The organism is Paraclostridium bifermentans (genome assembly GCF_964259345.1).
In the GTDB taxonomy this organism is placed as follows: domain Bacteria; phylum Bacillota; class Clostridia; order Peptostreptococcales; family Peptostreptococcaceae; genus Paraclostridium; species Paraclostridium bifermentans_B.
Genome location: NZ_CAXVJR010000005.1, coordinates 288487 through 346157, shown reverse-complemented (window position 1 = coordinate 346157; position 57671 = coordinate 288487). Strand labels below are relative to the sequence as shown.

General features: G+C 29.7%; 54 protein-coding genes, 1 tRNA gene and 1 other annotated feature (2 of these 56 only partly in view). Of the genes, 50 read left to right on the top strand and 5 right to left on the bottom strand.

Features of this window, described 5'->3' with window-relative positions; translation table 11 throughout:
* Positions 1-965, top strand: the 3' portion of a protein-coding gene (gene nifJ / locus ACEXNK_RS12245; RefSeq protein ID WP_373598823.1) for a pyruvate:ferredoxin (flavodoxin) oxidoreductase. It extends 2566 nt beyond the left edge of the window; only the last 965 of its 3531 coding nucleotides appear in the window; the start codon falls outside the window, past its left edge; it ends in the stop codon at positions 963-965.
* A 44-nt stretch (positions 966-1009) separates the two neighbouring features.
* Here the strand turns inward: nifJ and ACEXNK_RS12240 are convergent.
* Positions 1010-1096, bottom strand: a tRNA-Leu gene (locus tag ACEXNK_RS12240).
* A 137-nt stretch (positions 1097-1233) separates the two neighbouring features.
* On the opposite strand from ACEXNK_RS12240, the gene polA reads away from it, so the two are divergent.
* The 5 genes from polA to ACEXNK_RS12215 are packed head-to-tail and all read left to right on the top strand — an operon-like array spanning position 1234 to position 6935.
* Entirely contained in the window at positions 1234-3876 is a 2643-nt protein-coding gene (polA, locus tag ACEXNK_RS12235) for a DNA polymerase I (RefSeq protein ID WP_373598822.1), read from the top strand.
* A gap of 8 nt (positions 3877-3884) precedes the next feature.
* Positions 3885-4487 (top strand): dephospho-CoA kinase, encoded by a 603-nt coding sequence (gene coaE / locus ACEXNK_RS12230; protein ID WP_373598821.1) that lies wholly within the window; start codon positions 3885-3887, stop codon positions 4485-4487.
* On the top strand, positions 4480-5049 hold the full coding sequence (locus ACEXNK_RS12225) for a lytic transglycosylase domain-containing protein (protein ID WP_373598820.1): 570 nt from the start codon (positions 4480-4482) through the stop codon (positions 5047-5049). Before coaE ends, ACEXNK_RS12225 begins: the two co-directional genes overlap by 8 nt.
* Positions 5036-6697, top strand: a complete 1662-nt coding sequence (locus ACEXNK_RS12220; protein ID WP_373598819.1) for an ABC transporter substrate-binding protein — start codon at positions 5036-5038, stop codon at positions 6695-6697. Before ACEXNK_RS12225 ends, ACEXNK_RS12220 begins: the two co-directional genes overlap by 14 nt.
* A 22-nt stretch (positions 6698-6719) precedes the next feature.
* On the top strand, positions 6720-6935 hold the full coding sequence (locus ACEXNK_RS12215) for a heavy-metal-associated domain-containing protein (RefSeq protein ID WP_373598818.1): 216 nt from the start codon (positions 6720-6722) through the stop codon (positions 6933-6935).
* Positions 6936-7116: 181 nt separating this feature from the next.
* Here the strand turns inward: ACEXNK_RS12215 and rocF are convergent, their stop codons facing one another.
* Positions 7117-8019, bottom strand: a complete 903-nt coding sequence (gene rocF, locus ACEXNK_RS12210; protein WP_373598817.1) for an arginase — start codon at positions 8017-8019, stop codon at positions 7117-7119.
* 335 nt (positions 8020-8354) lie between these two features.
* Between rocF and ACEXNK_RS12205 the strand changes: the two genes are divergently transcribed.
* The 20 genes from ACEXNK_RS12205 to mgsA all read left to right on the top strand — a co-directional run bounded on the left by ACEXNK_RS12205 (position 8355) and on the right by mgsA (position 26924).
* Positions 8355-8963, top strand: coding sequence for a hypothetical protein (locus ACEXNK_RS12205; protein ID WP_373598816.1), 609 nt, complete (start codon positions 8355-8357; stop codon positions 8961-8963).
* Between the two features lie 70 nt (positions 8964-9033).
* Positions 9034-9786 carry an endonuclease/exonuclease/phosphatase family protein gene (locus tag ACEXNK_RS12200; RefSeq protein ID WP_373598815.1) on the top strand — a complete coding sequence of 251 codons (753 nt, stop codon included), beginning with the start codon at positions 9034-9036 and terminating at the stop codon, positions 9784-9786.
* Between the two features lie 65 nt (positions 9787-9851).
* The gene (locus tag ACEXNK_RS12195; protein WP_373598814.1) at positions 9852-10751 is read left to right on the top strand and encodes a hypothetical protein; all 900 of its coding nucleotides are present in this window, start codon (positions 9852-9854) and stop codon (positions 10749-10751) included.
* Positions 10752-10928: 177 nt separating this feature from the next.
* On the top strand, positions 10929-12266 hold the full coding sequence (gene rsxC / locus ACEXNK_RS12190; protein ID WP_373598813.1) for an electron transport complex subunit RsxC: 1338 nt from the start codon (positions 10929-10931) through the stop codon (positions 12264-12266).
* 21 nt (positions 12267-12287) lie between these two features.
* On the top strand, positions 12288-13268 hold the full coding sequence (locus ACEXNK_RS12185; protein WP_373598812.1) for an RnfABCDGE type electron transport complex subunit D: 981 nt from the start codon (positions 12288-12290) through the stop codon (positions 13266-13268).
* The gene (locus ACEXNK_RS12180; RefSeq protein ID WP_373598811.1) at positions 13269-14294 is read left to right on the top strand and encodes an RnfABCDGE type electron transport complex subunit G; all 1026 of its coding nucleotides are present in this window, start codon (positions 13269-13271) and stop codon (positions 14292-14294) included.
* Positions 14295-14297: 3 nt separating this feature from the next.
* Complete coding sequence (rsxE, locus tag ACEXNK_RS12175; protein ID WP_373598810.1) at positions 14298-14894, top strand: electron transport complex subunit RsxE; 597 nt, start codon at positions 14298-14300, stop codon at positions 14892-14894.
* A gap of 11 nt (positions 14895-14905) precedes the next feature.
* Positions 14906-15481 carry an electron transport complex subunit RsxA gene (gene rsxA, locus ACEXNK_RS12170; RefSeq protein WP_373598809.1) on the top strand — a complete coding sequence of 192 codons (576 nt, stop codon included), beginning with the start codon at positions 14906-14908 and terminating at the stop codon, positions 15479-15481.
* 52 nt (positions 15482-15533) lie between these two features.
* Positions 15534-16469 (top strand): RnfABCDGE type electron transport complex subunit B, encoded by a 936-nt coding sequence (locus ACEXNK_RS12165; RefSeq protein ID WP_373598868.1) that lies wholly within the window; start codon positions 15534-15536, stop codon positions 16467-16469.
* A gap of 158 nt (positions 16470-16627) precedes the next feature.
* Positions 16628-17206 (top strand): Maf family protein, encoded by a 579-nt coding sequence (locus ACEXNK_RS12160; protein WP_373598808.1) that lies wholly within the window; start codon positions 16628-16630, stop codon positions 17204-17206.
* Positions 17207-17256: 50 nt separating this feature from the next.
* Entirely contained in the window at positions 17257-17916 is a 660-nt protein-coding gene (radC, locus tag ACEXNK_RS12155) for a RadC family protein (protein WP_373598867.1), read from the top strand.
* A gap of 28 nt (positions 17917-17944) precedes the next feature.
* A complete protein-coding gene (locus tag ACEXNK_RS12150) occupies positions 17945-19015 on the top strand; it encodes a rod shape-determining protein (protein ID WP_373598807.1) in 1071 nt (356 codons plus the stop codon).
* 18 nt (positions 19016-19033) lie between these two features.
* A complete protein-coding gene (gene mreC, locus ACEXNK_RS12145) occupies positions 19034-19912 on the top strand; it encodes a rod shape-determining protein MreC (protein ID WP_373598806.1) in 879 nt (292 codons plus the stop codon).
* Positions 19913-19926: 14 nt separating this feature from the next.
* Positions 19927-20415: a rod shape-determining protein MreD gene (gene mreD, locus ACEXNK_RS12140; protein WP_373598805.1), complete on the top strand. Its 489-nt coding sequence runs from the start codon at positions 19927-19929 to the stop codon at positions 20413-20415.
* A 10-nt stretch (positions 20416-20425) separates the two neighbouring features.
* Positions 20426-23419, top strand: a complete 2994-nt coding sequence (locus tag ACEXNK_RS12135; RefSeq protein ID WP_373598804.1) for a penicillin-binding transpeptidase domain-containing protein — start codon at positions 20426-20428, stop codon at positions 23417-23419.
* 59 nt (positions 23420-23478) lie between these two features.
* Positions 23479-24159 (top strand): septum site-determining protein MinC, encoded by a 681-nt coding sequence (locus ACEXNK_RS12130; RefSeq protein ID WP_373598803.1) that lies wholly within the window; start codon positions 23479-23481, stop codon positions 24157-24159.
* A gap of 22 nt (positions 24160-24181) precedes the next feature.
* On the top strand, positions 24182-24979 hold the full coding sequence (gene minD, locus ACEXNK_RS12125) for a septum site-determining protein MinD (RefSeq protein ID WP_373598802.1): 798 nt from the start codon (positions 24182-24184) through the stop codon (positions 24977-24979).
* Between the two features lie 19 nt (positions 24980-24998).
* On the top strand, positions 24999-25283 hold the full coding sequence (gene minE / locus ACEXNK_RS12120; protein ID WP_021125000.1) for a cell division topological specificity factor MinE: 285 nt from the start codon (positions 24999-25001) through the stop codon (positions 25281-25283).
* A gap of 89 nt (positions 25284-25372) precedes the next feature.
* Complete coding sequence (gene rodA / locus ACEXNK_RS12115) at positions 25373-26491, top strand: rod shape-determining protein RodA (protein ID WP_373601605.1); 1119 nt, start codon at positions 25373-25375, stop codon at positions 26489-26491.
* Between the two features lie 19 nt (positions 26492-26510).
* A complete protein-coding gene (gene mgsA / locus ACEXNK_RS12110) occupies positions 26511-26924 on the top strand; it encodes a methylglyoxal synthase (RefSeq protein WP_373598800.1) in 414 nt (137 codons plus the stop codon).
* A 46-nt stretch (positions 26925-26970) separates the two neighbouring features.
* Here the strand turns inward: mgsA and ACEXNK_RS12105 are convergent, their stop codons facing one another.
* On the bottom strand, positions 26971-28164 hold the full coding sequence (locus tag ACEXNK_RS12105; RefSeq protein WP_373598799.1) for an FprA family A-type flavoprotein: 1194 nt from the start codon (positions 28162-28164) through the stop codon (positions 26971-26973).
* 273 nt (positions 28165-28437) lie between these two features.
* Between ACEXNK_RS12105 and ACEXNK_RS12100 the strand changes: the two genes are divergently transcribed.
* From ACEXNK_RS12100 to ACEXNK_RS12030, 15 genes are all read left to right on the top strand, one after another.
* Positions 28438-30285: a TIGR03960 family B12-binding radical SAM protein gene (locus ACEXNK_RS12100; protein ID WP_373598798.1), complete on the top strand. Its 1848-nt coding sequence runs from the start codon at positions 28438-28440 to the stop codon at positions 30283-30285.
* Positions 30286-30287: 2 nt separating this feature from the next.
* Complete coding sequence (locus ACEXNK_RS12095) at positions 30288-30986, top strand: TIGR03936 family radical SAM-associated protein (protein ID WP_373598797.1); 699 nt, start codon at positions 30288-30290, stop codon at positions 30984-30986.
* 208 nt (positions 30987-31194) lie between these two features.
* Positions 31195-32595 carry an Rne/Rng family ribonuclease gene (locus ACEXNK_RS12090; protein WP_373598796.1) on the top strand — a complete coding sequence of 467 codons (1401 nt, stop codon included), beginning with the start codon at positions 31195-31197 and terminating at the stop codon, positions 32593-32595.
* 118 nt (positions 32596-32713) lie between these two features.
* Positions 32714-33025: a 50S ribosomal protein L21 gene (gene rplU, locus ACEXNK_RS12085; RefSeq protein ID WP_373598795.1), complete on the top strand. Its 312-nt coding sequence runs from the start codon at positions 32714-32716 to the stop codon at positions 33023-33025.
* 11 nt (positions 33026-33036) lie between these two features.
* Complete coding sequence (locus tag ACEXNK_RS12080) at positions 33037-33354, top strand: ribosomal-processing cysteine protease Prp (RefSeq protein ID WP_373598794.1); 318 nt, start codon at positions 33037-33039, stop codon at positions 33352-33354.
* A gap of 14 nt (positions 33355-33368) precedes the next feature.
* A complete protein-coding gene (gene rpmA / locus ACEXNK_RS12075; protein ID WP_021428632.1) occupies positions 33369-33653 on the top strand; it encodes a 50S ribosomal protein L27 in 285 nt (94 codons plus the stop codon).
* Positions 33654-33839: 186 nt separating this feature from the next.
* Positions 33840-35117: a GTPase ObgE gene (obgE, locus tag ACEXNK_RS12070; RefSeq protein ID WP_373598793.1), complete on the top strand. Its 1278-nt coding sequence runs from the start codon at positions 33840-33842 to the stop codon at positions 35115-35117.
* 31 nt (positions 35118-35148) lie between these two features.
* Positions 35149-35517 carry a YhbY family RNA-binding protein gene (locus tag ACEXNK_RS12065; protein ID WP_373598792.1) on the top strand — a complete coding sequence of 123 codons (369 nt, stop codon included), beginning with the start codon at positions 35149-35151 and terminating at the stop codon, positions 35515-35517.
* A 267-nt stretch (positions 35518-35784) separates the two neighbouring features.
* Positions 35785-37119 (top strand): CoA-disulfide reductase, encoded by a 1335-nt coding sequence (locus ACEXNK_RS12060; RefSeq protein WP_373598791.1) that lies wholly within the window; start codon positions 35785-35787, stop codon positions 37117-37119.
* 240 nt (positions 37120-37359) lie between these two features.
* On the top strand, positions 37360-38625 hold the full coding sequence (locus tag ACEXNK_RS12055; protein ID WP_373598790.1) for a cation:proton antiporter: 1266 nt from the start codon (positions 37360-37362) through the stop codon (positions 38623-38625).
* Positions 38626-38690: 65 nt separating this feature from the next.
* On the top strand, positions 38691-39452 hold the full coding sequence (locus ACEXNK_RS12050) for a MerR family transcriptional regulator (RefSeq protein WP_373598789.1): 762 nt from the start codon (positions 38691-38693) through the stop codon (positions 39450-39452).
* A 91-nt stretch (positions 39453-39543) separates the two neighbouring features.
* Positions 39544-40236 (top strand): response regulator transcription factor, encoded by a 693-nt coding sequence (locus tag ACEXNK_RS12045; protein WP_373598788.1) that lies wholly within the window; start codon positions 39544-39546, stop codon positions 40234-40236.
* Entirely contained in the window at positions 40233-41474 is a 1242-nt protein-coding gene (locus ACEXNK_RS12040) for a sensor histidine kinase (RefSeq protein WP_373598787.1), read from the top strand. Before ACEXNK_RS12045 ends, ACEXNK_RS12040 begins: the two co-directional genes overlap by 4 nt.
* 76 nt (positions 41475-41550) lie before the next feature.
* Entirely contained in the window at positions 41551-42234 is a 684-nt protein-coding gene (locus tag ACEXNK_RS12035) for an ABC transporter ATP-binding protein (RefSeq protein ID WP_373598786.1), read from the top strand.
* Positions 42227-44608, top strand: coding sequence for an ABC transporter permease (locus ACEXNK_RS12030; RefSeq protein WP_373598785.1), 2382 nt, complete (start codon positions 42227-42229; stop codon positions 44606-44608). Before ACEXNK_RS12035 ends, ACEXNK_RS12030 begins: the two co-directional genes overlap by 8 nt.
* 84 nt (positions 44609-44692) lie before the next feature.
* Here the strand turns inward: ACEXNK_RS12030 and recX are convergent, their stop codons facing one another.
* The gene (recX, locus tag ACEXNK_RS12025; protein ID WP_373598784.1) at positions 44693-45334 is read right to left on the bottom strand and encodes a recombination regulator RecX; all 642 of its coding nucleotides are present in this window, start codon (positions 45332-45334) and stop codon (positions 44693-44695) included.
* A 146-nt stretch (positions 45335-45480) separates the two neighbouring features.
* Between recX and nadD the strand changes: the two genes are divergently transcribed.
* From nadD to leuS, 4 genes are all read left to right on the top strand, one after another.
* Complete coding sequence (gene nadD / locus ACEXNK_RS12020; protein WP_373598783.1) at positions 45481-46170, top strand: nicotinate-nucleotide adenylyltransferase; 690 nt, start codon at positions 45481-45483, stop codon at positions 46168-46170.
* Between the two features lie 2 nt (positions 46171-46172).
* Positions 46173-46742, top strand: a complete 570-nt coding sequence (gene yqeK, locus ACEXNK_RS12015) for a bis(5'-nucleosyl)-tetraphosphatase (symmetrical) YqeK (protein ID WP_373598782.1) — start codon at positions 46173-46175, stop codon at positions 46740-46742.
* A 166-nt stretch (positions 46743-46908) separates the two neighbouring features.
* Positions 46909-47262, top strand: a complete 354-nt coding sequence (gene rsfS, locus ACEXNK_RS12010) for a ribosome silencing factor (protein WP_373598781.1) — start codon at positions 46909-46911, stop codon at positions 47260-47262.
* A 31-nt stretch (positions 47263-47293) separates the two neighbouring features.
* Positions 47294-47490 (top strand) — a binding site (T-box leader).
* Positions 47491-47658: 168 nt separating this feature from the next.
* Positions 47659-50079, top strand: a complete 2421-nt coding sequence (leuS, locus tag ACEXNK_RS12005) for a leucine--tRNA ligase (RefSeq protein WP_373598780.1) — start codon at positions 47659-47661, stop codon at positions 50077-50079.
* Between the two features lie 29 nt (positions 50080-50108).
* Here the strand turns inward: leuS and ACEXNK_RS12000 are convergent, their stop codons facing one another.
* Complete coding sequence (locus ACEXNK_RS12000; RefSeq protein ID WP_373598779.1) at positions 50109-51134, bottom strand: sigma-54 interaction domain-containing protein; 1026 nt, start codon at positions 51132-51134, stop codon at positions 50109-50111.
* 376 nt (positions 51135-51510) lie between these two features.
* On the opposite strand from ACEXNK_RS12000, the gene ACEXNK_RS11995 reads away from it, so the two are divergent.
* The 5 genes from ACEXNK_RS11995 to sdaAB form a co-directional block, all read left to right on the top strand.
* Complete coding sequence (locus tag ACEXNK_RS11995) at positions 51511-52479, top strand: DMT family transporter (protein WP_373598778.1); 969 nt, start codon at positions 51511-51513, stop codon at positions 52477-52479.
* Positions 52480-52607: 128 nt separating this feature from the next.
* A complete protein-coding gene (locus ACEXNK_RS11990) occupies positions 52608-55181 on the top strand; it encodes an FAD-dependent oxidoreductase (protein ID WP_373598777.1) in 2574 nt (857 codons plus the stop codon).
* A 274-nt stretch (positions 55182-55455) separates the two neighbouring features.
* On the top strand, positions 55456-56673 hold the full coding sequence (gene ilvA, locus ACEXNK_RS11985) for a threonine ammonia-lyase (RefSeq protein ID WP_373598776.1): 1218 nt from the start codon (positions 55456-55458) through the stop codon (positions 56671-56673).
* A gap of 170 nt (positions 56674-56843) precedes the next feature.
* Positions 56844-57227, top strand: coding sequence for a RidA family protein (locus ACEXNK_RS11980; RefSeq protein ID WP_373598866.1), 384 nt, complete (start codon positions 56844-56846; stop codon positions 57225-57227).
* A 120-nt stretch (positions 57228-57347) separates the two neighbouring features.
* Positions 57348-57671, top strand: the beginning of a protein-coding gene (gene sdaAB / locus ACEXNK_RS11975) for an L-serine ammonia-lyase, iron-sulfur-dependent subunit beta (RefSeq protein ID WP_373598775.1). The gene runs 351 nt beyond the window's last position; 324 of the gene's 675 nt are visible here — the first part of the coding sequence; it begins with the start codon at positions 57348-57350; its stop codon lies beyond the right edge, outside the window.

Below are 57671 nucleotides of genomic sequence, written 5' to 3'. Positions count from 1 at the left end.
ATAATGAAGGTAAAGGGCCATCTTGGGCAAACTCACTATTTGAAGATAATGCAGAATATGGATATGGTATGTATTTAGGAGTTAAACAAATTAGAAATAGAATCCAAGATTTATTAACTGAATTAGTTAATATGAATATAGATGAAGAGAGTAAAAAAGCATTTAATTACTGGTTAGAAAATAAAAATAATGGATTAGAGTCAACATGTGCTTCAGAAGGAGTTATAAAAGCGATAAATAGTATAAATTCTTCAGAAGAAAATACAAATTGCATAGTGAATCAAGTAAAAGAACTTGAAGACTATCTTGTAAAAAGATCTCAATGGATATTAGGAGGAGATGGATGGGCATATGATATAGGATATGGAGGACTAGATCATGTGCTTGCATCAGGAGAGGATGTTAATGTATTAGTATTTGATACAGAAATATATTCAAATACAGGAGGACAAGCATCTAAAGCAACTCCGGTAGCAGCTATGGCTAAATTTGCAGCATCAGGAAAGAGAACTAAGAAAAAAGATTTAGGTAGAATGGCTATGACTTATGGAAATGTATATGTAGCCCAAGTAGCATTAGGTGCAGATAAAAATCAACTTATAAAAGCTATAATAGAAGCTGAAAATTATGATGGGCCATCACTTGTTATATGCTATGCACCATGTATATCTCATGGATTAAAAGAAGGTATGGGTAGAACTATAGCCAATGAAGAACAAGCTGTTAAGTGTGGATATTGGCATTTATACAGATTTAACCCTATATTAAAAGAGCAAGGAAAGAATCCATTTACACTAGATTCAAAAGAACCAACAGAAAGCTTTAGAGACTTCTTAATGGGACAAGTTAGATATTCTGCAATAGCTAAACAATTCCCAGATGTAGCAGAGGAGTTATTTGAAATGACAGAAGAAAATGCTAAAGAAAGATATGAAATATACAAAATGTTATCACAACAAATTTAATAAATAAAAAAGAGAATAGCATATGCTATTCTCTTTTTTATTATTGGTGCCGGTTGTGGGACTTGAACCCACACGATATCACTATCAACGGATTTTGAGTCCGCCCCGTCTGCCAATTCCAGCAAACCGGCTTAATATATTATAATTATAACAGGGTCAAAAACGTTTTGCAATATATTTGCTCTTAATATACTTACAATAATATGGTAATATTAAATATATTACAATTGGTAATAATACAAAGGATAAATAATTAGGAGTGATAAACTTGGATAAGACTTTAGTTATAATAGATGGAAATTCAATAATCAATAGAGCTTTTTATGCATTGCCAGATTTAACAAACAAGCAAGGATTACATACAAATGCTATATATGGATTTACAAATATGTTATTTAAAATAATAGATACATATAAACCAACACATATAAGTGTAGCATTTGATAAAAAAGCTCCAACTTTTAGACATTTAGAGTATAAAGAATATAAAGCTGGTAGAAAAAAGATGCCAGATGAATTAAGAGAACAGATAGAGCCATTAAAAGAACTTTTAGATGTATTTAATATAAATAGATTAGAATTAGAAGGTTATGAAGCAGATGATATTATAGGTACAATATCTTTAAAAGCAGAACAAGAAGGATATAAAGTTTATATTGTTACAGGAGATAAAGATGCTATACAGTTAGCATCAAACAATACAACTACTCTTATAACTAAAAAAGGGGTAGGAGAAGTAGAAGAATATAATTTTGATGAAGTTATGAAAAAATACGAAATGACTCCTACTCAATTTATAGACTTAAAAGGTCTTATGGGAGATAAATCAGATAATATACCTGGTGTTCCTGGAATAGGAGAAGTAACAGGTATAAAACTTATAAAAGAGTTTGGAAGTATAGAGAATATATTAGATAATATAGACAAACTAAAAGGTAGCCAAAAGAAAAAAATAGAAGAAAATAAAGAGTTAGCTGTAATGAGTAAGCGACTTGCTACAATAATAAGAGATGTTCCAGTAGATGTAAATATAGATGACTTAGCCTTTGGAGAGTATGATAAATCAAAAGTTATAGATATGTTTAATGAACTTGGATTTAATAGTTTAATAGCAAGATTATGTGGTGAATTAGATGAAGAAGGCCAAACTAAAGATTTAGAATTAAATATAAGTAAACTTGCTGATTTATCTAAATTTATAGAAGAGGTTAAAAAATCAGGGAAGCTTATATTAAAGTCAGTTAAAAAGCTTGGCAATATACTTGAAAAAAATATAATGAATATTTATTTAAGCATTAATGGTGAAGATATATATTACATAGATGAAGAACAAATAGATGATATAAAAGAGCTATTAATCAGTGAAGAAATAAGAAAATATGGATATGATTTAAAAGAAGATTATATAGCATTAAGACCATATGATATAACTTTAAATAATATGTATTTTGACATATCAATAGCAGAATATCTTATAGATTCAAGTAGTTCAAGTTATACATATGATTCTATAGCTATGAATTATTTTGCACAAAAGATTAAATCTAAAGAAGAGTTGCTTGGAAAAGGTGTTAAAGCTAAAAAATATGAGGACTTAAGTAAAGAAGAAATAGACAATCATATAGGAAGTATAATCAACCTTACAGAAAAAGTAATTCCTAAAATGGAAGAAAAGTTAACTGATATGGATATGGATGGATTATTCTATCATGTGGAAATGCCATTAGTTGAAGTTTTAGGTTATATGGAATATGAAGGTGTTATGGTTGATAAAGATAAACTAATAGAACTTGGTGAAGAATTTAAAATATCTATAGCAAAACTAGAAAGTGAAATATATGAGTTAGCAGGTGAAGAGTTTAATATAAATTCACCAAAGCAGCTAGGAGTTATTTTATTTGAAAAGTTAGAACTTCCAATAATAAAGAAAACTAAAACTGGATATTCAACTAATGCAGAAGTTCTAGAAAAACTAAGAGATAAACATGAGATAATTGACAAAATAACTGAATACAGACAGATTGTAAAATTAAATTCTACATATGTAGATGGTTTAATAAATATAATAAACCCAATAAGTCATAGAATACATTCTTCTTTTAATCAAACTATAACTACTACAGGAAGAATTTCATCGACTGAACCTAACTTACAAAACATACCTGTAAGACTAGAGTTGGGAAGAAATATAAGAAAAGTATTTATAGCTGATAATGACTGTAAATTAGTAGATGCTGACTACTCACAAATAGAATTAAGAGTACTAGCACATATGAGTCAAGATGAGAATATGATAGATGCGTTTAATCACGATGTTGATATACATACAAAAACAGCATCTCAAGTTTTTGGAATAGATATAAAAAATGTTACAAGTGAGCAAAGAAGTGCCGCAAAAGCAGTAAACTTTGGTATAGTATATGGTATAAGTGACTTTGGATTATCTCAAAATCTTCATATACCAGTTAAGGAAGCTAAATCTTATATAGATAATTATTTAAATACGTATGAGGACATAAAAACTTATATGGATAGTACTATAGAAGAAGCTAAAGAACATGGTTATGTAAAAACTATTTTAAATAGAAGAAGATATATACCTGAAATAAATGCAGGAAATGTAATTTTAAAAAATTTAGGAAAAAGATTAGCTATGAATGCACCTATACAAGGAAGTGCAGCAGATATAATAAAAATAGCGATGGTGAATGTATATAAAAAATTACAAGAGAAAAATTTAAAATCTAAGCTAATACTTCAAGTACACGATGAGCTTATAATAGAGTGTTTAGAAGATGAAGTTGATGTAGTTTCAAAGATTGTTAAAGATGAAATGGAACATGCGGTTTCTATGGATGTTAACTTAGATGTAGACTTAAATGTTGGAGACTCTTGGTACGAAACAAAGTAGGTGATTAAATGTTAGTTATAGGTCTTACTGGAAATATAGGTTGTGGGAAAAGCAGCTTATCTAATATATTAAAAAATAACTCTCTAGATATAATAGACGCAGATATTATATCTAGAGATATAATGAATGATAAAGACTTACTAAATAATATATTTGAAACATTTGGTAATGATATAAAAAGAGAAGATGGAACTTTAAATAGAAAAGAGTTAGGAAAAATAGTTTTTAACGATGATGAAAAATTAATAATGCTAAATAATATAACTCATCCTGCCATAAAAAATGAAATAAAAAAAAGGATAAAGGAAATAGAAGATAACAATAGAAATATAGTAGTGGTTGATGCAGCTTTATTAATAGAGGGTAATTTCCTAGACTTAGTAGATAAATTAGTAGTGATAAGTTGCGACTTAGATGTTCAACTAAATCGAATAATGAAAAGAGATAATATTACAAAAGAAGAAGCTATAAGCCGTATAAAATCACAAATGGATCAAAACGAAAAAATTAAGTATGGAGATTACATAATTGATAATTCAAAAGGTCTAGATGAATTAAATTATAAAGCTAATAAACTAATAACATATATAAAGGAGAATTGGTGTGAATAAAAAAAGATTTATAAGTTTATTTATAATCTTTGTGTTGTTAGTTGTAGGTTGGATATGTATAGATAAAAAAGTTATATTAAAATTATTCCACCCAAGATTTTACAAAGAGTATGTAGAAACTTACTCTAAAGAATTTGATATTGATGAAAATTTGGTTTATAGTGTAATAAAAGTAGAAAGTAAGTTTAATAAAAAAGCTGTATCAAGAAGAAATGCCAAAGGGTTAATGCAAATAAGTGATATAACCCAAACTTGGGCGGAAGATGAACTAGGCTTAAAAGATACAGATATATTTGATCCTGAAACAAATATTAAAATAGGATGTTGGTACCTAAGTAAGTTATATAAAGAATTTAATGATTTAGATTTAGTTATAACGGCATATAATGGAGGATCAGGAAATGTAAACAAGTGGTTAAAAAACACAGATTATAGTCATGATGGAAGTAAACTGCATGAAATACCTTTTAATGAAACTAAAAATTACTTAAAAAAGGTAAAAGAAAACTATCTTGTTTATAAGGAATTGTATAGAGAGGAAGAATCTAATGAAAAAAATTAAAATCTTAAGTATAATCATGGTTGTGTTATTAGGACTTTCGGGATGTACTAAAAAAGATGATAAAAGCTCGGGAAAATATGATACAACATCTAATAACTCAGAGTATATACATTTATCAATGGTGGCACCTAAAACTATAAACCCTATAAATAATACAGAACAATCAGTTGGATATGTAATGAATTTGGTTTATGATAGCTTGTTCACTATAGATAGTAATTATAATGCAGTACCTCAATTAGTAGATAGTTATTCGGTGGAATCTAATGGCAAGAGTATAGATATAAAATTAAAAGATGCTAATTGGCATGATGGTAAACCACTTACATCTTCAGATGTAGAATTTACTATAAACTTAATAAAAAGATCACAAAATAGTCCGTATAAACCTTTAGTTGAGAATATATCTAGTGTATCTATAAATGATAATAAAAACTTTACAATAAACTTTAAGGATGCATATGCATTTTCAGTAGATACATTAGTATTCCCAATAGTAAGTAAAAGTGAATTAAGCGGGTTGAGCTCTAATGAACTAGATAATTATAGAAAAAATATGGTTGGAACAGGTCCATATAAAATTTCTAAATTTGAACAAAGATCAAATATGATACTTACTCTTAATGAAGATTATTATGATAAAGAAAAAATAAAAAATGCTAAAAAAGAAATAAATGTAATTATAGTTCCAGATGAAGAGGCTCAGGTTGCTATGACTTTAGCGCTATCAAGTGATATAACTAAAGTAGGATTAAGTGATTTAAGTCAATTCCAAGAAGAACAATTTAAGATAACTAACTTTGAAGGTAGAGGATATGAGTACATAATATTCAATTATGATACTCCTATTATGAAGGATTTGAATTTTAGAAAAGCTATTGCAAGTACAATAGACAGAAATAAGATTTTAGAAGAGTCTTATATGGGAAAAGCGACTGCTGTTAATTTTCCGCTACATTCAAAATCAAAGTACTATGATGAAAGTATAAAAGCTTTTGAATACAATACAGATAAAGCTAAAGAGTATTTGGGAAAAATTAATATTGAAAATGTAAAGAGCAATAAACCTCAAGAAGAAGCAACTAATAATCAAAATAAAGAAAATGCTGATGACAAAAACAAAGATAAAAAACTTAATGATAAAGAAAAAGAAGAAGAAAGAAAAAATAGTATAAAAGAAGAACTTAAGAATTTAAACTTAAGAATACTTGTTAATAAAGAAAATAGAGAGAGAGTAAAATCTGCATACATAATTAAAGAAAATTTAAGTGAAATAGGAATAAAATCTACAGTATCTGAACTTGAAGGTCAAGCTCTAGAAAGTGCATTAGATAAAAAAGAATATGATTTAGCTCTTGTAGGATGGGAATTATCATTAGTTCCAGATGCTACAGATATAATAAATTATAGTGGATATAGTGATGAAAAACTTACTAACTATTTAAATTCTTTAAAAATATCAAGTAATGTAAATAATACTAAGGACATCTATAAGTCTATACAAAAATACACTAGAGATAAGGTTGCATTTATAAGCTTAGGAATAACTGATGATTATTTAGTAAACAATAAAAGGATTGAAGGAAATTTAAAACCTAATGACTTTGATATCTATGAAGGTATATATTACCTTAAATTGGATGAATAAATAAAAAAGGTGGTAGTTTATTATGAGAAAAAAATTATTAGTAGATGGAATGACTTGCATGAATTGTGTTAGACATTTAAAAGAAGCATTAGAAGAAGATATAAATGGAGTTAAAGTAATAGATGTAAATTTAGAAGGTAAATATGCAATAGTTGAAGTTGAAGAAAATGTAACAGATGACATGATTAAATCAGTAATAGATGATTTAGGATATGAGTTAAAAGGAATAGAGTTATAAAAAATAAAACACCAGTTTAAACTGGTGTTTTATTTTTTACGCTTAAGGAATTTATCCTTAACGAATATCTGTTTATAACTTATATAGTATAGTTATATCAACACTTTGCTAAAAGTAAAAAATGACATTTTTGAGCAACGGACGAAGTCGTTGGCGACAGGAGCAAAGCGACTTTTTTACTTTATTTTATATTTTTAAATACAGTATCAATTATATCCATTGCTATATCTGAAGTCGTATCATCTATATCTAAATCAGGATTAAGTTCTACTAAGTCCATAGATTTAACTAATCCAGATTTAACTAACTTAGTTAATAGATATTTAGCTTCATCTACTGTAAAACCGTTTTCAACTCTAGTTCCAGTACCAGGAACATATTTAGAATCTATAAAATCTAAGTCAAAACTAATGTGAATAGCATCTATGTTCTTGCTATTTACACTATCTAAAATAGTATCTATTATTGTATCTAATCCTTTTGTAGCTAAATCATTAGGATAATACATATTCATATTGGTTTTATCAATAAATTCTTTTTCCCCTGGATCTATATCTCTACCACCTATATGATATACATAATCTTCCTTTATCTTTGTTTCTGGATAATACAAGTTTTTAAGATCTTCATAACCATATCCCATTAATGCTGCAAGTGGCATCCCATGTACATTTTTAGAATCTGATGTTTCAAATGTATTTATATCTCCATGGGCATCAAACCATACTATAGCAAAATTTTTATTAAAGTGTTTACTTACACCCGAAATACTACCAAGAGCAATAGAGTGATCTCCACCAACAATAAATGGAAAACAATTTGATGATAATGAGCAATTTACTATGTGAGCAAGGTTTTTATTTATATCAAGTAAAGGTTTTAAATACTTCATATCAGAGTTTGTAGCAAATTTATCATTTTCACTAACCTGCTCAACATATACATTACCTAAATCAAATACATTATTATGATATTTTTCAATTGTAGAAATCATCCCTTTTTCACGTAACTTATCAGGACCTAGTTGTGGTCCAAACTTATCGCATCCATAAAAAGTAGGTACTCCTATAACGTTTACATTCATGACATATCCTCCTGTTAAATGAAATCTCTTTCCTAATTAATATTTTAACATAATAATACTAAATTAAGTAAAAAATAATGGAAAAAATTACAAAAAAAGACTTCTATTGGGGGAAATAATAGAAGTCTAAATTGGGGAGATTGAGTATGTTTGATTTACATTAATAGTATGTACTCAAATGGAAAAAGATATACGTAATTTATAAAATTTAAATAAATAATAATATACTTTTATAGTAAAACATAAAATATAATAAACGGTGTTATATAAAAAATAAATAAAAGTAACCTTTAACTTTGTAGTGAATATAATGTAAGTAAGCAAGGGGGGATATCATGGAAACTAGAGATTATAGTGAAGATTTAAAAAGTATTATACTTGATATGACCCAAGAAGAACTTAGAAATTCTACTAATAATAAAGGGGCATTAAAATATATAGAAAGCAAAATAAGTTCATCTATAGATGAGTTGATAAATGAGTTAAAAGATGAAGAATCTTGTTTTCAAGTTTATAAAAAGGTCATAAAAACAGGTGCTTGTCAAGATAATATCAATGATATAGGAAAATTAATAAAATCTGAAGAATTATTTAAATCAAAAAATGAGCTTATAAAGCTAGCTAAGTACTTAAAATTAGAAATCAAAACAAAACAATCTTATAGAATTATTTTAAAAAAAATAACTAACCACATATATATAAATAAAGATTATTATGATAAAAAATTTGTATATTACACAAGAGGTGAACAAGCGTATATATTAGAACCAGAAATTATAAAAGAACAACTAATAGAAGAATATAAGTCAAGGGCTAGAAATGATATGAGATCTATTGCTAAAATTTTAAATATTGATACTAGTGAATCTGATGGAGCAGAAGAAATAAGAAAAAAAGTTATAAACTGTATAATAAAGGATAAACTAGGTAAGATTAAAAATTAAGGCGCTATAGTTTTAGCGTCTTAATTTTTTAAATTATACATAACTGTAAAAAGTAGGGGATGATTACAAAGTGATAAAGAAGTTAATTACTATAATAATCATAAATATTGTAATTATAGGAAGTTGCTTTTTTGAAATAAACAAATTTCCACCAAAAAAGGAAATAAAGATAGTTAGTTATAACATACATAGTGGATTGAATGAGGATATGTTTCCTAGCTTATTTGATATAATAGATTTTCTAAGAATAGAAAATGCGGATGTAATTTGTCTTCAGGAAGTTAATGAATCAGCTAAAGCTGGGTTTCAAGTGAGTAGTCTAAAAGAAGATTTAGAAATGTATTCTCACTTTGGAGCTAATGTAGTAAAGTTAGGTTCTAATTATGGTCTTGCTACATATTCTAAATATAAAATAACAAGCCAAAAGCATATATATTTAAGTAGTGAAACGGAGCAAAGAGGGATGCTACATACCGTTGTAAAACTTGGTCTTGGAAGGAAATTAAATATTATTAATTTACATTTAGGATTAAGTGTTGAAGAAAGAGAAAAACAATTAAAAGAGGTTGAAGAATTTGTAAGAACCCTAGAAGATCCATATATAGTTGTAGGAGATTTTAACCAAGGGAATATGAATATAAACGAGGAGTTATTTGTAGATGTTGCAGCACATTCTAATAAAAGTAATACTTTAACATATGCAACAGCTTTAGATAGAATTGATTATATGCTTGTATCCCCAGATATAGATATTGAACATTATGAGGTATTAATGAAAAACATGTCAGACCATTATCCTATAGTAGCTAAATTAAAAATATAGGAATAAATAAATAAAATATGAATATACATTTAGTAAATATATTATTTATATGGGGGGACAAACTAATGAATAAAAGAAGAAATATATACAGGGGTATAAATAAAAGAAGAAACAATGTAGCTAAGGGAGCTGTTCTAGGACTGGCTATAATAGGCATAGTTGGAGGGGCTATATACTTAAAAAATTCTGATTTTAGTTTGTATGACAAGATAAAAGATTTAAGTTTGTTTAATAAAGCAAGTTTAGAAATACAAGAGTTTACTTATGATGATATAGAGAAAAAAGATAATAAAGATCAAGAAGAAAAAAACTCAACTGTAGTTAAAAATGAAGATTCCAAATTAGCTACAGTTGAAAATTGGGACTTATATTCAATACAAATAGCTGCTATTGATAATCAAGAGGAACTAAAAAAGATAGACAATAAACTAAAAGAAATGGATATACCTTTTTCTATAATAGAAATAGATAAAGTAAAAAAAGTTCAAACATATGCATCATTTAAGGAAGAGGAAAGTAGAAAATATTTAGAACAAGTAAAAGCAGAGTTTCCGGATGCATTTATAAGTAAGTTAGAGGTTCCGTTATTAAGCTTACAATATACTGATAAATATTCTTATGTAGAGGATATATGTAATGAGTTAAATAATTTAATAACTAACTTTAAAGAAGAATCAGGATTTTGGGATAAAAACGAAGGAAATATTGATCAGTCAGAATATAAAAATATAATAAATAGCAGAATGGATATTCTATCAAAATTAGAAAAACAAGCTAAAAAAATAGACTATAAAGGTATGGATGGATTCAAAGAAAATTTATTAAATTATACTAAATCGGTAAGAGATAAAAGTGAAGAGAGCTTAAAGCTATCACAAGAAAATAAAAATAATATAAGTAAAAGTTTATTTATGTCATCTATGCAAGGTTATTATAACTTTGTTAACTCAATAAAAACTATTTAAAAGTTGTTTAAAAAACAACTTTTTTTATTTTTTAAATTGAGTGAAAAATAAGTCGTAAAAAGTTAGATTTTGTATTAAAATTAAGATATTTTTTTAACGATAGTTAATATTTTACTTTTATTATAGTATACTTATAAGTAGAAAAAAGTTTAAATTAAGTAATAAGGGGGTAAAAGCATGAAACTCTTAACTTTCAAAGGAGGTATACATCCTCCGTATAGAAAGGAGTATACAAATAGCAAGCCACTAGAAAAAGCTAGTGACCCTAAAATAGTATACATTTCTATGCAACAGCATATAGGTGCGCCAGCTAAACCTATAGTAGAAGTAGGAGATGAAGTGAAAGTTGGTCAAAAAATTGGAGAAATGCAAGGTTTTGTATCAGCAAATATTCATTCATCTGTATCTGGAAAGGTAATGGGAATAAAAGAACTTGAAGTGCCTGGAGGAGTAAGCACATGTGTAATTATAGAAAACGATTTCAATGACTCTGTGCATGAAAGTGTAAAACCAAAGGGATCTTTAGAAGAACTTACGAAAGAAGAAATAGTAGAATCTATTAAAGAGGCAGGTATAGTAGGTATGGGAGGGGCAACGTTCCCAACTCATGTAAAAATCTCACCTCCACCTGATAAAAAAATAGATTTCGTAATACTAAATGGAGCAGAGTGTGAGCCGTATCTAACTGCAGACCATAGGTTAATGATTGAAAATCCTGAAGATGTTGTATTTGGATTAAGAATACTTATGAAAGCTTTAAATGTAGATAAAGGATATATAGGTATAGAGGTAAACAAGCCAGATGCAATAGAAGCTATAACTAAAGTTGCTAAAGAGTATACTAATATAGAGGTTGTTGGTCTTGAAGTTAAATATCCTCAAGGTGCAGAAAAACAACTTATATATGCATGTACAAAAAGAGAGGTTCCATCAGGTGGTTTACCAATGGATGCGGGAGCAGTAGTTAATAACGTTGGAACAGCAGCTCAAATAGCTAAAACTATAAAAACTGGGATGCCTCTTGTAGAAAGAATAACAACTGTAACTGGAAATTGTATACAAGAACCAAAGAATCTTGTTACTAAAGTTGGAACATTATTTTCTGAAATAATAGAACAGTGTGGTGGATTCAAGCCAGATAAACAAATAGGTAAAGTTATAATGGGTGGACCTATGATGGGTATAGCTCAATATACTACAAATATACCTACAAATAAAGGTACATCAGGAATATTATGCTTGGATGAAGAAGAAGCTAAGACTCCAAAGCCTAAAAATTGTTTAAGATGTGGTAAATGTCTAGATGTCTGTCCTGCATTTTTACAACCTTTATACATAAGTGCATACAGTATAAATGGAGATTATGAAGCATCAGAAAAATTTAGAGCATTAGATTGTATAGAATGTGGATCATGTTCATTTATCTGTCCAGCGAGAAGACCTCTTCTTCAGTCAATCAGAGTAGCTAAAAAAGAAATAATTGCATTAAAAAGAAAGCAATCAACAAGTAAATAGGTAAAGTTAGGGGGAAATATGATGGATAATAAATTGATAGTGTCATCTTCTCCACATGTGAGAAGTAGTGAAGATACACCATACATAATGAAACAAGTAATAATAGCTTTACTACCTGCGGCATTAGCGGGAGTGTATTTTTTTAGACTAAGTGCTATAAATGTAATGTTTTGGTGTATATTAGGTTCAGTAGGATTTGAGTGGTTATATCAAAAGCTTACTAAACAAGAATCTACAATAGGTGATTTTTCAGCGGTTGTAACAGGATTATTAATCGCGTTTAACGTTCCCGCATCTCTTCCATGGTGGATGTGTTTAGCGGGTTCAGCATTTGCAATAATAGTTGTGAAAATGGTATTTGGTGGAATTGGTAATAACTTTGTAAACCCTGCATTAGCAGCTAGGGCATTCCTATTAGCATCATTCCCAGTTGCGATGACAGCTTGGACAAAGACAGGTGTAAATTGGGTTAGCTCAGGGAATATAGATGCTGTTACTACAGCAACACCATTATCTTTCTTAAAAGCAGGTCCTCAAGGAATCCAAAATTTAACTGATAGTGGAACAAGTTTATTCGATATGTTTACAGGTAATATAGGAGGTTGTATAGGTGAAACATCAGCTATATTACTTATATTAGGTGGATTATACTTAATGTACAAAGGTATAATAAATTATGTAATACCAGTATTTTATATAGGTACTGTAGCAATATTAATGTTCATACTAGGCGGGTTTAATTTTGAATTTGTTATGTATCAAATGGTAGCAGGAGGACTTATGTTAGGAGCATTCTTTATGCTAACTGACTACACGACATCTCCAATGACTAAAAAAGGTCAAATTATATACGCAATAACAGCTGGTGTTATAACTACAGTTATAAGACTATATGGAGGATACCCAGAAGGTGTATCTTACTCTATATTATTTGTAAATGTAATGACACCTCTTATAGATAAATACACAAGACCGAAAGTATTTGGGGAGGTGGCAAAGTAGATGAAAGATATGATCAGATTAGGTAGTATATTATTTTTAATATGTGCGGTTGCAGCACTTATGTTAAGTGTAACGAATAATATAACTGCACCAGTTATAGAGCAAAGAAATATTCAAGCAAATAATGAATCAAGACAAGCGGTTCTTCAAGCTGCAGAAGAATTTAAACAAGTTGAAAATGTAAAAGGCGACTTAATTGAAGAAGTTTACCAAGGTACAAAAGGTGGAGAAGCTGTTGGATATACTATAAAAACTACACCTAAAGGATATGGTGGTAAAGTTGAAGTTATGGTAGGTATATCTAATGATGGAGAAATTACTGGAGTTAAAATAGGTAATCACTCAGAAACTCCAGGACTTGGATCAAAAGCTTCTGAGCCAGCATTTAAAGATCAATTTAATGGAAAAAGTACAGAAAAACCTTTAACAGTTGTAAAGGGGAAAGCTAGTCAGGATAATGATATAGCAGCTATATCAGGAGCTACAATAACATCTAATGCAGTAACTTCAGGTGTTAATGCAGCTATGAATGTGTACAAAGAACAACTTGTAAATGGTGGAGAAAGTAAAGAAACTGCAGCGTTAGAAACTGACCCTATGGTAAAAATATTTGACAATGCAGAACTTAAAGAAATTAAAGACAAATCAGAAGGTATAGTTACGGCTGTATATGAAGCATATAATGGAAATGAAAAAGTAGGTTATATATTTGCAACAGAACCAGATGGTTATGATTCTAAAACAGAAGTTGTTGTAGGAATAACTCCTGATGGAACTATAAAAGGAGTAGAACTAGGGGAAAAAACTAGAGGAAATGAATATTTAGCAACTACATTTGATACAGGATTAAAGCATCAAATAGAAGGTAAAAAAGTAGACGAAATATCTTTAGTTCAAGAAAAGGCTAGCAAAGATAATGAAGTTCAAGCTGTTTCAGGTGCTACAATAACATCTAAATCAGTGGTTGAAGGAGTTAACTCTGCTATAAGCGTATTCAAAGAAATCAATAATGGAACGGGGGTATAGAATATGGGTTTAGGAAAAATAATTAAAAATGGATTAGTAGATGAAAACCCAACACTTGTTCAAGTAATAGGTATGTGTCCAACTCTAGCTGTAACGACATCAGCTATAAATGGATTAGGTATGGGACTTTCAACTACAGCAGTTTTAATATGTTCGAATGTTGTTATATCTATGATGAGAAAAGTTATACCATCTAAGATAAGAATACCGGCATTCATAGTAGTAATAGCAACGTTTGTTACTATGGTAGGTATGTTACTTAAAGCATATATTCCTGCACTTGATAAAGCGTTAGGTTTATTTATACCATTAATAGTTGTTAACTGTCTAATTCTAGCAAGAGCTGAAAGTTTTGCATCTAAGAACAAGCCAGTAGAAGCGGCAGTTGATGGAATTGGTATGGGACTTGGATTTGCATTATCTTTAACAGTATTAGGTGCTATAAGAGAAATATTAGGTAATGGAAGCTTATTTGGATTTGGCTTATTTGGAGCTTCTTTCCAATCTGCTTTACTATTCATATTACCTCCAGGAGCTTTCTTAACATTAGGATTTTTACTTGCAGGATTTAATAAATTAAAAGCTAAAAAGGCTAATTAGGAGGGATATATATGAATTTAATACTTTTATTTTTAAGTGTTGTATTAGTTAATAACGTTATAACATCTCAATTCTTAGGAATATGTCCATTCCTAGGGGTTTCTAAAAAAGTAGATACAGCAGTAGGTATGGGAGTTGCAGTTACATTTGTTTTAACTTTAGCTTCATTTATAACATATTTTGTTCAAAAGATATTAGAAATAACTAATAATGGATTTTTACAAACTATAGCATTTATATTAGTAATTGCATCTATAGTTCAATTTGTTGAAATGGTAATACAAAAGATGAGTCCATCTTTATATCAAGCATTAGGAGTATTCTTACCTCTTATAACTACAAACTGTGCAGTTTTAGGTATAGCTTTAGTTAATGTTCAAAACGGATACAATTTAGTTGAAACTATGGTAAATGGATTTGGAGCAGGAGTAGGATTCACTTTAGCGATAGTTTTATTTGCTGGTATAAGAGAAAGACTAGAACTAGCAGATATACCTGAAAGTTTCAAAGGATTTCCAATAACTTTAATATCAGCAAGTTTAATGTCTATAGCATTCTTAGGGTTTGCAGGACTTATTAAACTTTAAGGCGGGGGTGAAATAATTGTCTATAATTAATTCGATTTTAGTTTTAGGAGTAATGGGACTAATCTTTGGTGCTATATTAGCATATGCTTCTAAGAAATTTGCTGTAGAAGTAGACGAAAGAGTAGAGGCTATACTTGAAGTATTACCTGGTGCAAACTGTGGAGGATGTGGATACCCAGGTTGTGGAGGTTTAGCAAGTGCTATAGTAGAAGGAAAAGCTCCGGTAAATGGATGTCCTGTTGGAGGTAGTGAATGTGCTGCTAAAGTAGGCGAAATTATGGGAGTAGCTTCAGAAGTTGGAGAAAGAAGAGTAGCTAAAGTTATATGTAAAGGAAGCTGTTCTGTAGCTAAAGACAAATATACATATGAAGGAATGACAGACTGTAAAGCAGCAAGTGCTTTAAATGGAGGAGCTAAGTCTTGTAAATACGGATGTTTAGGACTTGGAACTTGTGTTAATGCATGTAAATTTGACGCTATAAAAATAGTGGATGGTGTAGCTGTAATAGATGAAGATAAATGTGTTCTTTGCGGAAAATGTATGGAAGTTTGTCCAAAAGGAGTAATACAAGAAAAACCAGTTAAGAATGAAGTAGTAGTAGAGTGTAATAGTAAAGATTTTGGTAAAAGTGTAAAAGATAATTGTAGCGTTGGATGTATAGGTTGTGGAATATGTGCGAAATCATGTCCATTTGGAGCTATAACAATAGAAGATAAATTAGCGAAAATTGATTATGATAAGTGTGTACAGTGTATGGTATGTGTAGCAAAATGTCCAACAAAAGCTATTAAAGGTGACTTAGAAAAACGAAGAAAAGTCAAGATAGAAGAAGATAAATGTGTAGGATGTACTATATGTAAAAAGCAATGTAAGTTTGATGCTATATCGGGAGAGTTAAAAGAGAAGCATAAAGTTGATGAAAATAAATGTGTAGGATGTCATGCATGCGTTGAAAAATGTCCTAAAAAAGCTATTAAAATTTTATAATGTGGACAATATAGAGATATGGAGTTTTTCCATATCTTCTTTATTTTGGAACAAAAATCGAAATTGTAACCATAGTGTAACAAAAACGTTCGACATTAACGTTGAATTTTTTACAATATAGTGATAAACTAATTAGGTATCAAAAAAGAGGTGAATTAATGAATATAATATTGGCATCAGGATCGCCTAGAAGACGTGAAATACTAGCGAACACTAGTGCGGAATTTTCAGTTGTGACTAGCGATGTAGATGAGAAAATATTTGATTATGAGGAGCCTACACAGCTAGTGTTAAGACTAGCATTTGAAAAGTGTATGGATGTTGCTGTAAATAACACTAAAGATGTAGTTATTGGAGCAGACACTATTGTTGTTTTGGACAATGAAATATTAGGAAAACCTAAAAGTGAAGATGAAGCTTTTGAGATGCTTAAAAAGCTGTCAAATAGAGAACATCAAGTTATAACAGGAATGAGCATAGTAAACTTAGAAAAAAATAAAAAGATAGTTGACTATGCTATAAGTAATGTTAAATTTAAAAACTTAACAGATAAAGATATAACAGATTACATAAGTACTAAAGAATGTTTAGATAAAGCAGGAGCATATGGAATCCAAGGCTATGGAGCTCTATTAGTAGAGGAGATAAGAGGAGATTACTTCAATATAGTAGGACTTCCAATATCTAAGTTAAGTGATATTCTTAAGGAGAACTTTAGTATCAATCTTTTTGTTTAAATCTAGGAGGGTTTAATTTTATGGAGTCATCTAGTTTAGGAGTAAAAGAGATGGCATTAGAAGAACGACCTAGAGAAAAGATGCTAACTAAAGGAGAAAAAAGCTTATCTAATGCTGAATTATTGGCAATCATTTTAAGGACAGGAACTAAAAAACAAAGTGTTTTAGAATTAGCAAATTATATAGTGAATAAAGAGAGTCAAGGGATAAGATGGTTAAATGACATAACTATAGAAGAGTTATGTAAAATAGATGGAATAGGTTTATCTAAAGCAACGCAAATAAAAGCAGCTTTAGAACTTGGAATAAGAATATCTAGTGCTAAACCTAATAAGTATAAAGTTACAAATCCATGGGATATATACAAGTATTATATGGAAAGCTTAAGATACTTAAATAAAGAAGTTTTTAAGACTATACTACTAAACACCAAAAATGAAATAATATGTGATTTAGAAGTGTCTATAGGAACTCTTAATATGTCCTTAGTTCACCCTAGAGAAGTATTTAGGGAAGCAATAAAAAGAAGTAGTAATAAAATTATTCTTATGCACAATCATCCATCTGGAAATGTAGAACCATCTAATGAAGATAAAAATGTAACGTCTAGATTAGTAAAATGTGGAGAATTGATAGGTATCGAAGTTATTGATCACATAATAATCGGTGATGGACTTTATTATAGTTTCAAGGAAAATATGAAAATTTGATTGATATATGTGAAAGGAGCTTTAAGTTATGGCGAAGAAAGAAAAGAAAGAGAAAAAAGGATTCAAAGGTTTATTTGGATTTAACAAAATGTCTAAGGACATGGGGATAGATTTAGGAACTGCAAATACATTAGTTTATATAAAAGGTCAAGGAATAGTAGTTAGAGAACCATCTGTTGTTGCAATAAGAGATGATAGCAAATCTGTTTTAGCAGTAGGTGAAGAAGCTAAGAAAATGATAGGTAGAACTCCTGGTAATATAGTTGCTATAAGACCTATGAAAGATGGAGTTATAGCTGACTTTGATGTAACTCAAGCAATGCTTAGCTACTTTATAAAAAAAGCAGCTTCAAACAAAGGTGTAGTTAGCCCAAGAATAGCTATATGTGTACCTTTTGGAGTAACAGAAGTAGAAAAGAGAGCTATAGAAGAAGCAGCTAGACAAGCTGGAGCAAGAGATGCTTATCTTATAGAAGAGCCAATGGCAGCTGCTATAGGTGCAAACCTTAGAGTTGAAGAGCCAGAAGGAAACATGGTAGTAGATATAGGTGGAGGTACTACAGAAATAGCTGTAATATCTTTAGGTGGTATAGTTACTGCTAAGTCTATAAGAATAGGTGGAGACGAGTTTGACGAGTCTATAGTAAGTTATGTAAAGAAAGAATACAACTTAATGATCGGGGAAAGAACTGCTGAAGATGTTAAGATACAAATAGGATCGACTTTCAAAGATGATAGTGAAGAAACTATGCAAATAAGAGGTAGAGATTTAATATCTGGACTTCCAAAAACTGAGCATATATCATCATCTCAAGTTAGAGAAGCTTTAAGAGAGCCTATAACATCTATAGTAGATGCAATAAAATCAACTTTAGAGAAAACTCCACCAGAATTATCATCAGATATAATGGAAAACGGAATAATGTTAACTGGAGGGGGAGCATTACTTAGAGGTCTTGATAAACTAGTAAAAGAACACACTGGAATGCCTGTTCACATAGCTGAAAATCCACTAGACTGTGTTGCTTTAGGTACTGGTAAATCAGTAGAAGACCAAGAAATATTTGAAAAAGTATTAATGATGAATACTAGAAGATAATATAAAGTTGGTGATAGGGTGAAACTAGGTAATAATAAAAAAGATAATAAAAAATATAATGTTAAAGTGATAGCAACTATAGGGGTTGCTATCACTTTAATTGGAATTGTAGGAATATCAATAGGCAGGTATTCAAAGGTTAAAAATGATAATAATGTAGTTTTAAATGTGGTATCTTCAATAGAAGGCAGCTTAAATGATGGATTTTCATTTATAAAAGATGGTGTTAGCAATGTATTCAAATATAGAGAAAATGCTAAAAAAGTAAAAGATTTAGAAAAAGAAAATGAACAATTAAAAAAAGAGGTTATTGAGTTAAAAGGTGATTTAGATAATACACAATCACTTAAAGATCTTAAAAAATCATTAAATTTTGTAGAAGAAGACTATAAAAAAAGTATGATAAGTACTAAGGTTGTAAGTAAAAACGATGGAAATTGGTATACTTCTTTTGTAATAGGAGCAGGAAAAGAAGATGGTGTAAAAAAAGATAGTATTGTAGTTAATGGGCAAGGACTTGTTGGATTAGTTTATGAAGTGTCTGACCATTATAGTAAGGTAATATCTTTATTAGATACTGAATCATCAGTTGGTTTCCAAATGTTAAAAGATAAAAAATATAAGGGTGTAATAGGTCAAGATACAAATACGGATGAAAACTATAAATCTAAAGGCTTACTAGAAGGATATATGTTTAGTACAGATTATGATGTATTACCAGGAGATGTTTTAGTTACATCAGGATTAGGTATATATCCAAAGTCAATACCTATAGGAGAAATAGAAAAAGTTGTCGATGATAAAAATAAAGGTTTAAAATATGTGGTTGTAAAACCGTATGTTAACTTTAAAGACATTGATGATGTTGTAGTTATAGAGCCAAGGAATATTAAATAAAAGGAGAACTACAAATGAAAAGAATAATACTATTTCTTATAGGTATTTTAGTGATCATATTAGAAGGAAGTATTACAAACCATATTGATATTTTAGGAGTAAGTATAAACTTCCTTTTAATATATATAACTATAATATCTTTGTATTTAGAGGATATAGAAGCCGGTATACTAGCTATATTATTAGGGTTTATTAAAGATATAGCGGTAGGCAGCGTATTTGGGGTTAATGGCTTAATATTAGGTGTAATAGCGTATGGAATAAGCAAACTAAAAGATAAAATATATAAAAATAGTTATATAACTATTTTTGCCCTAGTTTTTATAACTAGCTTGGTAGATTCTATAGTTAATATACTTCTTTTAGGTATGGTATACCAAACGTATGATATCGTAACTATTTTTATAAAAGGTATCTGCACAATACCACTTATTAATAGTATAGGAAGCTTAGTTTTTTACTTTATATTTAAGGGATCTATCCTTAAACTAAAAAAAGATTAGTGGTGATTAAATGGAAGAAAATAAAAAATATGATAGGTTAGATATAATTAAGTTTATAACGGTAGGAATGTTATGTATTATATTTGTAAAAATTGCATATATGACAACGTTTAAACATAATTACTACAATGAACTAGCAACTAATAAAACATATAAAGAAATACCTGTAAAAGCACCTAGAGGTGAAATAAAAGATAGGTATGGACGTACAATAGCTACTAATAGAAATTCATTTACAGTCCATGTATCAAAAGATGGAATAGAAAAAAAGGATGAGAATGGAAAATCACAAGCTAATGAAATATCTTTAGATTTAATAAAATTACTTGAAAAGAATAAGGAAGAGTACTTAGATGAATTTCCTATATATGTTGAAAATGGTAAGTACTTCTATACATTTGATAAAAAGATAAGAGATTATAAGCTTGAAAATGAAATTCCATTAGAGTTAAATGCGAAACAGAGTTTTTACTATATAGTGGATAAAGCAATAAGGGAAAAAAAGATAGATTCATCTGTTAAGGATTTAGAACCAGCAGAAATCCAAAAGAAGTTGAATTCAGCAGGGATATATCCACCTATATTAGTTTCAAATTGGAAATTTACGGAACAAAGAAACAAAGAAGACTGGTTGAAGTCTTATAAAATAGATAATATAAATACTAATGCACAACAAGCATTTAAAGATATTAGAAAGTATTATGAAATACCTAGTGATTTATCTAATACTGATGCTAGAAAAATAATGATAGTTAGAGATTTATTAAAATCTCAAGGTTATGTTCAATATAAGCCTGTAACTATAGCAAATGATGTAAAAGAAAACACAATATCACAAATTGAAGAAAAATCTATGAGTCTTCCAGGGGTATCTGTTGCTGTAGAGCCTGTTAGATATTATCCAGAGAAAAATCTTGCATCTCATACATTAGGAACTATGGGAAGAATAAATGACCAAGAACTAAAAGAAAAGCAAGAAAATGGTGATAGTAGATACTCAAAAAGTGATATGATTGGTAAAACAGGAATAGAGAAGTATTACGAAAATCAATTAAAAGGTGAAGATGGTTATAAACAGGTAGAAGTAGACTCTCGTGGTAGAGTAACTAAAGAAATTGCATCTAAAGATCCTGTATCAGGTGATACTGTATACCTAAGCATAGATAAAGATCTACAAAAAGTATCTGATGAAGCGTTAGCAGAAGCTATAAGAGTTGGTAGAAGTGGCGGAACTTTTACTAGTAAATATGGAAACTATACAGCTAAAGCAGCTCCAAAATTACAATCAGGAGCAACTATAGTTATAGATGTAAAAAACGGGGATGTATTAGCATCATCAAGTTATCCTGATTATGATCCAAACTTATTTGCAACAGGTATTTCATCAGAAGATTATAAAAAACTTCAACCTAAAAATCCAAATGATGTTTTAGCTCCAAACCCACTAAGCAACTTAGTAACAAATGGAGCATTCCAACCAGGTTCTACATTTAAAATGGTAACTGGTATGGCGGCACTAGAAAATGGAATGCCACCAGGATACTCTATAAATGATAGAGGTGTAATTTACTTAGGAAATAGACCATTTGCCGATTATGTATGGCATCACGGAAGAAGTAACCATGGATATACAAATCTATACAAAGCATTACAAGAATCTTGTAATATATACTTCTACACAATAGGTTCTGGTAAAAACTGGTATGGAGGAGAAGACCCACCAGGAGATATGGGACCTGAGAAAATACTAGAATATGCTAAGTTATTTGGATTAGATGAAAATACTGGATTAGATACAGAAATTGGTGAAAGAAAAGGTTCTGTTCCTAACTTAACAGATAAACTTAAGAGTACAGAAAGTTTATTAAGAGCTGAGTTAGATAGAGAAATGAGAGATGCTTTTACTGATATAACTAAAACAAAAAATCCAGAAGAATATAACAAGAGAATAAATGAAATTGTTAGTTGGACTAAAGAAAATCCATCTAGAACCGAAACTATAGAAAGACTTAAAAAACTTCATGTAAAAGAAGATAGAGTAGTTGAAATTGCTGATTTAGCTAAGTTTAGTTACTTTAACTTTGGTAGCTGGACTAATGCAGATACATTCAACTTAGCTATAGGACAAGGGGAAAATGCATATACACCAGCTCAAATAGCTAGATACGTTGCGGCTATAGCTAATGGAGGAAACTTAGTTGAAGCATCAGTTGTAGATAAAACTATATCTAGTGATTATAAAGATATAGACATAGATGAAAACAAGAAAGAGAAAATACCTTTTAAAGATGATAGTAATCTTGATGATTTAATTAAAGGTATGAAACTTGTTTCTAGCCAAGGTACAGCAGAGAAAGTATTAGGAAATTTCCCTATAAAAGTTGCTTCAAAAACAGGTACAGCAGAGAAAAGTGGTAAGATACCAACAGAAAATGAGTACCAATACTTATTAGATCATATGGGATCATATGGGGTATCTAAAGATGAGGCAGTTAAATTAGCGGAAAAGATGAAAAAAGAAGCTGATGAAAAAGCTAAAAAAGAGTTTGAAGAAGAGCAAAAGGCTAAAAAGAAAGAAAATGAAAGTCATGGATTATTTGGAAAGAAAGAAGAATCAAAGGATGAAAATGAAGCTGAATTTGTTCCAGATAATAGTGAAGCTACAAAAGCTAGATATTTAAGAAAAGCTATAAAGGAATTAAATCCTAAGATAAAAGATGAAGATATAGATAGATTTAAACAAGATTATGCATCTTTTGCATGGGCAGTTTCATTTGCTCCAGCAGATGATCCAGAAATAGCTGTTGTTACAGTACTACCACAAGGAGACTCAAGTAGTTTAGCAGTATTACCTATAAGAGAGATAATGGCTGAATACTTTGGGTTAAATGATAAACAACAAGATAAAGACAAAGATAAAGTTGAAAATTCAAATAAAGATGCGGAAGCTGTAAAAACAAAAGATGAAGAAGAAATGAATTTTGTATCACAAATAAAAAAATAAGAGGATTTAAAGTAATTTTGAAGAATATATAAAATGAGATATAGCTTTGGAGGTATAAGATGTCTTTTAAAGCAGCAGCTAATGAAGAACTTGTAGAGTTTAAAGGAAATAAAAGAGGCATAATTATAAATGTGAAAAAAAAAGTATCTTTTGAAGAAATAAAACAAGGTATAATAGATAAAATAGAAACCTCTGTAGGTTTTTTCAATGGAGCTAAAATTTGCGCTATAAATTACAATTACTTAAGTGACATACAATTACTTGAACTTAAAGAGGCAATAACTTCTAAGTTCGATATAGAATTTATAGAAGAAGAAATTCATACTCCATATAGAGTTTATGAGACTAAATATGTAAGTAATATGAGGTCTGGAGAGTATGTTGAATTTGAAGGTGATGTAATTGTTATGGGAGATATGAAACCAGGTTGTGAGGTTGTAGCAACAGGGAGTGTAGTTGTAATGGGAACTATAAGTGCAGGTGCTAAAATTATTTCACATGGTAATGTAGTTGTAATGGGTAAGGTTGAAGGTTTTATACATGCAGGAGCAAAAGGAAATAAAAATGCATATATAGTAGCTAATAATTTAAATCCAAAGGTATTGAAAATTGCTAACTATATAGCTGAAGCACCTGAAGAAGAATATGTTCAAAATGATGATATAAACCCAGAAATAGCATTTACAAGCAATGAAATGATTGTTATAGAAAATTATTTACCCAAAAAAATAAATAGATAGTTGAGTAGGAGGGGGTAGTACTATGAGTGAAGTTATAGTTATAACATCTGGTAAAGGTGGAGTTGGAAAAACTACGACTACAGCTAACCTAGGAACGGCTTTAAGTTTAGAAAATAAAAAAACTGTTGTAGTGGATGCTGATATAGGACTTAGAAATTTAGACGTTGTTATGGGTCTTGAAAATAGAATAGTATACGATATTGTTGATGTGGTAGAAGGAACTTGTAGATTAAAACAAGCTCTTATAAAAGATAAGAGATTTGATAATTTATACCTATTACCAGCAGCGCAAACTAGAGATAAAAATGCTTTATCTGTAGATCAAATGAAAGAATTATGCGATAAACTCAGAGAGTCATTTGATTATATAATAATTGACTGTCCAGCAGGAATTGAACAAGGATTTAAAAATGCTATAGCTGGAGCTGATAGAGCTGTAGTTGTAACTAACCCTGAAATATCTGCAGTTAGAGATGCAGATAGAATAATTGGATTATTAGAAGCAAATGAAGTTAAAGATATACGTTTAGTCATAAATAGAATAAGAAATGAAATGGTTAAACGTGGAGATATGATGGACAAACAAGATATAGTGGAAATTCTAGCTATTGATTTACTAGGTTTAGTTCCAGACGATGAAAGTATAATAGTTTCAACTAACAAAGGAGAACCTGCTATATTAGACGAAAAGTCTAATGCAGGTCAAGCATACAAAAATATTGCAAAGAGAATACTTGGAGAAGATGTTCCTATTATGCAAATAGAAACAGAAACTAATATACTTACAAAAATAAAAAAGATGTTTGGAATGGCTAAGTAATTGAAGGGGGATATATTTCATGTTAGATTTGTTTAAGATATTTTCTAATGAATCTAAAACTAGCAAGAATGTAGCTAAAGAAAGGCTGAAGTTAGTTTTAGTACATGATAGAATAGACTGTTCTCCACAACTTTTAGATCTAATTAAGTCAGATATACTAAAGGTTATTGCTAATTATGCTGAGATAGAAGAAGACGGGTTAGAAATAAAAATGGCGAAATCTAGAAGTGATGAAGAGGATGGTCCAGTATCAGCATTGGTTGCAAATATACCATTAAAGAATATAAAAGAACGAAGTAGATAAAAAAGGGGGAGGCATTTGCCAAGCCCCTTTTTGTCTTAATATAAATAATTCTACTTAGGAATGACCTTAATCAGAAAGATGGTGATGAAGTGTTTGATTATAAATCAAAAATTAAATTGATAAAAGAACTTGACTGGAAACTTATAATTATAGTTACTTGTATATTTGCTTTTGGGCTTGTTATATTAAGTAGTGCAACACATGCAACAACAACTGGAAGTTATAATCAGATAATGAAGCAAGGTATGGCATTTTTAATAGGTATGGGCCTTGTAGTTTTGATACTGTTGTTTGACTATAATTTCTTAGGTAAGTACTATAAAGCATTGTATATAGTTAGTATAATATTACTATTGTTAGTATGGATACCTGGTCTTGGGAAGGTAAATGCAGGAGCAAGATCGTGGCTTCACCTTGGACCATTAGATTTTCAGACGTCAGAGTTAGTTAAATTAACATTTATATTAAGTTATGCGAAGATAGTAGAAGAGAAAAAAGGTAAGTTAAATACTATAAAGGATTTAGTTCCTTTAGGTCTGTACGCAGCGCCTATAGTACTATTAATACTTATACAACCAGACTTAGGAACAACGATAGTATTTTGTTGTATAATAGCTGGGATGTTATATACTGCTGGGCTTAATAAAAAAATTATTAAAACAGCGCTTATAATAATAGTTGTAGCTACGCCTCTTATGTATATGATGATGGCTCCCCATCAAAGAGTTAGAATAGATGCATTCTTACATCCAGATAATCTTGAGTTACCTGGAAACTATCAAGTTATGCAGTCTAGAATTGCTATAGGATCAGGAGGAGTAACAGGTAAAGGATTATACCAAGGGACTCAAAACCAAAATGACTTCTTACCAGTTCAAGATAGTGACTTTATATTTGCTGTTGTTGGTGAGGAATTAGGATTAATAGGAATGTTTGTTTTAATGGTTCTATATGCATTCTTTTTAATAAGAATGATAAGTATAGCGAAAGAAGCGAAAGATTTTTATGGAACCTTAATTGTTGTAGGGGTTGTGAGTATGTTTGGATACCAGATTATTCAGAATATAGGAATGACAGTAGCTATGATACCGGTTACAGGAGTAACATTGCCTTTTGTTAGTTATGGAGCAAGTTCTTTTATGACATCTCTAGCTAACTTAGGATTAGTATTAAATGTAGGAATGAGAAGAAAGAAAATAAATTTCTAAAATATTAGGGGTGTGACTTATGAATATAGCATTAATAGCACATGATAAAATGAAAGATACTATGGTTGGATTTTGTATAGGATATGAATCTATTCTTAACAAATATGGATTATATGCTACGGGTACAACAGGAAAAAGAATAGAAAATGAAACAATGTTAACTGTGAATAGGTTAGCATCAGGGCCTCTTGGAGGAGATCAACAAATAGGTTCTTTAATAGTTTCTCAAGATATAGATTTAGTAATCTTCTTGAGAGATCCTATGACAGCACAAGCTCATGAACCTGATATACAGGCTTTAATAAGACTTTGTGATGTTTATCATGTTCCTATTGCTACTAACTTAGCATCTGCTGAGATATTTATAAAAGCATTAGACAGAGGGGAATTGTCTTGGAGAGAAGTTAGAAAGACTACAACTCAAAGAATATAATTTCAAATATAAAAAAGGCTATCTATTATAGATAGCCTTAATTTTTTTATTTAGCAGCTTCAGCGAACTTAACACCGAAATCAAAACATTCTTTTAATGTTTCATCACTTGGGAAGAATTTCTTCTTAAGTGTTTCAACTGGCATTTTGAATCCCATAGTTTTGATAAGTTGCTCAGCCATAGTGATACCTTCACCACTCCATCCGTAAGAACCGAATACTCCAGCTATTTGTCCTTGGTTAGCCATAGGATCTATTACAGAGAATGCATCCCACATAGGTTTAACCATAGTTCTGTTTATTGTTGGAGCACCAAATAGTATTCCTTTAGACATTACTATTACATCGTGTAGTTCTTGTAAATCAGTAGTTTCTAAGTCATACATTTTAGCATTAGTACCAGTAGATACTATACCTTCATATATTTTGTCAGCCATAACTTTAGTATTTGTATAAGCTGATAAGTAAAGTACTGCTATTTGATCTTGGTTAGTAGAGTTAACTGTTTCAGTTGACCATTCAACATATCTCTTAACTTGAGCCATAGGGTCTTTAGATAATATAGGACCATGAGAAGTTAATATAGTATCAAAATCTAATCCTAATTCAACAACCTTATTTACAGCTTTTAAAACATGCTTAGAGAATGGTTTAACTATACAGTCGAAGTAGTGTTTAGCTGATTTTAAGTAATCTTCACTATCAACTGCATCAGGGTCTACACTTGCAAAGTGGCATCCGAATGCATCACAAGTTAGTAAAGTTTTATCTTCTTCTATATAAGTAAACATTGTATCTGCCCAGTGTAAGAATGGTGCAGATATGAATTTTAAAGTTCTTTTACCTATGTTTAAAGTTTCACCGTCTTTTATAACATGACATTTAAAAGGTCTATTAACTTGTTCAGCTAAATACATTTTAGCAGCATTAGTACATATAACCTCTACATCTGGGTTTATATCAAGTATATACTTTAAACTTCCAGCATGATCTGGTTCTGTGTGGTGAACAACAACATAATCTAATTCTTTTATGTTTGTTATTTTTGATAGTTTTTCAATAAATTCATCTTTAAAGTTTGGTTTAACAGTATCAAATAATACTTTCTTTTCATCGTCGATAAAGTAAGCATTATAAGTTGTACCAAATTCAGTTTCCATTATGATGTCAAAGATTTCTAAATCTTTATCTATGACACCAGTCCAATAAATATCTTTTTTTACTTCAAAAGCCTCTTTCATAAGAAAATCCTCCTAGAACGTAATAATAAAAATACGTAATTATATATAAAAATATACCCACTAATAAAACTTTAAAACATTCTGTATACAAAAAACTTTAAAAATTCCATAAATTATGGATTATATTTATATATTAACAAAAAATGATTGTGTTTGGTATATAATAATTGACAAATTGCAAATATTATAAGTAATATATTTTGATACATCTTAGTATATCGTGTATAATAATATTTATGTTTATAGAATGAAATAAACTTACGGAGGATTTTTATGAATAAAAAAGTAGACTTAAAAAGGATTCTAAAAAAGGTTGAAAAACCTGCTAGATATTTAGGTAGTGAAATAAACTCAATACATAAAGACACATCTAATGAAAACTTAATAAGATATGCTCATTGTTTCCCTGACTTATATGAGGTAGGAATGAGTCACTTAGGTAGTCATATATTATATGATGTTATAAATAGAGATGAAGACGTATTTTGTGAAAGAGTATATGCCCCAAATATAGATATGGAAGAAAAAATGCGCGAAAATAATATTCCATTATTTGCACTAGAGTCAAGAGAAGCTATAACTAATTTTGACTTTTTAGCTTTCACACTTCAATATGAATTATCTTACACTAACATATTAAATATGTTAGATTTAGCTAAAGTAGAAATACTAGTTAAAGACCGAGATATAAACTCTCCATTTATATTAGTTGGAGGTCCATGTGCTTACAATCCAGAACCTATGGCAGATTTCGTTGATATAGTTGTTTTAGGTGAAGGAGAAGAAGTAAACTTAGAGATATTAAATAAATATAAAGAGTGGAAGAAAAATAAAACTACTAGAGATGATTTCTTATTAGAAATAGCTAATATAGAAGGTGTTTACATACCTAAGTTTTATGATGTAGATTACAATGAAGATGGGACTATAAAAGAAGTTAAACCTAATAGAGAGGGAGTACCAGCTAATCCACATAAGAGAATAATAAAGAATATGGATGAAGTTCCTTATCCTGAAAAATTAATAGTTCCATTTATAGATACTGTTCACGATAGAATAGTTTTAGAATTATTTAGAGGATGTACAAGAGGATGTAGATTCTGTCAAGCTGGTATGATATACAGACCTATAAGAGAAAAGAGCTTAGGTAGATTAAAAGAATTACTTGAGAAATTAGTAAAGAGTACAGGATATGATGAAATATCTTTATCTTCACTAAGTACAAGTGATTATAGTGAATTAGCAGATCTTACTGATTACTTAGTAAATGAGTATGCATCTAAGAATATAGGTATATCTCTACCATCACTTAGACTTGATAACTTCTCTATGGAAATAGCAGAAAAAATACAACAAGTTAGAAAATCTGGTCTTACATTTGCTCCAGAAGCTGGAACTCAAAGACTTAGAGATGTTATAAATAAAGGTGTAACAGAAGAAGACTTAGAAAATGCTACTAGAAAAGCATTTGAAATGGGATGGAATAGTGTTAAGTTATACTTCATGATAGGTCTTCCAACAGAAACTTATGATGATTTAGATGGAATAGCTAACCTTGCATATAAGGTTATAGATATATACAGAGATGTTAATGGTGGAAAGTTAAGAAGAGCATTTGGTGTAACTGTAAGTACATCAACTTTCGTACCTAAACCATTTACACCATTCCAATGGCATGGACAAGATACTACTGAACAAGTAAGAGAAAAGCAAAGACATATGGTTAAAAAGCTTAAAAATGGTAATATAAAATACAATTACCATGACTCTAAAACTAGTTTAATGGAAGCTGTTGTGTCTAGAGGAGACAGAAGAATAGGAAAAGTTATATACGATGCATTCAAAAACGGAGCTAAGTTTGATGGATGGGCAGAACACTTTAAGCTAGAAATATGGGAAGAAGCTATGAAAAACAATGGTTTAGAAATAGCATTCTATGCAAATAGAGAAAGAGAATACGAAGAAGTATTCCCATGGGATCATATAGATGTTGGTGTTAGCAAGAAGTTCTTAATAAGAGAAAATGAAAAGTCAAAGCAAGATGCAGTAACTGTTGACTGTAGACATAAATGTAATGGTTGTGGAATAAATGCACACGTTATAGGAAAGGGGATGTGCTAATTATGAGTAAAATAATAAGATGTAAGTTTAAAAAAGAAAATGATATGATATACATATCACATCTTGATTTACAAAGATTATTACAAAGAGCTTTTAGAAGAGCTGAAATACAATTATCATATTCTCAAGGATTTAATCCACATCCTAAGATGAGTTATGGTCATGCCCTAGCTTTAGGAACAGAAAGTCAAGGAGAATATTTAGACGTTGAAATAGAAGATGATTTAACTGCACAAGAATTTTTAAATAAAATAAATTCAACTATGCCAGCAGGGATAGAGTTTATACAAGCTATGGAGATAACAAAAGAAGTTCCTTCTTTAGCATCTACTATAGAATATGGTGAGTATATGTTCACTATAGAGGTAGAAAAAGAGTTATCTAAAGAATTTGTAAAAACTAAAGTAGCAGATTTAATGAACAAAGAAGAAATAATAATAACAAAGAAGAATAAAAAAGGTAAGACTGTTGAAGTTGATATAAGACCTATGATAAAGAACTTCGATGTTATAGATGTAGAAAATAATGTTATAACTTTAGAATCTACTATGGCAACAGGATCTAAGGCTAACCTAAATACTAATATATTTATACCTAAGATGTTAGAAATATTTGAGTTAGATATGGATCCATTAGATGTTGATATATTAAGAAGAGAATTATATATAGTTAAAGATGGAGAATTAGTAACTCCAATGTAGGGAAGAGGTGGATGTCCACCTCTTTTCTGGTATAGTGGGGCTGGAACTTGGTATATCTGTTTACTTCACACGACGTACTGCGTAGGTAAAGTGTTACGTCAACAGATATATCAAGCTCCAGCTAGTTAATACCTATAAAAGATTTGAACATTTTATGGAGAAAGATAAGAAAAGATAACAAAAGAGAAAGAGAAGAGGAAGTGGAAGTTTGAAAAGTATTGTTGTTGAGTCTTTGGTTACTTCACAGAAGGTAGCTGTTTTAGAGGATGGTAAGCTTAGTGAGCTTTTAATTGAGGATAGTGTGAATAATAAGACTGTTTCTAATGTGTATAGAGGTGTTGTTAAGAAGGCTTTAAAGGGTATTGAAGCTTATTTTGTTGATATTGGGACAGATAAACTTGGGTATCTTAGTATGAAAAATAATGAAGATATTAAGTGTGGAAATGATGTTTTAGTTCAAGTTAATAAAGAGGCTATTGGTACTAAGGGGGCTAAGCTTAGTACGGAGATAAGTTTTGCAGGGAGATATTTGGTTTATATTCCGTCAAATGATAGACTTACTATTTCTAATAAAATTACTTCAGAAAAAGAAAGATTTAGAATAAAAAAAATTGTCCAAGGTGTAGATAGGGAGTTTACTGGAATTATAAGGACTGAAGCAATAGGTTGCACAAAGGAAGAAATAGAAAAAGATGTGATTGAGCTAAAAGAAAAGTATGAAGAGGTACTAAAAGAGTTTAAATTAGGAATTGGGCCTAAGGTTTTATATAAAGATTTAGATTTTGCTTCTAAGTATATTAAAGATAAAGTAAATGATGAAGTTGATAAAATTATAGTAAATAATACGGAAAAATATGATGATTTTAAAAAGATACTAATGAATATAAGTAAGGATTATAAAGATAAATTAGTTTTAGAAAATAATAAAGATATTTTTGATTTATATTCTGTTCAAAGTCAGATAGATAAATGTTTAAGTAGAAAAGTATGGTTAAAAAGTGGAGGATATTTAATAATAGATAAAACTGAAGCTCTTACTGTTATTGATGTTAATACTGGTAAGTATACTGGAAATTCTAAGTTAGAAGAAACAGTTTATAAAACAAATCTAGAAGCAGCGACTGAAATAGCCAAACTTTTAAGAATAAGAGATATGGCAGGAATAATAATTGTAGACTTTATAGATATGCAAAAGAAAGAGTATAAGAATAATTTACTAGAATTATTAAATAAAGAAATACTTAAAGATAAAAGAAAAGTTAATGTAATGGGAATGACTAAGTTAGGATTAGTAGAGATTGCTAGAAGAAGAGAAAAAGATTCTATAGATAGTTATTACTTACAAGATTGCTATTCTTGTAGTAGAGGCGAAAGTGTAAAGTCTATAAATAGGATAATCGATGAAATAGAAAAAGAGATAATGAGAGTTAAAGAACACACTTCATATAAAGAAGTTTTAATAGAGTTAAATGACAAAGTGGTAGAGGATATAGATAGAAATTATAAGTCAAAAATAGAGGCAATTAGTTGTAAATATAAGGTAAAAATAGACCTAAGACAAAAAACAGAAATAGAGCATGAAAAAATGAATATTATTTTTAATAGTTAGTTGACATGCAGTATAAATTATAGTATTATTTATAAATGTAGTGCCGCTCAATAAAGGTTTTGGAAATCTCCTAGGAGTACCTTGTATTGGCGAGTTTGAGACCGAGGAGGTGTATTTAATGTACGCTATAGTTAAAACTGGAGGAAAGCAATATAAAGTTGCTGAAGGTGATGTAATCTTCGTAGAGAAGTTAGAAGCTAACGAAGGTGATGTTGTTACTTTAAACGAAGTATTAGCTTGTTCTAAAGATGGAAACTTAGTAGTAGGAGCTCCTACTGTTGAAGGTGCATCTGTAACTGCTAAAGTTGCTGAGCAAGGTAAAGCTAAGAAAGTTGTAGTTTTCAAGTATAAAGCTAAGAAAGACTACAGAAGAAAGAACGGACATCGTCAAGCTTACACTAAGTTAGTAGTTGAAAAAATAAACGCTTAATTGTAATTACCATGATAAAAGTTAAATATTATCAAAACGACGATTTTATGCTTAAAGGTTTTTGTCTTAAGGGACATGCTGATTATGCAGAACTAGGTTCTGATATTGTATGTGCAGCTGTTACATCCAATGCTTTATCGGTTATAAATTCTTTAAGTGTATTACAGAAAGTTGAATTTGAAAAAGTAATAGGCCAAGAAGGTCATATTGAATGTATTGTTAAAGATAAATATCTTGATGACGCTCAATTATTATTACAACACTTTCAATTATCTATTAATGAGATTAAACGGGAATACCCAAAAAATATAAAAATTCTAAAAAAGTAGGAGGTGACTCCAGAATGTTAAAAATGAACTTACAATTACTTGCATCTAAGAAAGGGGTAGGATCTTCTAAGAACGGTAGAGATTCTGTTTCTAAAAGATTAGGTGTTAAGAGATTCGACGGACAAGTTGTAACTGCTGGAAGTATAATAGTTAGACAAAGAGGAACTAAAATACATCCAGGAACTAACGTTGGAAAAGGTGGAGATGACACTTTATTCGCATTAGTTGACGGTGCTGTTAAATTCGAAAGAAAAGACAAGAAAAGAAAAAAAGTAAGTGTTTACCCAGTTGCTGAGTAATACACACTAAAAGGAGTGTTCATACACTCCTTTTTTAAATATAAGAATTAATAAAACCTAATATTAAATATATAAATTTATATAGTTAATATTGGGTTTTAATTTAAAATACAGTTTGAATTAGAATTTATATTATAGATTATGGCAAATATAAAGAAAAAAGCTTTAAAAAGAAGGTGAATAATTATGTTTATAGATAAGGCTAGAATATTTGTTAAAGCTGGAAACGGTGGAAACGGAGCAGTATCTTTTAGAAAAGAAAAATATGTTCCAGCTGGAGGACCAGACGGTGGAGACGGTGCTCGAGGAGGAAGTATAATATTTAAAGTTGATTCAGGTTTAAGAACTTTAATGGACTTTAAATATCAAACTAAGTATTCTGCACCAGCTGGTGGAGACGGAACTAAGAAAAGACAAGCAGGTAAAAACGGAGAAAACTTAGTTTTATCAGTACCTCCAGGTACAATAATAAGAGATGAAGCTAGTGGATTAATAATAGCTGACTTAAAAGAAGATGGAGATGAAGCTGTAGTTGCAAAAGGTGGAAGAGGTGGAAGAGGAAACCAAAACTTCGCCAATGCAGTAAGACAAGCTCCAGCATTTGCTCAATCAGGAACTGATGGAGAAGAGAAATGGATAACTTTAGAGTTAAAAATGATAGCTGATGTTGGATTATTAGGATTCCCTAACGTTGGTAAATCAACATTCTTATCAGTTGTAACTAAGGCTAAACCAAAGATAGCAAACTATCACTTCACAACTTTAACGCCAAACTTAGGTGTTGTTCAAACGAAGTTTGGAGATAGTTTTGTACTTGCAGATATACCAGGACTTATAGAAGGTGCTGCTGAAGGTATAGGTTTAGGTCATGATTTCTTAAGACACGTTGAGAGAACTAAGGTATTAATACATATAGTTGATATATCAGGTGTAGAAGGTAGAGATGCTTTAGAAGATTTCGATAAAATAAATGATGAGTTAAAATTATACAATGAAAAGTTATCAACTAGACCACAAGTTGTTGTTGCTAACAAAATAGATATAATGGAAGACGAAAGTAACTTCGAAAACTTTAAGAATGAATTAGAGTCAAGAGGATACAAAGTATTCAAGATGTCTGCTGCTACTAGACAAGGTATAGATGATGTTATAGCTTATGTTTCTCAATTATTAAAAGAAACTGAAGATATAGAGTTAGTATCAGAAGAAGAAATGTATAGACCTGAATTAGTAGAAGAAACAGAAGATGGATTAGAGGTAGAAATAGAAAATGGAGTATATGTTGTTACTGGTAAAGCATTAAGAAGAATAATGTACTCTGTTAACTTTGAAGATATGGAATCTGTTCAGTTCTTCCAAAAATCTATGGAGTCTCACGGTGTATTTGATAAACTAAGAGAGATGGGTATAGAAGACGGAGATACTGTTAAGATATACGACATAGAATTTGAATTCTATAACTAAGATTAAATTAAGACGTAAAGAGGTGCAATGAATGTTAAAAGGAAAGCAAAGAGCTTATTTAAGATCGATCGCTAACACTTTAAAGCCTATAACTCAAATAGGTAAAGAAGGAGTTACTGAAAGTTTCTTAGAGCAATTAGATGATATGTTAAAAGCTAGAGAAATAGTTAAGGTTTCTATATTAGAAAATGCAGGATTAGATGCGAAAGAAACTGCAAATGCTATATGTGAAGCATTAAGAGCAGAGTTTGTTCAAGCAATAGGATTTAAGTTTACTATATACAAGAAAAACATGGAAAATCCTAAGATAGTATTCCCAGGACATGAGCAAGCTAAAGCTAAAACTGTAAATGATAAGATAACTAAAAAAGGAAAGCCGACTAAAAGATCTGCTAGATAGTTTAGATAAAAAGCATTGTAAATATTTTATTTACAATGCTTTTTTTTATTTAAGAAAATTATTTTTATACTTAAAAAAATTACGTCAAACTAATTATTAAATATTTATTTAAAAGTTATTTGAAAATTACAAATAAAGTAGAAAAAGATTTTAAATTATGTTAAGATATTGTCAGTAATGGGTAAATTATATAATAAAATAGGAATAATATTAACCTTATAACAAAACAAATAAAAAAGACAAAGTATTTTTAAGAGGAGAAAAGACATGAGAGTTGTAATAATTGGTGGAGTAGCAGCTGGAATGAGTGCAGCGGCTAAATTAAAAAGACTTAAACCAGAATACGAAGTTGTGGTTTATGAAAAAACAGATGTAGTATCATTTGGAGCTTGTGGGCTTCCATATTTTGTTGGAGGATTCTTTGATGATCCTAACAATATGATAGCGAGAGCACCAGAGAAGTTTATAGAAAGTGGAATAGATTTAAAGATATTCCATGAAGTTGTAGGTGTTGATGTAGATAATAAAAAGTTAACTGTTAAGAATGTATCTACAAATCAAGAATTTGTAGATTCTTATGATAAATTAATGATAGCAACAGGGGCTAGTAGTATAATACCTCCTATAAAAAATGTAAAACTTGAAAATGTATCTACATTAAAGAACTTAGAAGACGGAGTAAGAGTAAAAGAATTAATGAACAAAGATGATATAAAGAAAGTAGCTATAATAGGTGCTGGATTTATCGGTCTTGAAGCTGTGGAAGCTGCTAAAAAATTAGGTAAAGAAGTAGTAGTTTTTCAATTAGAAGATAGAGTATTACCTCAAGTATTTGATAAAGAGATAACTGATATATTAGAAGAAGAGATAAAAAATCATGATGTTGATTTAAGATTAGAAGAGATAGTGAGTGAATTAGTTGGTGAAACTAAGGTAGAGAAAGTTATAACTAATAAAGGTGAATATGATGCTGACTTAGTTATAATAGCTACTGGAGTTAGACCAAATACAACATTCCTAAAAGATAGTGGTATGAATATGCTACCAAACGGAGCTATAGTAGTTGATGAGTTTGGAAAAACTTCAATAGAAGATATATATGCTGCTGGAGATTGTGCTACTATACAAAATATAGTAACAGGACAAGATTCATATGTACCATTAGCTACAGGAGCTAATAAATTAGGAAGAATAGTTGGAGAAAACTTAGCTGGAGCTAATAATTCATTCCAAGGATCATTAGGATCAAGTTGTATAAAAATAATGGATATGGAAGCTGCATCAACTGGACTTACAGAAACACAGGCAGCTAAGTTAGGTATAGAGGTTAAAGCTAAGTTTATATCTGATTTTAACCAAACTAATTATTATCCAGGAAGAAATAAGATGTATGTTAAACTTGTTTATGATGTAAATACTAAGGTTATATTAGGTGGACAAGTTGCAGGGTTTAAGGATGCTGTACAAAGAGCTAATGTAATAGCTGCTTGTGTATTTGGTAAGTTAACAACTAGCCAATTAGGTATGTTAGACTTATGTTATGCACCACCGTTTGCTAGAACTTGGGACATATTAAACGTTGCAGGAAACGTATCTAAATAATAATATTGAAAAGGTTCAAATATTTATATTTGGGCCTTTTTTTATTATGAAAAATATAAATGAATTTAATTAAGATTAAATTAAATGAACTAAATTATAGTGTTATATACTCCATAATCATTAAAAATATTAATGATTACCAAATGTAATATAAATTTTACTTATGATTATTTAGATAGTAAAATAATATCTGGAATTAAAACAACTAGATTAATATTTTTAATATATGGAGGAATAATCATGGAAAATACAGTAGAAGCTATTGCGACTAATAATTTATTAATAATATTTTCATCAATAGTTATAATAGGTATTATTTTAGGAAAATTAAGTGAAAAACTTAAATTACCAGATGTAATATTATATCTAATAGCAGGGATAATAATAGGTCCAGCAGTATTAAACTTAATAAGTGTAGATGCATTTCCAATAGAAAATAATCTAATATTAACTTTTGGATCAGCGTTTATATTATATGAAGGTGGAAGAGAAGTTAATTTAAAAGTATTAAATAAGGTAAAAATAAGTGTTGGTTTATTAGCGACATTAGGAGTTATAATATCTACAGTTGTAGTAGGATTTGCAACAAATAAAATATTTGGACTTCCTATTATGACATCATTACTAGTTGGAGGTATAATTGCATCAACAGACCCAGCAGCTCTTATACCTGTATTCAAACAAGTAAATATAAAAAATAAGATTAAGCAAACAGTAGTAAGTGAATCTGCATTTAACGATGCTGTAGGAGCTATAATAGTAAGTACATTACTAGGAATAATTACATCAGGAAACTTTTCTGCAGGAGAAAGTGCACAGGAATTATTAATTTCAGTAGTAGTTGGAGTAATTGTTGGAATAGTTGTTGGATATATATTTTCAGTACTTATATCTGATAAAAAATGGGGAATATTCCACTCATATGCACCTATAATATCAATCCTTAAGGTTGCATTAGCTTATGAAATAGCTACTAATTTACATGGTAGTGGATATATGGCAGTATTTATAGTTGGACTTATAGCTGGAAATAAAAAAATATTTGGGCTATGGGTACCGGAGGAAGATTTCAAGTCTGAATATCATTTTAGAGAAAGTATAGCATCTCTATGTAGAATGGCTATATTTGTAGTTCTAGGTACTCATGTAGATTTATCTGCATTATCTCAATATTGGATACCTTCATTAATAATAGTTTTAATATTAATGTTTATTGCTAGACCAATTGTAGTTTTAATATGTACATCATTAGATACTAAGGCTAAGTGGAGTACAAATGATAAGATTTTTATGATGTGGGTAAGAGAAACTGGAGTAATACCTGCTGCATTATCAGGAATAGTTGTATCTATGAAAATACCAGGATATGAAATAATTTCATCTGTAGTATTTATGACAATACTAATTACCTTAATAATTCAAGCAAGCACTACTAAGTTAGTTGCAAAAAAACTTGATGTATTAGATATTGAAAAAGATCAAGTTGAGCTTAAAAAAGTTTCATAAATAATCAATTTATAGGGTTGACTATGACATTATGTCATAGTCTATTATTATTTTAGGAGGTAATTATGTATAAAATTAGTGAGGTTGCAAAGCTTAGTGGAATTAGTGTTAGGATGCTTCATCATTATGATAATATTGGACTTTTGGTTCCTAGTGAAAAAAGCGATAAAAACTATAGGTTGTATAGTGATGAGGATGTTAAGAGATTGTATCAGATATTAATTTTTAAAGAGTTGGAGTTTTCTCTTAAGGAGATAAAGAATATTTTAGATGATGAGAATTTTGATAGAGAGAAAGCTTTAAGGTTGCAGAGAGAGTTAATAGTTGAGAAAAGAAAGCGAATGGATAATATATTAAATTCTATTGATGAAGTTATTGATAATTTGGAAGGAGATAAGGCTATGAGTAATAAAGATTTTAAAGCATTTAGTTATGAAGAGATAAAAAAGCATGAAGAAAAGTATAAAGAAGAAACTGAAAAAAGATATGGAAAAAGTAATGCATATAAAGAGTGTAATGATAAAACTGGCAAGTATTCTAAAAATGATTGGGAAAATATATCAAAGGAAGCGGATAGTATATATAAGAAATTAGCAGGATTAATGGACAGACAACTTGAGGATACAGAAGTACAAGATTTAGTTGATCAGTGGAGAAACCATATAAGTAAGAATTACTATAATTGTACTATTGATATATTTAGAGGATTAGCACTTATGTATGTTGCTGATGAGAGATTTACTAAGAATATAGATAAGTACAAAGATGGATTAGCTCAGTTCTTAAGTGATGCTATGAATGTATATTGTGATAATCATAGCAAATAATAAATAACCCCTATGTAAGAAATACTTACTAGGGGTTATTTTTATAGTAAAATATATATATGAATTAAAATAATAAACCTGGGGAGGAATTATGGGGAATATATTACTTTTAGAAGATGATAAATCGCTAAATAGGGGGATAAGTTTTAAGCTAAAAAAAGAAGGATATAAGGTACATAATGCTTTTAATATAAAAGAAGCAAAAGATATATTTAACAACAAAGATATAAATTTAATAATATCAGATATAGGACTACCTGATGGAGATGGTTTTGAATTTTGTGAGTATATAAGAAGTATGAGTAATGTTCATATAATAATGCTTACAGCCCTTGACCAAGAGGTAGATATAGTTACTGGATATGAAGTTGGAGCTGATGATTATATTACAAAACCTTTTAGTCTTATAGTTCTTATATCTAAAGTAAATGCAATTATGAAAAGAGTTAGTAATAGTGGTAGTGAAAATATAATTACTTGTGAAGATTTAAATTTTTATTATGTAGATAATAAACTTGAGAGAAGGGGTACCGAAACGGTACTCAGTAAAAATGAAGGTAAGCTACTTAGATATTTAATGGAGAATTCATGTCAAACAGTTACAAAAGAGCAATTAATAGAAGCGCTTTGGGATATAGATGGAAACTTTGTTGATGAAAATACAGTAGCAGTTAATATTAGAAGGTTAAGACAAAAAGTAGAAAATAATCCTTCAAGTCCTGAGTATATAAAAAATATTAGAGGAATTGGATATACCTTTGAAAAGAGGTGTATTAAAAAGTGATAAATATATTAAAAAATGAGCCTATTGTAAGGAGAATATTAGGTGTTTCATTAGTAGCTATAACATTTATATTTTTTGTATTTGTTATATTTCAATATAAAAGCTTGCAAAATATTTACTTAGAACAAAACAATATTAATGAAAGAATAATAGGAAATATAGTTAATCAGTACCCAAAGGCAGAGGCAGATGTAATAAATAGTATTTATAAAGAAAGTGATGAGCATGAAGCTTTAGGCGAAAAAATATTAGATAAATACGGATACGGAAAAGCCTATAATATGAGTGAAAATATAAATTTCCAACAACATTTAAAATATTTCCTGGTAAATAATTTGGTTGTTTTTGTAGCAATAATGATATTAATAGTATTTATAGTTTCTGTTTTAATTAAATATGGATTTAATAATTTAGAACGTTTAAGTGTTAATATAGAAAATCTGATAAATGATAAATACATGATAGATGATGATTATAAAGAAGAAGGAGTATTTAATAGAATATACTCTGATTTAAATAAGTTATCTAGAAGTTTAAATATTAAATTAAGAAATTTAGATAAAGAAAAAGAGAGTATAAAGGGATTGGTCACAGATATATCACATCAACTAAAAACGCCACTTGCATCACTAAAGTTGTACAATTCATTACTGATAGAAGAAGATTTGGATGAAGAAGAGCGAATGGAATTTTTAACTACAAATAAAAAATCTATAGAGAAACTACATAATCTTATAGATTCTTTAGTTAATATATCTAGATTAGAAACCAGTATGATAAGTATAAAAAAAGAAAATAAGGATATTAAAAATACTATAATTAAAGCAATAGACAGTGTGAAAGTTAAGGCTAGTTTGAAAAATATAGATATTATTGTAAATGATTTTGAGAGTAAAATAATACCACATGACACTAAATGGACGGAAGAAAGTATATTTAATATTTTAGATAATGCTGTTAAGTATACAAATATAAATGGAAAAATAGAAGTTGAAGCTTATGAAACTATTAATTTTTATAGAATAGATATAAAAGACAATGGTATAGGAATAGACAAAAAGGAATTTAACAATGTGTTTAAAAGATTTTATAGAGGTGAAGAAGTAAATGAATTAGAAGGTTCTGGGGTTGGACTTTATTTAAGTAGAAAGATAGTTGAAAGTCAAGGTGGGAACATAATAGTAGATTCAAAAAAAGGACAAGGTAGTAAATTTTCTCTATTTCTTACGAAAGTGTAAGACTTGTTGAAAGTATTATGTAAGACTTACACCTTATTATTAAAGTATAAATAATAAAAGTGAGGAGAATAGAGAAATGAGTATATTAAAAACTAGGGATTTAAAAAAGTATTATGGAAAAGGTGAAAGCTTAGTAAAAGCAATAGATGATAATAACATAGAGATAAAAGAAGGAGAGTTTGTTGCAATAGTAGGTAAATCAGGGTCAGGGAAAAGTACATTATTACATATGATAGGTGGACTTGATAGACCTACTGAAGGAAAAGTTTTTATAGACGGGAAAGATATATTTTCACTAAAGGATGAGCAACTAGCTATATTTAGAAGAAGAAAGATAGGATTTATATTCCAATATTACAATTTAATACCATCACTTAATGTTTGGGAGAATATAGTTTTACCTATTGGACTTGATAATAAAGCTGTAGATAAAGATTTTGTAAATGATATTATAAGTTCTTTAGGATTATCAAGTAAAAAGGAATCTTTGCCAAATACATTATCAGGAGGTCAACAACAAAGAGTTGCAATTGCTCGTGCATTAGCTACTAGACCATCTATAATACTAGCAGATGAACCTACAGGAAACTTAGATTCTAAAACTTCTGATGAAGTAATGAGTTTATTAAAAGGAATGATAAAAAAATATAGTCAAACTTTAGTTATGATAACTCATGATGAAACTATAGCACAAATGGCAGATAGAGTAATGTACATTGAAGATGGTAAGGTAATAAAGGGTGGTGTTATAAATGATTAATACTACTAAAATTGCTAAAAGCAATTTAAAGATAAATAAATCAAGATGTATATTAATTATCATAACTATACTACTGTCTACTGCTTTATTAACTGCAGTAGGAATGACTTGTAATGATTGGAGCGCGTACAATAAAGAATACGTTAAAAAATATTATGGAACTCAACATGGAGCATATGCAAAAATAGATGAAGATAAATTAAAAAAGATTAAGGCACATGCAGATATTGATGAAGTTGGAATAATAAATAGTGTAGGTATTAAAACTTATGAAGATGAAACTAAAATAGGTTTAGCCTATATGGATGATAATTCAATAAAATTTAATAGTAAAGATTTGATAGAAGGAAAACTTCCTACTAAGAAAAATGAAATAGTTTTAGATGATTTGGCTTTAGAAAAGTTAGGTTATGAAAATAAATTAGGCCAAAAAATCAATTTAGATTATGAAGATTATAGTAAAGAGGGAATAACAAAAGCAGAGTTTATATTAACTGGAATAACAAAAGCAAATGATTTATCTAAAAATAAAAAAGCTTACTCAGGGATAATATCTAAAGAATATATGCAGTCAACACGAGATATGGATAAAGAAGTTTCAAACGTATTTATAACGATAAAAGATGCAGATAAGATGTCTGGTGAAGAATTAAAAACTAAAATTAAAGATATAGGGAAAGATTTAGATATACCTAAAGGATATATAATGGAAAATGAAGATTATATAAACTCTTTAAAGCCAGATATGCAAGTTATTATGTGGGGAGCAGTAATAGGGATAATAGTGATATTATCTAGTGTACTTGTAATATACAATATATTCTATTTGTCTATAGTTACTAAGGTTCAAGAGTTTGGAAAGTTAAGAGCTATAGGTGCAACTAAAAAGCAAATAAAGTCTATAGTTTTAAAAGAGGGTATGTTTTTATCTATGATAGCAATACCTTTAGGAGTTTTAGTTGGATTTATAATAAATAAATTTATATTAGGAAAGATATTTTTCCAAGGTTCTGATGTTAATCAGTTGCCTATAATAATAGGAGCAATATTAATAAGTTTTACAACTGTGTTTGTATCATTATTAAAGCCAATGAAAGTGGCTTCTAAAGTATCTATAGTTGATGCAGTTAGATATAACGGAGATGATAGCAAATCTAAAACTAGAAAAGGATATGAAAGTATAAATATAAAAGGACTTTCCTATGCTAACTTAAAGAGAAATAAAAAGCGTACTTATGTGACAATAATATCTCTTTCATTAAGTGGAATAATTTTTATAATAATGGCGAGTGTTATGAATAGTATAGATGCTGAAAAAATGGCAAGAGATCATTTTCCATATGATATAGAATTAAACTTAGATGGATACACATTTGGAGAAGAAGATAGTCCTAACACTGAATTTAATATTTTACAAACTAAAAATCCTTTAGGAGCAGATTTTAGAGAGCAATTGTTAAACATAGATGGAGTTAAAAGTATAAAACAGCGCAAGAATTTAAAGTTAGATATAAAAAATTTAAATACGGATTATGATTATGACGAGTTAATTGGAATGGAAGAAAGTGACTTAAAAGATTTAGAGTTTTATCTAGAAGAAGGTAAAATAGATATTGAAAAATTAAAAACAGGAGATGAAATTATTATTACACAAGTTGATATGGCAAAAGATCTAGGATGGAAGCCTGGAGATAAAATAAATTTAACTTTCTACGATGGAGATAAAAAAGTAAATAAAGAATTTAAAATTCAAGCTATCACAACAGGATTAGGTATTTTTCAAATTCACAATGATGCATTTGAAAAATTAGTAAATGTAGATGCTACTGATACAATAGGTATATATACAGATAAAGATAAATATGATGAAGTTAAAGCATATATTGAAAATATTGATGAAACAAATGATTATATACAAACTAATTATATAGATGAGCAATTAGATTCATATGAATTACTTATGCGTATAACTAAATCTATAGGATATAGCTTAGTTACAATAGTAGGAGTTATCGGATTCATGAATTTAATAAATTCGATGATAACAAGTATTATAACTAGAAAGAAAGAACTAGGTATGTTGCAAGCTATAGGACTTACAGATAAACAGTTAGTAAAAATGTTAAACATAGAAGCTCTTTTTTATACAGGAACAATGCTTATAAGTTCTCTTACATTAGGTAGTGGATTGGGATATATAGCTGTTCAAGCTTTTAGAAAATCTGGAGGGTCATATGCAGTTTATACTTTCCCTGTAGTTCAGATGATATTAATGGCAGTGGTTGTAGTAGCTGCACAATTACTACTAACTTACTTAATAAGTAAAAACTTTAATAAAGAATCTCTAATAGATAGAGTTAGATATAGTGAATAATATATAACTAAATAAAATAAATAGAAAAGGTATGAGTTTAGTTTATAAAACTCATACCTTTCTAATATAGATAATTATAATAAATTAACAGTAATCAGACTCATCAAATCTAAGTAGCTTATTTAAAACTCTCTTTATAACTGAATAATCAAACCCTTTATAAGCTAAGTGTTGTGATATTTTTTGATATATCTTATTTCTATCTTCATTTTTAACTCTTTCATATCTTTTCTTAGCTAAATACATTGCATTTTCAAACTCCACATCAGAATCTATATCTGAAACAACAGAATCGATAGTACCTCTATCTATTCCTTTATTATATAGATTTTGTTTAATCCTATTTTTACCACATTTATTAACTTTTAAGTTTGTGTTAGTTATTCTTTGTGCTAAGTCTTCATCATTTACAAAATTATATTTTCTTAAAAATACCAAAACATCTTCTATTACATCTTCATCAAAGTCACCTGATAATTTTTTTATTATGTTTTTTTCTGATTGAGGAGCTTTTGAAAGTATAGTTAAAGCTTTGTTCTTAGCTTTTATATACATTTCATCTCTTAGCATATTCCTTAGTACATCTTCATCTATTTCCATACCTTTTTTTAGATTAAAGGTAAAAACTAATTCCTTATAGATACCCATGAAAAATTGCTCATTTACATAGATATTAACTCTATCTTCATTTTTTTGTTGTACTTCTATTTTTGTTATTATCGGCATAAAACTCTCCTTTGTAGTAAAAATTCAACTATTAAATATCTTTTTTTAGTATGTAGAAAATTATACATGAAAAAGTAGAATAATTGTATTTAATAATCAAAAATTAATGATACAATAGAAGTATCATGGACAAAAGGAGAAACAGTATGAGAATTGATGAACTAGTTTTAAAAGCTAAGACTCAAAACAATATAAAATCAAATTTTCATAAAACGGGAAACAAGAAAATTAATATAGGGATAATGGGAGGAACTTTTGACCCAATACATTATGCACATTTAGCAACAGCAGAGTATATAAGAGAAACATTTAATCTAGATAAAATATTATTTATACCAACAGGTAACCCACCTCATAAATCAAAATTAAGAACGGATAAAATAGACAGATATAATATGGTATTACTAGCAACTATGAATAATGAAGACTTTGTAGTTTCAGATATAGAAATAAAAAGAGAAACTAGGACTTATACAATAGATACATTAAAGGAACTACACAGTATATATAAAAATGCTAATATATACTTTATAACTGGTGCTGATGCAATTTGTGATATGGAAACTTGGAAAAATGTTTCTGCAAACTTTGAACTGGCAACTTTTATAGCTGCAAATAGACCTGGAATAAGCTCTAAAGCTGCAAATGAAAAAATAAAAAATTTAAAAGAAAAGTATAATGCAAAGATAAGGTCAGTAAATGTTCCTTCACTGGATATATCGTCAACGTATATAAGAGAACGTATAAAAGGTAATAATTCTGTAAAATATTTAATACCTGAGATTGTTGAAAATTATATATATGAAAATAAAATATACACAAATGGAGATGAATAAGTTTGGATTTACAAGAAATAAGATTTAAGTTAAATGAAATGTTACCAGAACATAGAATGTTACATTCTGAGGGAGTTGCAAAGTGTGCTGTAAGATTAAGTGAGTTATATGGATATGATAAAGAAAAAGCTTACTTAGCGGGAATACTTCACGACTGTGCAAAGTATTTAAGCGAAGAACAAGTAAAACACTATGTAGATAAATATGAAATTTACTTAGATGAATATGAAAAAGATAATCTAGCATTATCTCATAGTATAATAGGTTCTGTACTTATTAGACATGAATTTGATATAGAAGACATAGATATAATAACAGCAGTAAGATACCATACAACGGGAAAAGCTAATATGGACATATTAGAAAAAATAATCTACATAGCAGATTTAATAGAAGAAAATAGAAATTATCCTGGAGTAGAGAAGTTAAGAGAATTAACTTACTCAAAACAATTAGAAGAAGCTTTATTATTATCTTTTAATAATACTATTAAATTAGTTATAGATAGAGATCAAATAATACACCCAAGAACTATAGAAGCTAGAAATTATATATTAAGTAAAAAATTATAAAAATAATCACAATAAATGGATTAAAATAGTAATATGTAATTAATAATAAAAGTGAAAGCTTTTTTAATAATTAGTTAATACTAATAATATAAAATAGTATTAGTTACTTAGTTTTTTGTGGTATAATAGAGAAACGCAAAAAAATAAGAAAGGCAGGAACGTTAATATGACTACAGTAGAACAAATGGTTAAAGTTATATATGATGCTATGGACGATAAATTAGGTAAAGATATATCTATAATAAATGTAGGAGCAGTTTCAAGCTTATGTGATTACTTTGTAATAGCAACAGCTGGATCTACAAGACAAGTAAAAGCTATAGCTGACAATATAGAAGATGAACTTACTAAATTAGGAATAGAATCAAGAGGTAAAGAAGGATACGAAACTCAAGAGTGGATATTACTAGATTTTGGTGATATAATGGTTCACGTATTCAACGAAGAAAATAGAGCATACTATAACTTAGAAAAAATGTGGAAAGATGCTCCATATGTTGATGTTGACACATTAGCATAATAATTATATAATTTAAAATTATAACTTAAAATTAAAAATAGACTAGAGTAGTAAAATTAAATTTTGATTTCAGAGAGCTAGTGGTAGGTGTGAACTAGTATAAAATTGATTTGAACTTGCTAGATACAATCTATTTAACCGTAGTTGGTATAAAAACTAGACCGAGAGGGTTATTTTACATAAATAACCAATTAGGGTGGTACCGCGAGTAATATCCTCGTCCCTAAACATGTATTTGTTTAGCGACGGGGATTTTTTTATACGTGAAAAAGTATAGTGAAGTTGTTATATTAATCATTGACGAAACACTTAAAGTCCGCAGGACTTTGTGTGTAGGAAATGATTAATATAACAACGAACGAGCTTTCACGAAACAAAAAAATAGGAGGTAAAAAAATGAACGTTTATAAACCAAATGAAGTTGAAGCTAAATGGCAAAAAACTTGGGAAGACAACAACCAATACAAAACAGACACTAATGACACAACAAAACCAAAATACTATGCATTAGAAATGTTCCCATATCCATCAGGAAAATTACACATGGGTCACGTTAGAAACTACTCTATAGGTGACGTTGTAGCTAGATTTAAGAAAATGCAAGGATTCAATGTACTTCATCCAATGGGATGGGATTCATTCGGACTTCCAGCAGAAAATGCAGCTATAAAGCATGGAATACACCCAGATAAATGGACTATGGAAAACATAGCAGACATGAGAGGTCAATTTAAGACTTTAGGACTTAGTTTTGACTGGGATAGAGAAGTAGCTACATCTACTCCAGAGTACTACAAGTTTACACAAGAAATATTCTTAAAATTCTTAGAAAATGGATTAGCATACAAGAAGAAATCTTTCGTTAACTGGTGTCCATCTTGTGAAACAGTTTTAGCAAATGAGCAAGTTGTTCAAGGTGCTTGTGAAAGATGTGACTCTGTAGTAGTAAAGAAAGACCTAGAGCAATGGTACTTCAAAACTACTGCATTTGCAGAAGAATTATTACAAGACTTAGATACTTTAGATGGATGGCCAGAAAAAGTTAAGACAATGCAAAAGAACTGGATAGGAAAGAGTACTGGAGCTGAAATAACATTTGACATAGATGGTATGGATAAATCTATAACAGTATTCACAACTAGACCAGATACAGTACACGGAGTTTCTTACATGGTTTTAGCTCCAGAACATGAACTAGTTAAAGAATTAGTTGCTGGAACTGAGTATGAAGAAGCAGTTGAAAAGTTCGTTGCTAAAATGCACACTATGACTGAAATAGAAAGAACTTCAAGTGACGTAGAAAAAGAAGGAATGTTCATAGGAAAGCATGTTATAAACCCATTAAACGGACAAAAAGTTGAGTTATGGATAGCAAACTATGTATTAGTTGACTACGGAACAGGTGCTGTTATGGCAGTTCCAGCTCACGATGAAAGAGATGCTGAATTTGCTGCTAAGTATAACTTAAACGTAGTAGAAGTTATAAATGAAGACAACATAATGGTAAACTCTGGTGAGTTTGATGGTATGGAAGCTTCAAAAGCATTTGATGCAATAATAGAAAAAATAGAAGAAATGAAAATAGGAAAGAAAACAGTTAACTACAGATTAAGAGACTGGTTACTTTCTAGACAAAGATACTGGGGATGCCCAATACCTGTAGTATACTGTGATGATTGTGGTATAGTTCCAGAAAAGAAAGAAAACTTACCTGTATTATTACCTACAGATGTTGAGTTTACTGGTAAAGGTGAATCACCACTTACAACTTCAAAGACATTTATGAATACTACTTGTCCTTGTTGTGGAAAGCCAGCTAGAAGAGAAGCTGACACAATGGATACATTCGTTGATTCTTCTTGGTATTTCTTAAGATATATAGATCCTAAAAATACAGAAGAACCATTTAGCAAAGAAGCGGTTAACAACTGGATGCCAGTTGATCAATATATAGGTGGGGTAGAGCATGCTATACTTCATTTATTATACTCTAGATTCTTTGTTAAAGCATTCAACTCTATGGGAATGTTAGACTTCAAAGAGCCATTTAAAAACCTATTAACTCAAGGTATGGTATTAAAAGATGGAGCTAAGATGAGTAAATCTAAAGGAAATGTTGTATCTCCTCATGAGATAATAGCAGAGTACGGAGTTGATACTGCTAGATTATTCGTATTATTTGCTGCACCACCAGAAAGAGACTTAGAGTGGTCAGATCAAGGTGTTGAAGGATGCTTCAGATTCTTAAACAGAGTTTACAGATTAGTTGATGAATTAGCTGAAGTAGCTAAATCTGATGTAACTATGGGTGAATTAACTAAAGAAGATAAAGCTATGAGATTCACTATAAATGCTACATTAAAGAAAGTAACTGAAGACTTAAACGAGAAGTTTGGATTCAATACTGCTATATCTGCATTAATGGAATTAATAAATGAAATGTACAAGTACAAAGAGTTAGATAACAGAAATGATGCAGTTATAAAAGAAGGTGTAGAAACTATAGTTACTATATTATCACCATTTGCTCCACACATGGGAGAAGAATTATGGGCTATGATAGGTAAAGAAGGAAGTATATTCGATATATCTTGGCCAGCATATGATGAATCTGCTTTAGTTAAGGATGAAGTTGAAGTTGTAGTTCAAATCAACGGTAAAGTAAGAGGAAAATTAAGTGTTGCTGCTAATATATCAAGAGAAGATATGCAAGAAGCTGCAATGAATGATGAAAAAATAAAAGCTTTAGTTGAAGGAAAGACTATAGTTAAAGTTATAGCTGTTCCTAAGAAACTTGTTAATATAGTTGTTAAATAATAAAAGAAGGTCATTTGACCTTCTTTTTGTTATACATTATGAATGTTGTATCTTTTCATTTTGTTATAAAGAGCATTTCTACTTATACCAAGCTTATTAGCAGCTTGGCTTATATTACCATTATAAACTCTAAGAGCCTTTTTTATTTCTTGTTGTTCAAGAACAATAAGTGGGACTACAACGTCATCTTGATGATTATCCTCACATAAAGTAAATGCATCCTCTGGATTTATAGGTTTTATTGGATTACCTAAATTATCGTGAGTTAGACAATGGCACTCTTCTAAATCTATTTCACATGTAGTTGAACCATTTAGTGCAACTATGTTTTCTACAAAGTTTTCAAGCTCTCTTATATTACCAGGCCAACAATAGCATATCATTCTGTTAAATAGAGATTTAGATATTTTAGGTATTGGCTTATTTAATTTATTACTTTTTACCTCTAAAAAATGCTTTAATAAAACAGGAACATCTCCTATTCTATCCTTTAGAGGTGGAACTTTTATTGGTAATACATTAAGTCTATAATATAAATCACTTCTAAATTTATGATTTTTTATTTCTTGTTTAAGGTCTTTGTTAGTAGCAGCTATAACTCTTACATCAACTGGAATTGAGTCTTTTCCACCAATCTTAGTTATAACACCTTCTTGTAAAACTCTAAGTAAAGTAACTTGCATTTCAAGTGGCATTTCACCTATTTCATCTAAGAAAATAGTTCCTCCATTAGCTAGTTCAAATTTACCTATAGAACCTTTTTTATTAGATCCAGTAAATGATCCTCCTTCATAACCAAATAACTCACTTTCTATAAGTGTAGCAGGTATAGCACCGCAGTTTACAGCTATAAATGGATGATTAGCTCGATCGCTGTTGTTATGAATAGCTTGAGCTAACAACTCTTTACCACAGCCACTTTCTCCAAGGATTAAAACTGTAGAGGGACTATTTGATATAGATTTACATTCACTTATAACTTTTTTTATTTGATCACTTTCTCCTACTATATCTTCAAAGGTATAGCTTTTTTTATTGTTCTCATAATAACTCATCAATATCAAGCCCTTTCAAATTAATTAAATACAATGATGTTAAATATTTTAACACATAAACATATTTAATAGAATATAGAGTTTTATTTGAAATTAAATTAACGAATTTAGATATGGAAAATAACATAAAGTGTAATTAAAGATGACAGTGTAATGTAAGATGACACTTTATTGACACAAAAAATAACATAAATCGACAAGAAAATATTTACATAAGTCAAAAAAGATAGATATAAACTTAACTAACAGTTTGATAAAAATTTGGCATGCTAATTGCTTATATAAAATAATAAGAAATTATAAATAAAAATGTTAAATTTAAAACAAAGAACTTACTAACTAAAAAGAGAGGACTATTAAGAAAGGAATTAATATTATGGAAAACAACAAAAACATGAAAAAAGGATTATTACTAGGTATTACAGTAGGTCTTGCATGGGGACTTGACTCAGTTTTAATGGGAAAAGTAGGAGGAAGCAGTATATTTTCAAGTTTTGAGCTTTCACCATTAGTATCAGCATTCTTCCATGACGGATTCTGTTTTATGTGGATTGCATTAGTTTTATTATTTGGTAAGCAATTAAAACCAGTTTTCGGACTTTTAAAAACTAAAAAAGGTAAGGCAACAGCATTAGCAGCATTAGTTGGAGCACCTATAGGAATGAGTGCATATCTATTAGGTATAAAATATGCAACAGCTCCATACGCATCAAGTATATCAGTTATATATCCAGGAATTGGTGCAATATTATCATACTTCATACTTAAAGAAAAATTATCATTAAGAGCAATTATAGGAATAGCTGTAAGTTTATTAGGATCATTCATGTTAGGATTTAATCCATCGGGAAATGTACCTGATACATTCTTTATGGGAATTGCATTTGCATCAGTAGCAGTTGCAGGATGGGCTTTAGAAGGTGTAATAATAGGATTTGCTATGAAACACATAAAAGGTGAAGATGATGTTCAGCCAACACCACAACAATTTTTATGTTTAAGATACTTAATATCAATGCTTTCATATGGATTAGTAGTACTACCTCTTATAGGAGGATACGGTGTTGCAGCAGATGTAGTAACTAGTGGAACAGTACTAGCTTATGCAGGAATAGCAATACTTGGAGCAACAACTTACCTTTGTTGGTATAAAGCAGTTGATTTAATAGGAGCTGCAATGGGTACAGCATTAAACTCTACAGCAGCACTTTGGTCTATAGTATTTAGTGCAATATTATTTGGAGATAAAATAACTCCAAGTTTAGGATTCTGGGGATTTGTAATCGTATCAGGAGTATTCATATTTGCAATAGACCCTAAGTCAATGAAGAAAAAGGCAAAATAGTATATAAATAATATTTTATTTTAAATAAATTAAGGCGTATATGTATTAAATTTCATATACGTCTTTGTTGCAATAAAGAATCGTTATATATGACGTTAAAATAAGTAATCAATTTAGGAGGAGAGAGTATGTTAAAAGAACAAATAATCAAAAATATGGAGAACATAGTTAATGAATGTATGGGAGATGCAGATCCAGGATGTGTGGCAACTTGCCCTATGCATACAGATGCTAAAGAATATATAAGATTAATAAGAGAAGATAAAGGATTTGAAGCTATAAAAGTTATAAGAGAAAACTTATTTATACCAGGAACATTAGGTAGAATATGTGCTCATCCTTGCGAAAAAAAGTGTAAAGTAAATGAAATAAATTCTCCTATGGCAATTGCATCATTAAAAAGATATGCAGCAGATAACTTTGATAGAGAAGAAGATTGGGATTTAGCTACTAAAGAAGCTAATGGAAAAACTGTGGCAGTTATAGGTGCAGGTCCATCAGGTCTTCAAGCAGCACTTGAACTTCAAAGAGAAGGATTTAAAGTTACTGTATTTGAAAAACTACCTGTTAGAGGTGGTATGATGGCAGTTGGTATACCTGAATATAGATTACCAAGAAATGTATTAGAAAAAGAAATAAGTTATTTAGATAAATTAGGTGTTGAATTTAAATTAAACTGTGAAATTGGAAAAGACGTAGCATTTAATGAAATAATAGATGGATTTGACAGTGTAATAGTAGCTGTTGGTAAGCATCAAGGAAGAGTTGACAGAAGCTTAAAGAACTTTGATGCTAAAGGAATATTCTCAGCAGCAGCATACACAAAAGAAGCAGCTCTTAACAGAAATGTTAAAGAAGCTGGTAAAAAAGTTTTAGTAGTTGGTGGTGGAGATGTTGCCATGGACTGTGCTAGAATTTCAAGAAGACTTGAGCAAGTTGAAGAAGTTTATTCTATATGTTTAGAAGATAGCTTTGATACTATGGCTTCATCTGATCATGAAATACAAGGGGCTATAGCTGAGAATATACAATTTAACCATGCTCAAGCTATAAAGGAAATAATAGTTGATGAAGATAATAGAGTTTCTAAAGTTGTTCTTAAAAAATGTTTATCAATATTTAATGAAGAAGGAATGTTTAGTCCTAAGTTTGATGAAAATGAAACTAGAGAATTAGAAGTTGATACTATAGTATTTGCTATAGGACAAGGTGTTGAAGGTGACTTCGCGAAAGATATATTAGCTCAAAGACCTAACACTAATTTTGAATGTGATAGATTAACACTTCAATCTACTAACAATGAAAAAGTATTTATAGCGGGAGATGCTTCTGGAGAGTCTGTAATAGTTATACAAGCTATGGCAACAGGAAGAAGAGCAGCAGAATCAGTTAAGAGATTCTTAAATAATGAGTCATTAACTGAGGGTAGAAAATTAGAAGATACTTCAAGTTATGAAAGTAAGTTAAAAAGAGAAGTTGATTGGTCAGAGGTTACTGAAAGAAGATACAACATGGCTGAACTTGATAAAGATGAAAGAGTTAAGTCATTTGATGAAGTATCACTTGGATTCACTAAAGAAGAAGCTTTAAAAGAAGCAAATAGATGTAGACAATGTGCATGTAAATTATGTATGCAAGAATGTATAATGTTAAACGACTATACTGACTGCCCTAAGACATTATTTAAGAGATACCTAAGAGAAGGTTATGAAAATATGGACAAGATGATAGCATTCTCTTGTAATGACTGTAGTCAATGTACTATAAAGTGTCCAAAAGACTTAAACTTAAGAGAAAACTTTGTTGCTATAAAAGAGCAATATGTAAAAGATAATCACAACGAGCAAGTTATAGATTTATTAAAGCCGTTTGATAAATCACAAGAAATGGAGTGTAGCCCTGAGTACTCAACTACAGTACTTGCTGAAAATAAAAAGACTAAGTATTTATTCGTTCCAGGATGTACAGTTCCAGCTTATAGTCCATCAGTTGTAGAAAAGACTTTTAAACACTTAAGAGGTACTTTAGATGGGGAAGTAGGTACATTACTTCAATGCTGTGGTAAAGTAACTAAATTAGTTGGAGAAGATGAAAGCTTCAAGAGAAGAAATAAAATGGCGATAGATGCTATAAATGAAACTAATGCAGACGTTATAGTTACTATATGTCCATCATGCTACAACGTATATAAAGAAACATCAGACAAGAAAGTTATATCATACTGGGATTTAATGAGAGAAGAAATAGGTATACCAGAGTCTCAAAAAGGTATAGGAGCTAATTCGGACGTAATATTTAACATACATGACTCTTGTGTAACTAGAAACGTACCATCTCACCACGAGAACGTTAGATGGGCTTTAGAAGAACTAGGATACAAGTATGAAGAAATGCAAAACAATAGAGAAAACACTAGATGTTGTGGAGTCGGAGGAATGGTTTGTAGCTCAAACCCAGAGTTATATAAGAAATTATATACAAGAAGAGCAAATGACTGCACTCAAGATAATGTTTTAACTTACTGTGGTTCTTGCAGAGGAACTATGGAGGCTGCAGGTAAGGATTCACTTCATATACTTAACTTATTACATGAAGGAACTTATACTAAAGATATGGCTAAAAAGAGAGGTTACACTTCAGAGGAAGAGATGTGGGCTAATAGATTAGAAACTAAGAGAAGACTTGATGCAATGAGTAAATAAATTGTAGAAAAATGTAAGCTATCTAACTAAAATAGATAGCTTATTTTTGTTTTTAAAGTAAGAAAAAGAACAAAATTAAAATATAATTTAAAAAATAAAAAATTTTTTTTTAGGAAAACGAATTAGGAAATTAGATAAGCCAATAGTTTGGAAATTTTTAGATAAGTTAAAAAATTACAAAAAAATGTTTTCCTGTTGATTTTTGTTGAAAATCCTTATACAATAAAGATGTCAAATAAACAAACAAATCTACACATTATGGGAGTGAGCAAAAATGACTAAACTTACATTACAAGACGTTCAAAATGCTAGAGAGACTATAAAAGATATAGTAAAAACAACTGATCTGTTAGAAAGCGTTAAACTTAGTGAAAAGACTGGGGCAAACGTATACTATAAATGTGAAAACTTACAAAAGACTGGTTCTTTCAAATTAAGAGGAGCTTGTAACAAAATAGCAAGTTTAACTGATGAAGAGAAGGCAAACGGTGTTATAGCATCAAGTGCTGGAAACCATGCACAAGGAGTTGCATTAGGAGCTAAAATGAGTGGAATAAAGGCTACAATAGTAATGCCAGCTACTGCACCACTTGCAAAGGTTACTGCAACTAAAGGATATGGAGCAGAAGTAGTACTTGAAGGTTTAGTATATGATGATGCATATGCAAAAGCTGTTGAAATACAAAAAGAAACTGGAGCAACTTTCTTACATCCATTCAATGACAAATACGTTATGGCTGGACAAGGAACAATAGCTCTTGAAATATTCGAGCAATTAAACAACAACGTTGACACTATATTATGCCCAATAGGTGGTGGGGGAATAATAGCTGGTATAGCAACTGCTGCTAAAGCTTTAAACCCTAATGTTAAAATAGTAGGTGTTCAAACTGGAAACATACCATCAATGAAAGAGTCTATGGAAAATGGACAAGTTACAACTGCATTCAAAGCTACTACAATAGCTGACGGTATAGCAGTTAAGACTCCTGGAGACAACACTTTCGAAATAATAAAAGAATTAGTTGACGAAGTAATAGTTGTTGAAGAATCTGAAATAGCACAAGGTATGTTATTCTTATTAGAAAACCAAAAATTAATAGCTGAAGGTGCTGGAGCTGTATCAACTGCTGCATTAGTAAGTGGAAAATACAAGCCTGCTAAAGGTGAGAATGTTGTATGTGTAATATCTGGAGGAAACGTAGACGTTAACACATTATACAGAGTTATAGGAAATGCTTTAACTACAGAAGGAAGAAGATACACATTCAAGACTCAAATACAAGATAGACCAGGCGGATTAGCTGAATTAACTAAGATAATAAGTGGATTAAATGCTAATATATTAAATGCAAACATGGCAAGACTTTCTAAAGAAAATGCTCTTGGAAGTTTATACCTTGAAATAGAATTAGAAACATTTAACCAAGATCATATAAAACAAATAAAAGAAGCTGTAGAAGCTGCTGGATTTGTAGTAATAGAAGAATAATTATGATATAATAATTTAAAAGAATAAAAAAGTGGAAAATTATGTGAAAACATATTTTTCACTTTTTATTATAAAAGTGTATACAGTGTGTACAATTTAGTAGTATAATATTACTGAAAAAAGTGTAATATAAGCACAAAAGTTAACTTAAATAGAGAAGGAGAGATTGGATTATGAAACAAGTAATACATACTGAAAAGGCTCCTAAAGCTATAGGACCATACTCTCAAGCTATAAAAAATGGGAACATGTTATTCGTATCAGGACAAGTTCCATTTAACCCAGAAACTATGGAAATAGTTGAAGGTGGAGCAAAAGAGCAAGCTGCTAGATCATTAGAAAGCTTAAAAGAAATATTAGCTGCTGGTGGAGCTACATTTGCTGATGTAGTTAAAACTACAGTATTCATAAGCGATATGAATGATTTCGCTGAAATAAATGAAGTTTACGCTTCTTACTTTGGTGAAAACAAACCTGCTAGATCTTGTGTAGAAGTTGCTAGACTTCCAAGAGATGTTAAGGTTGAAATAGAAGCTATAGCTATAGTAAAATAATAAACGATAGTAAAAATGACCCGCCTAATTTTTAGGCTGGTCATTTTGAGTTAACAAACATTTTGGAAATGATTTCCAGACAACAAAAGAAAAAGACAATTTACGAAAAGAGGTATTATAATGGCTAAAGATTATAGTGTATTTGATGTCGTAGGACCAAACATGATAGGTCCATCAAGCTCGCATACTGCAGGTGCAGCTAGATTAGGAAAGATGGCATTAAAAATAGCAGGACAACCTGTTAAAAATGTGAAATTCTATTTACATGGATCATTCGCTGAAACATATAAAGGTCACGGAACAGACAAAGCGTTAGTTGGAGGAATTTTAGGATTCCAACCAGACGATGCTAGAATAAGAAATTCTTTTGATATAGCTAAAGAAAACGGTGTAGACTTCGAGTTTATAAAAGCTAACTTAGGAGAAAACGAACATCCTAACACT

Excerpts from the sequence above, each read along its gene's own strand:
- ACEXNK_RS12000 (WP_373598779.1), bottom strand. The coding sequence starts at position 51,134 with ATGAGTTATTATGAGAACAATAAAAAAAGCTATACCTTTGAAGATATA.
- recX (WP_373598784.1), bottom strand. The coding sequence starts at position 45,334 with ATGCCGATAATAACAAAAATAGAAGTACAACAAAAAAATGAAGATAGA.
- ACEXNK_RS12060 (WP_373598791.1), top strand. The coding sequence starts at position 35,785 with ATGAGAGTTGTAATAATTGGTGGAGTAGCAGCTGGAATGAGTGCAGCG.
- ACEXNK_RS12105 (WP_373598799.1), bottom strand. The coding sequence starts at position 28,164 with ATGAAAGAGGCTTTTGAAGTAAAAAAAGATATTTATTGGACTGGTGTC.
- ACEXNK_RS12195 (WP_373598814.1), top strand. The coding sequence starts at position 9,852 with ATGAATAAAAGAAGAAATATATACAGGGGTATAAATAAAAGAAGAAAC.
- coaE (WP_373598821.1), top strand. The coding sequence starts at position 3,885 with ATGTTAGTTATAGGTCTTACTGGAAATATAGGTTGTGGGAAAAGCAGC.
- ACEXNK_RS12080 (WP_373598794.1), top strand. The coding sequence starts at position 33,037 with ATGATAAAAGTTAAATATTATCAAAACGACGATTTTATGCTTAAAGGT.
- rsxC (WP_373598813.1), top strand. The coding sequence starts at position 10,929 with ATGAAACTCTTAACTTTCAAAGGAGGTATACATCCTCCGTATAGAAAG.
- minE (WP_021125000.1), top strand. The coding sequence starts at position 24,999 with ATGTTAGATTTGTTTAAGATATTTTCTAATGAATCTAAAACTAGCAAG.
- ACEXNK_RS12030 (WP_373598785.1), top strand. The coding sequence starts at position 42,227 with ATGATTAATACTACTAAAATTGCTAAAAGCAATTTAAAGATAAATAAA.
- ACEXNK_RS12165 (WP_373598868.1), top strand. The coding sequence starts at position 15,534 with ATGGGACTAATCTTTGGTGCTATATTAGCATATGCTTCTAAGAAATTT.
- ilvA (WP_373598776.1), top strand. The coding sequence starts at position 55,456 with ATGACTAAACTTACATTACAAGACGTTCAAAATGCTAGAGAGACTATA.
- rocF (WP_373598817.1), bottom strand. The coding sequence starts at position 8,019 with ATGAATGTAAACGTTATAGGAGTACCTACTTTTTATGGATGCGATAAG.
- radC (WP_373598867.1), top strand. The coding sequence starts at position 17,257 with ATGGCATTAGAAGAACGACCTAGAGAAAAGATGCTAACTAAAGGAGAA.
- mreD (WP_373598805.1), top strand. The coding sequence starts at position 19,927 with ATGAAAAGAATAATACTATTTCTTATAGGTATTTTAGTGATCATATTA.
- leuS (WP_373598780.1), top strand. The coding sequence starts at position 47,659 with ATGAACGTTTATAAACCAAATGAAGTTGAAGCTAAATGGCAAAAAACT.
- ACEXNK_RS12130 (WP_373598803.1), top strand. The coding sequence starts at position 23,479 with ATGTCTTTTAAAGCAGCAGCTAATGAAGAACTTGTAGAGTTTAAAGGA.
- nadD (WP_373598783.1), top strand. The coding sequence starts at position 45,481 with ATGAGAATTGATGAACTAGTTTTAAAAGCTAAGACTCAAAACAATATA.
- ACEXNK_RS12135 (WP_373598804.1), top strand. The coding sequence starts at position 20,426 with ATGGAAGAAAATAAAAAATATGATAGGTTAGATATAATTAAGTTTATA.
- ACEXNK_RS12045 (WP_373598788.1), top strand. The coding sequence starts at position 39,544 with ATGGGGAATATATTACTTTTAGAAGATGATAAATCGCTAAATAGGGGG.
- ACEXNK_RS12220 (WP_373598819.1), top strand. The coding sequence starts at position 5,036 with ATGAAAAAAATTAAAATCTTAAGTATAATCATGGTTGTGTTATTAGGA.
- rpmA (WP_021428632.1), top strand. The coding sequence starts at position 33,369 with ATGTTAAAAATGAACTTACAATTACTTGCATCTAAGAAAGGGGTAGGA.
- ACEXNK_RS12035 (WP_373598786.1), top strand. The coding sequence starts at position 41,551 with ATGAGTATATTAAAAACTAGGGATTTAAAAAAGTATTATGGAAAAGGT.
- ACEXNK_RS12150 (WP_373598807.1), top strand. The coding sequence starts at position 17,945 with ATGGCGAAGAAAGAAAAGAAAGAGAAAAAAGGATTCAAAGGTTTATTT.
- minD (WP_373598802.1), top strand. The coding sequence starts at position 24,182 with ATGAGTGAAGTTATAGTTATAACATCTGGTAAAGGTGGAGTTGGAAAA.
- ACEXNK_RS12185 (WP_373598812.1), top strand. The coding sequence starts at position 12,288 with ATGGATAATAAATTGATAGTGTCATCTTCTCCACATGTGAGAAGTAGT.
- obgE (WP_373598793.1), top strand. The coding sequence starts at position 33,840 with ATGTTTATAGATAAGGCTAGAATATTTGTTAAAGCTGGAAACGGTGGA.
- ACEXNK_RS12205 (WP_373598816.1), top strand. The coding sequence starts at position 8,355 with ATGGAAACTAGAGATTATAGTGAAGATTTAAAAAGTATTATACTTGAT.
- ACEXNK_RS12180 (WP_373598811.1), top strand. The coding sequence starts at position 13,269 with ATGAAAGATATGATCAGATTAGGTAGTATATTATTTTTAATATGTGCG.
- ACEXNK_RS12055 (WP_373598790.1), top strand. The coding sequence starts at position 37,360 with ATGGAAAATACAGTAGAAGCTATTGCGACTAATAATTTATTAATAATA.
- ACEXNK_RS12050 (WP_373598789.1), top strand. The coding sequence starts at position 38,691 with ATGTATAAAATTAGTGAGGTTGCAAAGCTTAGTGGAATTAGTGTTAGG.
- ACEXNK_RS11990 (WP_373598777.1), top strand. The coding sequence starts at position 52,608 with ATGTTAAAAGAACAAATAATCAAAAATATGGAGAACATAGTTAATGAA.
- rplU (WP_373598795.1), top strand. The coding sequence starts at position 32,714 with ATGTACGCTATAGTTAAAACTGGAGGAAAGCAATATAAAGTTGCTGAA.
- rsxA (WP_373598809.1), top strand. The coding sequence starts at position 14,906 with ATGAATTTAATACTTTTATTTTTAAGTGTTGTATTAGTTAATAACGTT.
- rsfS (WP_373598781.1), top strand. The coding sequence starts at position 46,909 with ATGACTACAGTAGAACAAATGGTTAAAGTTATATATGATGCTATGGAC.
- rsxE (WP_373598810.1), top strand. The coding sequence starts at position 14,298 with ATGGGTTTAGGAAAAATAATTAAAAATGGATTAGTAGATGAAAACCCA.
- ACEXNK_RS12065 (WP_373598792.1), top strand. The coding sequence starts at position 35,149 with ATGTTAAAAGGAAAGCAAAGAGCTTATTTAAGATCGATCGCTAACACT.
- ACEXNK_RS11995 (WP_373598778.1), top strand. The coding sequence starts at position 51,511 with ATGGAAAACAACAAAAACATGAAAAAAGGATTATTACTAGGTATTACA.
- mgsA (WP_373598800.1), top strand. The coding sequence starts at position 26,511 with ATGAATATAGCATTAATAGCACATGATAAAATGAAAGATACTATGGTT.
- ACEXNK_RS12160 (WP_373598808.1), top strand. The coding sequence starts at position 16,628 with ATGAATATAATATTGGCATCAGGATCGCCTAGAAGACGTGAAATACTA.
- ACEXNK_RS12095 (WP_373598797.1), top strand. The coding sequence starts at position 30,288 with ATGAGTAAAATAATAAGATGTAAGTTTAAAAAAGAAAATGATATGATA.
- ACEXNK_RS12215 (WP_373598818.1), top strand. The coding sequence starts at position 6,720 with ATGAGAAAAAAATTATTAGTAGATGGAATGACTTGCATGAATTGTGTT.
- ACEXNK_RS12100 (WP_373598798.1), top strand. The coding sequence starts at position 28,438 with ATGAATAAAAAAGTAGACTTAAAAAGGATTCTAAAAAAGGTTGAAAAA.